Origin of the sequence: Microcoleus sp. MON1_C5 (assembly GCF_036701875.1) — a bacterium.
In the GTDB taxonomy this organism is placed as follows: Bacteria; Cyanobacteriota; Cyanobacteriia; order Cyanobacteriales; family Microcoleaceae; genus Microcoleus.
Genome location: NZ_JAUBRN010000028.1, coordinates 1 through 57,671, shown reverse-complemented (window position 1 = coordinate 57,671; position 57,671 = coordinate 1). Strand labels below are relative to the sequence as shown.

Below are 57,671 nucleotides of genomic sequence, written 5' to 3'. Positions count from 1 at the left end.
TGCAGTACATTCTTCTTCATTTTTTTCAAATCCAAAGGATGGCGAGTGTGCCCCAACTACAATCTCTCTTCCCACTTTTAAATTGATATTTTTCCGAGCTTGGTCAGCGACTCCTGGCGCCGCTCCTAGCAAAAATATTTTGATATTTTGGTTATTTTTATGATACTGATAGAATGTTGGTAAAAGATCGGAACCTGAGATTTTTTCTTGGATTGGTGTTCCTAATAACTGCAAGCAATACATTAATATTTGTCCGTCACAAACTCTGTAGTCGGCAAATTTATAAGCATTGTAGAAGTCTATATCTTTTTGCAGGATCATTAGGTGATCTACATTTGGGGTAAAAACAATACCACCTCTTTCGTCAAGTTGCTGCAACAGTTCTATTGTCGATAAATTATCTATACAAATATTTAAAACTTTAACTTTTTGCATCTTTTTGCGATTGCTGTAACTAAAACGATGTCCATATCAAGAAACTTGCTTAGATATTTTTGGGTTCTCGATTATTTTAAAATAATCGCTGATTAAGTTTCTGTGCCAACATCCTACTTTATTGCTGTCAATAAGGGTATCGGTAATCGCCAGCCTTCATCAAATCTTTATAATTTTAAAATTATAAAAAATTATAAAATTTTTATAATTGATTAATTTAAACTATAAGTAGCTCATAGGAAATGCTTCTGCGGTTAAGTTGTGGTCACATTCTGTCAGTTTAAATAATCTTTAATATCATTTTTGTCAATACATGACAAAGTTTCCATAACTTAAACGTATATAATTGGGAAATCGATCGCAAAACTTGCTTCATCAAATCTTTACAAAAGATCAGTATAAATACTTGCTTGGGAGCAGAAAATTATAAAAAAAAGGTTATATTGTAAAGGCTTATGTAGTAAAAGATGTTGCATAAGTCCTAATTGTGATAAATTTGCCCGCATTCTCGCCCGATCGCCGAATCTTCCTGAGTATGAATTGCCAAAACTCTTGCGAATGAATAAAGTGTTGCAATATCTTGATCGGGCGATCGCACTTTCATGGCACTCATGAAGGGTTGCCTCGATCCGACATAAGGATTATTGCAGGTGAGAGTAAAGTTTCCAGCATTCTCGCGCAATTTCCCAATCCTCCTGCGTGTGAATGACTAAAACTCTCGCCGCTGAATCCACTGCCGCAATATCTTCATCCACCGGCGACTGTTGATTCTTCTCCCCATCCAATTTCAAACCCATAAATCCAAAAGCTTCGCAAGCCGCAGCCCTCACTACAGGCGAATTTTCCCCAACTCCCGCCGTAAAAATCAAAGCATCTAACCCTCCCAAACTCGCCAGCATCGCCGCAATTCCAGCGCGCAAACGGTGAAGGTAAATATCCAAAGCAAGTTGAGCTCTCTCATTACCTTGGGCGATCGCATCTCCAATCTGCCGCATATCGCTAGATACCCCAGAAATTCCTTTTAAACCAGAATTACGATTGAGAATATTATCTAATTTTTCAGAAGTTAAATCTTCTCGCCTTAACAAATGAATTATAATCCCCGGATCGATCGCACCCGATCGACTTCCCATCATCAAACCATCCAAAGGAGTAAAACCCATCGTCGTGTCAACACTCACGCCCCCGCGAATTGCCGCCAGAGAACATCCGTTGCCCAAATGACAGCTAATCAGCCGCAAATCGGTCAAATCACGGTTGAGAATTTGAGCCGCCCTGCGCGCGCAATATTGATGGCTAATGCCGTGAAAACCGTAGCGGCGAATCCCGTTTTCGAGCCATTCGTAGGGGCCGGGATAAACAAAGGCCGCGGGTGGCAATTGTGCGTGAAAAGCTGTATCAAATACTGCTACTTGCGGCACATTTCCGAGGATTTTTTCCAGGGCTTCGATGCCTTCGAGGTTGACGGGATTGTGTACGGGGGCGAAAACCGATAAACGGGCGATCGCCTCTTTAACATCCGGCGAAATTAACGTACTTTGCTGATAGTCTTGTCCGCCGTGTACGACGCGGTGGCCGACAATATCAATCTCCTTTAAACTATTAATAACTTGAGTTTTACCCTGCCCCAGAGTCTCCAGCATTCGAGAAATGGCGGCTTCGCGAGAGTCGGAGGCGAATTCTTCCTCAAGTGCAGTTCCCGAGGCAGTTTCGACTTTCAACTGAGCCACACCTTCGCGGTGATTCCAGTCAATTTGCGCTTCCCAGACGGGTTGCGGCGGGCGATCCGGCAGGACATCGTTTAACTCGTAAAGACAGCTTTTTTGACTGCTAGAGCCCGCATTTAACACCAATATTTTCATAGCAAACTCAACCTCAAGTCCCGGGCAAATTGCGGAGGTGTTCATCCATGTACGATCGATCGCCCAAAACTTCCAGCAGCGGCCCGCGCACATCAAATTTGACAATACTGACAGAAGCTGCTAAAGCGCCAATGCGATAGCGATAACGTCCCAAATCAATCCCCAACAAACTGCACAGAACAATTCTAATAGTCGCCTTGTGCGAGACCACCAAAACATTACCGCTCTTGTACTTTTCCTGAATTTCTGCGATAACTAAGGACGATCGGCTAGCAATTTCCACGGAAGTCTCACCGCCATTCGTCGGTGCATTCCAAGCAGGTTCAGTCAGCCAATTAATATAATCTTCTTCGTAGTCTTTTTTGACCTCTTCTACTGTTTTGCCTTCCCACTCACCGTACTTAATTTCCCTCAGCCCGTCGCGAAGCTGCATTTCAATTCCCACAGCATCGCACAAAGGTTTTGCAGTAGCAATTGTGCGTTTCATCGGACTGACATAAACAGCCTCCCAGGGCAATTTTGCGTAAGCGGCGCCAAACTGTTCTGCCATTTGAGAACCTGCGGGCGTTAATTCTGGATCGATAGCGCCGCAGAAACCGCCTGTTTGGCTGTAAGTCGTTTCACCGTGTCGTACAAAGTAGATTTTTAAGCTCATGAGTTAGTTAATGGTGTGTGAATTTTACTATGTTAGCAAAAGAGTGTAAAAAACTCCTTCAAATCATCGAGAGCAGGATGATCCCAATTCCAAATATCTTTTTTGTGTTCCATAACATAATCAAACCCAGACATACTGCATTTTTTTCCAGCTTGCGTCTGTTCCTGATTTGAGCAAGTATCATACCTGAGATAGATGCTCACCCAGAATTTATCAAAACCTTTCTGGTCGATTTGCTTTCCCTGGCTTTCTATGCAAGTTTTCCAGCTATTCAAACAATCAGCATGAGGAGATTCTCTAGCCTTTATTGCCTTTAAAAGCGTTTCCAGTTCGCCTTTACCTCCCACATTTGTAAAGTAACAAGCCAATTTTGCATTTGTCCCACGCTCTGTACAAATATCGATAAATTGTTTAGTGCTTGACAAGCTTTGAGCTTCCTCAAACACTTGTTTTATACATCTATCTACGAATTTCAGCCGTTCTTGCTCTGAATAATTATCAATATCGATAATTATTCCAATTTTTTCGATATCTTTTCGATCAATCTTTCTTATTAAATTTTTTAAAGCTTTGATTAACTCTGTTTCGCTCAAGCCTTCCAAACTTTTATAATCATCTATATAAATAGGTTTTTCTACCTGGATATCGCAGTTTAGTTTCTCAACCATTGCCTGCATGAAAATTTTATCATTTTTACTTTCTACTATGACAATATTACTCACCTCTCACTCCTTCTTGATGCTCTAGTGCGTAATTCAAAGTTTCCAAATCGAGCCTACTTCCGATTATTTGATTTGTTTTGAGTTTCCTTGCTAGTTCAAAATATGCGCTGCTGCATTCCTGATTTTGTTCTAAACCCACCTCAGCAAATGCTTGAAGCATCTCTAAACTGTGCGTTGTAGCAAAAATCTGCGTATCCAGTTCAGCCGCCAAGCGAAATAAAATTCTCCAAAACTCCCGCTGGTTTGTATGGTGAATGCCGTTTTCTATCTCATCGACTAGCAAGGTTTTATGTTTATTAATGACTAATTTAAGCATAATATGTGCAACCCTATTCATTGCATCTCCAAACAATGATAAAGGCAAACGCTTCTCACCCTTTCTTCTCAAGTAAAGTGTGGGTTCACCAATTGAAAAACTTTCTACAGATTCGATCGTAGGGTCAATAATTTGAAAAGCTTTCAAAACTTCGCTATCTTTGTCATCCAAACGTGCTTTATCGTATGCTTCTGTGAGTTCTCTTCCCGAAATCCTGATAAACGAGGGAATTATTGGTATTTCGTCAGCAGTAGAACTGCTATCAGTAATTATTGAATTGCCATAACCATCCCTTAAACCTGTGGAAGTAGCTCTTAAAGAGGGTTCTCTCCCGCGTTGTGGAAATTTTGGTGCTTCTACGTTTTTGATTAAGTTAAGAGTTATCAAAGATGTAGATGACTTGATTTCTACTTGAGAGATAATATTGTTGTCGTCTTTTCCAAAAATTACTAGAGATTTATCTTTTTTGCGGAAATAAAATAAGTTATCCCAGGCTCTATCAGGCATAGCTTTTATGGCTTCTAAGGGCTCTTTTCTAAGCTGTCTTAGCATGACTAGACTGCTAGTATAGGGAACAACATTGATAAAAATTGCTTCTAGCAAGGCTGTCTTGCCAGCATTGTTTTTACCGCCGATTAAATTGACTCTTTCAAACCCAGAAATTTTGATGTGTTCAAAGCACCTAAAATTTTGAATTTCTATTTCTTTAAGCATGACCGCCTCTTTGGAATGTACAAATCCTAACTCACCGTTGATTTATGCTAAGATTAATTCTATCTTACTTGTTTTACTTGAACCGCAACAAGCAACGAATGTCATGCAGAATATAGATTTCTTTGAAGTCATTGAACGCGATCCAACCAAGGTAAGTGGTGCATGGGTATTTCGGGGAACGCGCGTACCTGTTGCCGCCTTTTTCGAGAATCTTAAAGATGGAGCCTCTATTGACCAGTTTCTCGAATGGTTTCCGGGAGTAACTCGCGCCCAAGTTGAGGTATTACTCGATCGCGCGTTAGCCTCATTAACGCAAATGGTAGAGGCATGAAGATATTGTTTGACCAAGGTACACCAGTACCGTTGCGCCGATCGTTGCTGGGTCATACAGTAGATACTGCTTATGAACGTGGATGGTCAACATTAGCAAATGGCGATCTGCTCGACACAGCCGAACGCGATGGGTATAATCTGCTGGTGACAACCGATCGCAACTTGCGTTATCAACAAAACCTGACAAGCCGACAAATTGCTATTGTGGTTTTGCTGTCTACATCTTGGCCGCGTATTCAAAGGCATCAAGACGATATTCGGAACGCGATCGACACTATTGTTCCGGGCGCATACCTAGAAATTGAGATTGGTTGCTGAAGCTTTATTTAACTGATGTCACTCCCTATGATTGTCAAACTGAGGTGAAACCTCGATCTTGCCTAGGTTGTATACTCGCAAAATCGTTAATTTTCTCTGTGGTTGACAATCATAGGGATGAGTAGCTTGTGCTCTACAAGCGATCGCACCTATCCAGGTGCACCCGATCGCACGGTTTGTTCTGCTGTCGCCCCCGGATCAGTCGTTTCCGGCGGCGCTTCCGGCGAAACCGGGCCCGCGTGCGGCCACTTCCAGTCGCGGATTTCCGGCATATCATCGCCGTGCTTGGTGATATACTGCGTGTGCTCGATCAGCTTGTCACGGATAGCTTGTTTGCCGTAAGCTGCTACAGAACTCAGTTTCGGAACGCGATCGAGTACATCTGCAACTAAATGGAATCGATCGAGGTCATTCATCACCACCATATCAAACGGCGTCGTAGTCGTTCCCTCTTCCTTGTAACCCCGAACGTGAATATTCGAGTGATTCGTGCGGCGGTAAGCCAATCGGTGAATCAGCCAAGGATAGCCGTGAAAAGCAAAAATCACCGGCTTATCTATCGTGAACAAAGCATCAAAATCCTTGTCAGACAAACCGTGAGGATGTTCGCTAGCAGGCTGAAGAGTCATCAAATCCACCACATTAACCACCCGCACTTTTAAATCGGGATAATCTCGGCGGAGAATGTCAACAGCAGCCAAAGTTTCCAGCGTCGGAACATCACCCGCGCAAGCCATCACCACATCCGGTTCGCCACCTTTATCATTGCTAGCCCACTCCCAAATACCGATGCCGGCCGTACAGTGTTTAATCGCAGCATCCATATCCAAATACTGCAATGCCGGCTGCTTCCCTGCAATAATCACGTTGACATAGTGGCGGCTGCGGAGACAGTGATCCGTTACTGACAGCAAAGTGTTCGCATCCGGCGGCAAATAAATCCGCACCACTTCCGCTTTCTTGTTAATTACGTGGTCGATAAAACCCGGATCTTGGTGAGAAAAACCGTTGTGGTCTTGCCGCCAAACGTGAGAAGTTAGCAGGTAGTTGAGAGAGGCGATCTGTCGGCGCCAAGGAATGTCGTTAGTAGTTTTCAACCACTTGGCGTGTTGGTTGAACATCGAATCGATGATGTGAATAAACGCCTCGTAGCAAGAGAAAAAGCCGTGGCGTCCCGTCAGCAAATAGCCTTCCAGCCATCCCTGACATAGATGTTCGCTGAGGACTTCCATCACCCGGCCGTCGGGGGAGATGTGGTCGTCTTCGGGCAAAATTTCGCCCGCCCACACCCGGTTCGTCACTTCAAACACCGGATCGAGGCGGTTTGAGGCCGTCTCGTCGGGCCCGACAATGCGGAAGTTGGCGTTTTCCTGATTCAGTTTCATCACCTCTCGCAGGAAGCGGCCGCAAACGCGGGTTGCTTCTGCCATTACAGTGCCCGGTTTTTCCACGTCAACGGCGAACTCTTCAAATTCCGGCATTTTCAAGTCTCGCAGCAGCAGGCCGCCGTTAGCGTGGGGATTTGCGCCCATGCGCCGAGATCCCTTGGGTGCGAGTTCGGCCAATTCGGGAATTAACTTGCCCTTTTCGTCGAAGAGTTCTTCCGGCTTATAGCTTTTCATCCAATCTTCCAGGAGTTGGACGTGTCCCGGCTTAGAAGCCATTTCCGAAAGTGGGACTTGGTGCGATCGCCAATAATCCTCAGTTTTCTTACCGTCAACTTCCTTCGGCCCCGTCCAGCCTTTGGGAGTTTTCATCACAATCATCGGCCACTGGGGACGACCGGAATAGCCCTCCGTCCGGGCTTTTTCCTGAATCGCCTTAATTTCGCCGATCGCCGTATCCATCGTTGCAGCCATCAACTGGTGCATGGTTTCCGGGTCTGAACCTTCCACCCAATAAGGTTTGTAGCCGTAACCGACCATCAAACTTTCCAATTCCTCGCGCGGAATGCGGGCCAACAGCGTGGGATTGGCAATTTTGTAGCCGTTCAAGTGCAAAATCGGCAACACGGCCCCGTCGCGAACCGGGTTGAGAAACTTGTTAGAGTGCCAGCTAGCAGCCAGCGGGCCCGTTTCTGCTTCCCCGTCGCCGACAACGGCGGCCACAATCAAATCGGGATTGTCGAAGGCCGCCCCGTAAGCGTGGACGAGGGCGTAGCCGAGTTCGCCGCCTTCGTGAATCGAACCGGGGGTTTCCGGGGCGACGTGGCTGGGGATACCGCCGGGAAAAGAGAACTGTTTGAACAGCCGTTTGATACCCTCTTCATCTTGGGAAATGTTCGAGTAATATTCGGTATAAGTGCCTTCGAGATAGGTGTTGGCGACCAAGCCCGGCCCGCCGTGTCCAGGGCCTGCGATGTAGATGGCGTTGATGTCTTGGGCTTTGATGATGCGGTTGAGGTGAACGTAGATGAAGTTGAGGCCTGGAGTGGTGCCCCAATGTCCGAGGAGTCTGGGTTTGACGTGTTCGAGTTTGAGTGGTTCTTTGAGTAGCGGATTGTCGAAGAGATAGATTTGTCCGACGGATAGGTAGTTTGCGGCCCGCCAGTAGGCGTTCATTTTGTGTAGTTCTGAGTCGGAAAGCGGCTTTAATTGCGGGATCTCGGTCGTTCCTAGCATCATCAGCGATTGACTCCTAAGTTGTGCTTGTTTTGTAAAGTGCGATCGAGAAGTGCGATCGATATTAATTTGTTATTTGTGACATTTTGTATTTAAACTCCATGTCTTCCACGCAAACTATAGAATTCTAGCTCGTTTATACCTAAATAAAAGTTTAAATCAATGTTAATTTATGGCTAAATATCGCACGAGTTTGATGCAATAAAGGCCGCTACTTGCGGGGATCAAGGAATTCAGCAATACATAATAGGATTTGCACAAGAGTTTTTGTAGGCTGTGCACTCCGCACTGAGCCTTAGTATATGTTGCGAGTGGTAGGATGTGTTGTGCAAGTCCCCACAAAGATACTTCTCAAGGTAGAAGTCATAAGGATTTATAGGTGAATTTAATTTCACTTTGTGCCTGCTGATGGCTGATACCAGTTATCATAAAAAATTCAACTGTAGGCAATATCCAAAGCTTTATGTCCTCAGTCATTCCCCATTCTTTAATCTAAAATTAAAAATGGTATGACTCGTTTTGGGTTAATTTTTTTTAGGTTCGTTTAAGCTCCGGGTAAAAGGGCGATTACTTTTTATAATGAGAGAGATTTTTCCTGAAGTTAAACAGATATAGCAATGCTATTTCATTTGTGAAAAAGCTTTTTTTTATGAACCGCAGAGGCGCAGAGGGCGCAGAGGAAGAGAGCAGAGAGAAAGGAATTGCGTATAATAGCGAATAAATACAGAATTACTAAATCAAATAGCTTCTATTACTATCCAAAAATTAGAAGCTGAACTCCTAGCTTGCACGCCAAAAAAGAAAGCTCGAATTATCTAATTATTAACGCAAAATTTAGCTAACACCTGGCAAGAAATTAGCCAAACTCCCGGTGTCTGTGGCGGTGATGCTTGTATGAGAAATACTTGCATTCCTGTTTGGGAACTGGTGAGCTTTCATCGTTTGGGTATGAACGAGTCTCAACTATTAGATAACTATGCCACACTAACTGCTACTGATTTAGCAAATGCGTCGGCTTAGGCGGCAGTTTTTCCCCATGAAATTGAAATAGCTATCCGCAAAAATGACGAGGATTGAAATGATAGCGCGTCTTGATGCTGACGAACTATTTCCCAGAGTGGTTGTAGAATTGCTGCGCCAGATGGGGCACAATATTCTGACAGTGCAAGCAGCCGGAAAGGATAACCCAAAAAATCCGGACGAAGAAGTGTTAGCTTTTACAGTCAGTGAAAATCGAGCTGTTTTAACTCAAAATTGCCGTTATTTTATCAGACTGCACAGCTTACAGTCTGACCCTGCTGGAATACATTGTCTGTAGGGGAGAGGATGATGTAACAAGAAGGGCTGGTAACATTAATCAGGCTATTTCCTCACTTGAAACATTAACAGGTCAAGTGATTTGAGTCGATCGCACTCTCGCGACCATCTATATCTTAAGCGATCGCCACAAAGTAAACTCAAGCAATCTCAATCCGAAAATCACTGCATCGGTTTGATTGCTGGCTAGATGCCATCGCCGATATTTCTCGCTGGAAAAACCTAGGAGGCTACTAAAACAGGACTCTCTGAAATCCGGCAAACATTGGACACAGTTGGCTGGTGGGAAACGACTCGCAGTTCGTGAGGATAGCGGGGACGGGGGTCATTTTCTAACCAGATGGGCGGTACCATCATCACTTCATAGTAAGCGATCGTATGCAAAACCCCAGGCTGCGACTTCAACTCCACTGTCAAGCCCGCTCTGTACTCAAATGCTTCTTCCCAGTCTAAGTTTTCATTGATACCCATAGCGATCACGCCTCTTAATCTTGTTTCTTTTCTCAATTGTAGGCCGCTACATAAAACATTGGGTACTTTCTGTTGCTTATGATACAATTTGTAACCTTATATATACGTTCCCTGACAATTGAACAGAGAAGAGCAATTGTCAATAAGTAAATAGGATGATTTGACCGACAGGTGACAAGTAAGGCCAAAAGCTAGGCTTGACAAGAGTTTGAGTTGATATGTCTCAAAAAAAATAGGGGCGATGGAACCGCGCAGACGTTTATGACACAAAGGAAGAGAAGAGAAGAGAATTTTAAGGACGGAAGTACAAACCTATTTTTGCCAGCTTGGCTAATATTTTATAAATAAAGAAACTCGGTTTTTTTAATAAACCGGGTTTCGGGATGAGTGAAAACTAAACTAATTTCACTTTGTTTTCTTCTTGGTAGCTGTCTCCGTATTTTTAGCAACCGAGATGCTTCTTCATTTCTTTTTGGCAGACGTCTAATACTCAAAGTAAAATATGGCATAATATAAATATTAGTTTCATAGCTTTGCACCTATGACCGCCCAAATCACCCTAAATTTGCCAGATGAAGTCTATCACCAAGCAGAATTGCTAGCGCAGCAACGCCACCGCACCGTGAGTGAGATTCTAGTAGAAACTCTGGAAAATTTTCTCTTACCAACCGCTAAACCAGTATCAGCACTGTCTGATTCAGAAGTAATCGCTCAGACTCAACTCCGGCTGCAACCACTCCAAGAACAACGATTGAGTGAATTGCTAGACCGCCAACAATCCGGTACGATCGCATCTGTAGAACTGGAGGAATTGCAGGGATTAATCCACATATATGAAACTCGACTATTGCGACAAGCTCAAGCCTTAAATGAAGCTGTGCGGCGCGGCTTGCTCGAACCATTAAAAGGATAAGCAAAATGGCGATTTTTGAACAAGTGCGATCCAGAGTTCGCGCACAAGCTCAAAACCGATGCGGTTATTGTCGCAGTTTAGAAATGTATGTTTTGGGAATACTGGAAATTGAGCATATTATTCCTAAAGCGATTGGCGGTAGTGACGAGGAAGAAAATCTATGGCTGGCTTGTAGTCTGTGCAATAATTACAAAGGAACCCAAGCTGACGCATTCGATCCGGTCACGCAAAAGCACGTTAAGTTGTTTAATCCCCGCACTCAAGAATGGTCACAAAATTTTGCTTGGAGTGAAGACGCTACAGAAATTATTGGACTTACAGATTGCGGTCGCGCAACCGTCACAGCACTACAACTAAACAATAATATTGCTGTTAGTGTCAGGCGTCAGTGGGTTAATGCTGGATGGCATCCGCCAACAGATATTTCTCCTTAAAAGGTTTGAGGGTCACAAATGGTCGATCGCACATATCGCCTTTGTTGTGGCTGAGGAGATTTTAGACCAACTAGAGGTCATTGATGGGGGATTTGTACGATCGATCGCACTAACGCGCGTTAAGTTGTTTAATCCGTGCACTCAACAATCATCACAATATTTTGCTGCGAGTGAAGATGCTTAAACCCCACATTTGAATGAATATTAACCTGCTTGTGCCAAAGAACTAACTGTTAAGATTTCATCAGGGCGGAGAACTTCTACAGTAGAGATTGGGACGGGTATGACCGTCAGAGACTCACCAACAGCATTAAATATTTCCAACAGACAGCCCTCTTCACCACCACTAGGATGAGAAACAAAATCAACCAATGTTGAAATATCTCCTGCTCTGAGTTGATATTCTGGTAAGTCAGGGGTTAAAGCAACTTCCTGATATAGCTCTAGGGTCATGTCAATTCTCCTTAAAAGGCTTGAGGGTCACGAACTGAAATTTTCCATCCATCCGTCGTGGTAGCCAAATTGTAACAACAGATAGGTTTATATCATTTATACCAACGAGTTCTCCTAATCGATTTCTTTATGCCTCAACATTCTTAATTTTCTCAAATAGCGAAATTAAATCTTTAGGAATAAGAGTAGGTATATCATCAACAACCTTCTGCAAAATCTCTAGTTTAAGTTGAGATTGCTTTTGAAATCTTTTCAGTTGTGGAAAAATATCTGTTAATATTTCTTCTAATTCGTGTCCTTTAATCTGAAGAAACCACGAAGGCAAACTAATAACTTTTCCACCAACATATTCACAGGAAATATTATTTTCCTCTGAAGTCGGGGGGGATTTTTTTTTAACTTTACTGACTATGAAATTAGCTACTACCTGGAGACGATCATTATCGAGCTTAGCAATATCAACGTATGTTTCATTAGAATGAAAACCTATTTCATCACGTTCAATCCACTTCTCCCGAATTAAAAATGCTCCTAGCAGTAGTGGATCAAGAATATAGTTCTCAATGCTATAACGCTTTCCATGACCAAGGACTTTTACGCGCTCATTGCCATCATTCTTTTTATCCCAGTCAATGATTCCATACACCGTCCGGTTGCCACACTTGTACAAATTATTAACAACTTCTTCTACTTGATCGCAGTTTCCTTGTCCTGATACTCCAGATGAAATGAAGTTAAGTGAAATTTCGGGATAAATTAAGTAATTTTTCAGCTTATTATAAATAATTTCATAAAATTGGGCATCATATTGGCTTTCAACGAACACTTGACGACGATTTTTATAGTCAATACTCAGAGTTGGTACTCCAGTCGTGAGAATTGCTAATGCTTTGTCTTTTGTTGTCTTTTGTAACCTTTGTATATCAGTCTTATACATGGCATATACAGAGGCTTCGGGTGCTAGAGCGACTGTTGATGGCGAATGTGTGGTCATAATTACTTTGATTCCGTGACGATTCACAAGAACCTCTTGAATAGTATGCAGAAGCGATTGAGTCATGGAAGGATGCAATGGAGCATCAATTTCATCAAAAAGCAAAACTTTTGGATAATCTACAAGCTGACGACGATCCTCTGCATAATAAAGACATAATGCAAATGACATTAAAATTCTTTCTCCAGAAGAGAGGTCGCCAAACTTCACCTGAGTTCCTCTTATTTGATCAATAAGAACTGGTTCATAAGGACGATCTTCATAATATTTTGCTGGTTGGTTAATGCGAAAATCTAGATTAGCAATCTCAAGAATACTATTAACAAAAGTCCAAGGAGCCTCCCCATACTGTTCTATAAATTCTTCATTAGAGAGGAAACTGACAGTATCACCTTCTGAATTTGCCAACTCCTTTAGTCGGTTATTAAGGAAGTTGTGTTTGTACTCTAAAAAAAGTCTGCCGAAGGACTGTTGAAACATATCGATAGGTAGCCAACTTTTAGGAAAATTATCATAAAAATCTGTTTCGTCTAAAGCAAGAATAGAAGTTCGGGTTTTTCCTTGCAATTCACTAATTAATCTTTGTCTATTAACGTCACTTCGCACAAAATTTGTTATCAGATAAGGTTCTATATTGGAGATAATATTCTGAATTGTTTGAAAAGTTTGTCTTGATTCATCCGGATTGTCACCTGTCATTATAAACTCATCTTCCGATAAATTAATAAGTTTATGAATATCCATGCTCAAAAGATCCAAACGTTTAAACTGTCGAAGAGTATCTGTAATCTGATTACGATGAACTTGGATTTGTGGGAAAAGTTCATTCCAAAGTCCTTGTCTCTCTTGAGTGATTTGGTAAGAAGCAAAAGCACCGCTATCATTTGGAACAAGATTTGTCCAGTTGAAGAGACGAATTGGTTTTGTTTGATTGGTAGCAGCAATACTATCAATCTGAATACATCCACTATTTATAGCCTCTAGCAAATGTGACTTTCCTGCACCATTTACCCCAGTAATAATCACAAAATCCGGTAGTTCAGTTTCGGGGAAGGAAGAAATTGATTTGTAAGCGTTAATCAATGTGAGTTTCATTTGCAATAAAAACCATATAACTTCAAGATAGAACAGTATTACAGTGAAAAAATACTTATTATTAATTTAGGATTCAAATTAGTATTTAAATCTCAATGTTGGTCTATTTTAAAATGCTTGGTTTCATGGGTGTCCGTACCCTCATGAAACCAGTTTAACGCCTGACATTATCCCAAAGTATCGCATATTTTGTATCCTGTCAAGTTCGACTCCAGCAAATTATCACAGTTTTCCCCGATCGTAATGCCCTAGTACATTCAAGCCCAATTTTAAGAACTTCAGTCCTTACTACAAACCTCAGCTTGTCAAATAGTTTACCAACAAAGAAACCCGATCGCACTTGGGGCGATTCCCCCCTGCAGACCGGGTTTCTAGATGAGTGAAAACTAAACTAAAATCACGTTGTCTTCTTCTTAGTCGCCGTCGCAGTCGCCGTCTTCTTAGCAGTGGTTTTCTTCGCTGCAGTCGTCGTCTTCTTAGCAGTGGTTTTCTTCGCCGCAGTCTTCTCAGTTGCAGTCTCCGACTTGGCCGCCGCAGTCTTAGTAGACTTCTTCGACTTGCTGCTAGATTTTCCGCCGCCCGCCGCTTCCTTGGTTGCTAACAATTCCAGTGCTCTTTGTAATGTGAAATTCTCCACAGATTCATCCTTCGACAAAGAAGCATTGATATCGCCGTGTTTCACGTAGGGGCCGTAGCGACCATCGTAAACATTGATCAATTCTCCCGACTCTGGATGCGCGCCCAATTCCTTTAAAGGTGTGGCTGATTTGCTGCGGCCGCGGGCGGCTTTCGGCTGCGATAATAACTCTAAAGCCCGATCGAGCCCTATAGTCAAAACATCATCCGGCGGTTTGATCGATCGATAATCTTTCCCCACCTTACCTTGGTCATGCACCACATAAGGCCCGTACATCCCCAAATTAGCTTGCACCTTCGCCCCCGTCTCCGGGTGAGTGCCCAACAACCGGGGTAAAGTCAACAAACTCACCGCCATATCCAGCGTCACGCTATCCTTATCCGTCCCCTTCGGCAAAGAAGCCCGCTTCGGTTTCTTGTTCGTTTCCGAAACTTCCCCTAACTGAACGTATGGCCCATAACTGCCAATCAGCACATAAATCGGTTCCCCAGTTTCCGGGTGAAGACCCAATTTTTCCGGGCCTTCGGTTTTTTGCTTTAACAGAAACTCCACTTGTTCCGGATCTAAATCTGCCGGCGTCAAATCTTGGGGAATCGATGCTTTTACCAGGCCTTCTTCGCTTTCAGATTCCAGATATGCGCCGAATTTGCCGATGCAAACTTTGGCGGAGAGATTCTCCAATACCACAGTTCGGGCTACTTTCGCATCAATCTGACTTTCCTGTTCTTTAACTTGGGTTGCGAGTCCGGTTTCCCCTGTATAAAACTTTTGCAAATACGGCAGCCATTTCGCCTCGCCGGTGGCAATTTCATCGAGGGTTTGTTCCATTCGGGAAGTAAAACCGGTGTCTACTAAATCGGGAAAATGTGTTTCCAATAAAGTCGTGACGGCGAAAGCGGTGAAGGTCGGAATTAGGGCATTAGCTATTAATTTCGCATATCCCCGATCGACAATTGTACCGATAATACTCGCATAGGTACTCGGACGGCCCACACCTTCGCTTTCGAGCATTTTGACCAGAGAAGCTTCCGTGTAGCGGGCGGGAGGTTGAGTTTCGTGGCCAACTGCCTCTAAATCCTTACAATTAGGTTTATCCCCCACCTTCAGCGCCGGCAAAATCACCTCTTGGTCTTCCAACGCCGCATTCGGATCGTCGGAACCTTCCACGTATGCCCGCAAAAAGCCGGGAAAATCAATGCGTTTGCCACTGGAACGGAAACCGGCATCTTCTACCTGAGTTAATACAGTGACGTGAGTTTGGCGGGAATCGGCCATTTGAGAAGCGACAGTCCGCTTCCAAATCAAATCGTACAGGCGGAAATCAATCCCATCCAATCCAGTTTGCTGCGGAGTCCGAAAAGTGCTGCCGGCGGGACGGATAGCTTCGTGGGCTTCCTGCGCGCCTTTGCTTTTCGTGGTGTATTTGCGCGGTTGGGGGCTGAGGTATTCGCTGCCGTAAAGTTCTTGCACGCAACTGCGCGCCGCTTCGATCGCCTGTTCGGACAAATGCACCGAATCCGTCCGCATATAGGTGATAAAACCGCGTTCGTAGAGACCTTGGGCAATTCGCATTGTTTCCCGCGCACCCAGCCGCAGCTTACGGTTGGCTTCCTGCTGCAAAGTCGAGGTCGTAAACGGCGGCGACGGTTTGCGGGTGACTGGCCGTTCTTCGATATTGCCGACAGTCCAGGGTTTGTTTTGAATGCGTGAAAGTAAAGCCCGCGCCTGTTCTTCGTTCAGCAAAAGTACGCGGCGGCCGGAGATAATTTGCCCGGTATTTTCATCAAAATCGCTGCCGTTTGCAACTTTCACATTGCCGACAGTCACGAGTTTGGCATCAAAGGAAATCTTGCCCTTTTCCAAAAGGGCTTTCAAATCCCAGTAGCTACCTTGGCGGAAAGCGCGGCGTTCCCGTTCCCGGCGCACCAAAAGCCTGACTGCGACTGACTGCACTCTACCTGCAGACAAACCCCAAGCGATTTTTTTCCACAATAGCGGAGAGAGTGTGTAACCGACGAGTCTGTCGAGAATTCGGCGAGTTTCTTGCGCTTGTACTACTCGATTGTCGATATCGCGGCAGTGAGTCAAAGCATCGCGGATTGCTTCGCGGGTGATTTCGTGAAACACCATCCGCTTGATCGGAACTTTGGGTTTGAGGATTTGCAGCAAATGCCAGGAAATGCTTTCGCCTTCCCGGTCTTCGTCAGTGGCTAGAATCAGTTCTGTGGCGTCTTTGAGGGCGTCTTTGAGTTCTTTAACAATTTTCTTTTTATCTTTCGGGATGACGTAGAGGGGTTCAAAGTCTGCCTCCACGTTTACGCCCAGTTGCGCCCATTTTTCTCCTTTAACGGCTTCTGGTATTTCTTCGGCGGAGGAGGGTAGGTCGCGGACATGGCCCATCGATGCCTCTACACGGTAGGTGGAGGGCAGGAAGTTGCGGATGGTGCGGGCTTTGGTCGGAGATTCGACGATGACTAAGGTTGACATGGCATCTTTTAAATATGGATGGCAGCGCAGCTAGAGGGTGTAAGTTAGAGAGTTTAGGTCAGATGTCAAGGCTTCTTTCAACTTTGGGCGATTATTTTCAAACTACCTTAATTTTTAAGTTACTGCCGATCGGGTGGCAGGTGACAAGCTGATGGGATTTTACTGCTTTCGGGGCAGAGGCTGTGAATTGCGTCTCTACAAGATGCACCGGATGATGACCTGACTCTAGCAGAATTGTCGGTAACTGGATGTTGAGACTGCTGGATGTGCGCGGATGGTTCCTCGATGTGGTTGTAACTTGAAGCTTGGGGAAGGTTGGGGCGATCGATTGCGCGATTTTAGATTTTAGATTTTAGATTTTAGATTGGGAAAGATTGACTGAGTAGAGGTTTGGGACTTTGGTACAGTACGCTGTGCAGCATCAGCGTGGCGATCGGAAAAAAAGCAATCACAGGGGATTAAAATTACTTGAGCGAGCGATCGATTCTCTGAACAATTCTATGACATTTGAATTTGACCATCTTTTCATTCTTACTGATATTGGTGCTTCGGAAGCTAATCGTTTATCATCATTCGGTTTAGTTGAGGGTGCATCTCGCATTCATCACGGACAAGGTACAGCCAATCGCTCTTTCTTTTTCCATAACGCAATGTTGGAATTGTTATGGATTCACGATCCAGAAGAGGCGCAGTCTGAGCCAATTCATCAGACTCGTCTTTGGGAGCGATCGACAAATCGGAATAATGGTGCGTGTCCATTTGGCATCTGTTTGCGTCCAGCCAAAGGTTCTGAGGACACAGTTGCATTTTCTAGTTGGGCATATCGTCCACCTTATTTATCTGAAACGATGAGTATAAGGGTGGCAACAAATAGTGATCTGTTGACTGAGCCGATGCTTTTCCAAATTTCCTTTGGTAAACGTCCAGATCGATACTCGGCCCAGAAGTCACAGCCTTTGGAGCATGGTGTTGGTTTACGCGAAATTACTCGTGTAGAATTAGTCAGTCCTGCTGCCAATAATCCGTCACCCGAACTTCAAGCAGTGCTTGAGACAAATCAGCTAAAGTTACGGATAGGAACCGAGTATTTTGTGGAGCTTGGTTTTGATGGAGAAGTGCAGGGACAACAGGTAGATTTTCGACCTGGATTGCCGCTTATTATCAGTTGGTAATCTCAACCCGTTAGCTAAAAATGAGTTCTATAGAACCCATTTGATATCTAGAAGGCTGGCCGCCTTTTAACCCTTAACGTAATAAAAAAAATATTCATAACCGAGCTAGTATTTAAAGTTATATCAAGATTCATAGGCGAGGATTTTGCATTTTTCCCTCCAAGAATTAGATTTTAAATTATCCACATTGCCCCAACCGGAACCAATCCCGAATTCTCCTCCGCTTATTTTCTTGTTTCGATAGTTTTTTAAATAGCTTAAAACTGATTTTAGTTATCATCAGCCGCTCAATCTTCTTTAACTAAATAGTCAGAGGTTCTGGGTGATAGCCGTGGTAAGGGTAATATTGTTATCTTGGGAAGATTGACTAATTGAAACTTTAAGAATCAAGGTTTTTACTCAACATCTCAATCAAAGCCACATCCAGGAGATAAATTGGCTTTTGTGAGCGTGAGGAAACAATGGAAACCAAACGTATCAACAGCTAGATGTCTGTTTATACCATTCGTCGATTTATAACAAAAGAATCTCCTGTCGATACAATAGGTTGCTCGAACACGCCATGACGGCTGCCCTTGCGTATTTTTACGGTAACTTTACCTCACAACCCTCAAGGGGGGACAACCAACTTGAAAACCTTTCCAGGCTTGGGTGTAAACTGAACTACCTCAAAAAATAGCTTTTGGGGGCGATCGCCTTTTGTAAGCTTCACAACTGCTAGATGCGATCGCCCTCAATATCTCAAATAAGTTATGTAAACATAGTTATAGATAATTTTCGCTCCAGTGGAGACAAGTTCTAAACACTTAATAATATGGCTTTAGTATCGAACGAGCTGCGAGCTTTCGTACAGAACGCGGACTGACAAGCGCAGGAACATTAGAGGCCATTGAGACTTTTCCAAGTTGGCTGAGTAAACTAGAGATATAGTAACCCCCAATTTATTGAGGACTGGAAAATGGAGACAATTACTGACCTGCCAGGGTATCGGATAACGGAACAACTCTATGCAGGATCTCGCACTCTAGTCTATCGAGGTGTTCGGGAGAGCGATCGCACTTCAGTCGTCATCAAACTGCTGCGAAACGAATACGCCAGCTTCAACGAACTACTTCAATTCCGCAACCAATATACCATTGCCAAAAATCTCAACCTCCCCAGTATTGTTAAGCCACTCGATTTAGCGCCTTACACAAACGCCTATGCTTTGATAATAGAGGACTGTGGAGGAGTTTCCCTGTGTAGTTATCTCAAGGCAGCAACTGATAAAAACCAACCTTCTCAATCGGTATTTTTAGAAAAATTTCTCAACAAAGCCCTGCAATTAGCAGATATTCTCCACTATCTCTACCAAAACCAAGTTATTCCTAAAGATATCAAACCCGCCAATATCCTGATTACCCAGATAGCGAACAAATTAAACTCCTCGGTCTCAGAATGCACACAGAAAGAGCCTGGGGCGAGTCTGAGGAAAAGTTTTCTAAAGCCTTTCGTTCGAGTCCTAACCTGATCGCGATCGCCGGGAGCATCTGATATTTGTAAAAACACTTCTTCGGGCTCCTTTCTCCTTCCTCTTTCCTCCTGCCTCCTGCGTCAAAACTCCAATTTCTAGCTTGGCTGCAAAAGTGAGATGCTCCCGCGAGCGCCCGGTGACAGTAGGGATCGCTTATATGCTCAAACCTGTCCACTTGGTAGATGACAAAATCCACGCCCGCAGCCCTGGAAGAAGTCGGGGATCTAACAGCCATCACTTTTTACATTTAATTAAGTTGACCTACTTATCGGGACTCATGAAATCACAGTATCGATCGTCAACCCGTCTAATCCTGCTCATCCTCCTAATCCTGAGTTATGCAGGTAACTACTTCAGCATTCCGATAATTTTCCATCTAGACTGGCTATTTGGCAGTGTGTTTACCATGCTGGTCGTGAGACTGTACGGATGGGGCTGGGGCACGCTCGCAGGGGCGATCGCGGGTTCCCACACAATCCTATTATGGAAACATCCCTACGGCTTTATCCTGTTTACCCTAGAAGCATTTTTTGTCGGCTGGGGATTGCGACGGCGCAGCAATAACTTACTTCTGCTCGACGTGATTTATTGGGGATTAATTGGGTTTCCCTTGTTGTGGTTACTATATGCTGGCGTTGGCAAGATTGAACCCAGTTTGGTGCTATTTATGTCACTAAAAAACCCAGTCAATCTAATTTGTAACGCCCTAGTGGCAAGTTTAATTCTAAATCATACCCCCATTGCTCAGTGGAGCGGTCGTTCCCCAGCAACGAAAATCATGAGTTTTGAGCAAACTCTCTTGAATTTGTTCGTTACTTTTGTGTTTATCCCAACTGTCATCCTGACGATTTGGAACTGCGATGGGGCTACCGCTCAGCAAGAACGTTATATCTTAGCAAATTTAAACTCTACCACCAAGAGTATAAGCAGAGAACTGCGGAACTGGCAGCAGCGTAGCCAAAGCATGATGACACAACTGGCAGTCATTGCCAAGAATAGCAATTTGTCTCAATCAAATGCCCTCCAAAAATCCACTGAGTTAGTTGAGCAAGCCTTTCCAGAATTCCGCAATATTTACATCACTGATACTCAAGGAAAAATCATTGTATCAGCTATTTCCACAACGTCGAGCGAGCTGGAACGATTAAAATACAATTCGTTTCTGATGGAGAAGCAGCCCAAACTTTCTGACAGTATATTGCTCGATCGCACTAACTTCTCTAGCATGATTCAAAGCGTGCCGATCTTGGAGGGCGATCGTCTGCTGGGTCAGGTATTGGCAGAAATTGATGTTAATGCACTCGATCGCTGGTTAACCCAGAATTATCCAGCCTACACAGATCTGATTACCGTGCTGAATTCGCAGCAGCAAGTGATTCTCAGCACTCGTCAGGATCTCAAGTTATTACAACCATTCGATCACAATGACAATGGCAAAATACAGCGACTAGATGACACCACCCACCGTTGGATTCCCATTGTTCAAAATATGCCGAAGGCGGTACGCTGGCGAAAATCGTTCTATGTTCAGAAAGCAACGATCGGTGATAATTTTCCCTGGCAATTAGTTGTCGAAATGGCTAGTGCTCCCCATCTAGTTCTCTTAAATAGACTTTACACAAATAGTTTTGCAGTCTTGACTGCGATCGCGATGTTAACACCCCTGCTGACTAAACTTATCAGCCACCGTCTAATTCAACCTTTGCAGCAACTGACTAACTTCACCACCAATTTACCAAATAAGCTGATTGAACGTAAAGAATTACAATTACCCATCAGCCGAGTAACCGAAATTAATGTCCTGACAAACAACTTCCAAATCATGGCCGGTGCTCTCCAGGAGAAGTTCCAAGAAATTCAGTATGCCAGCCAAGAAATTCAGCAAGCCAAAGAAGTTGCAGATGCGGCTAACAAGGCTAAAAGCGAATTTTTATCAAAAATGAGTCACGAACTGCGAACTCCCCTCAATGCAATTCTCGGCTTTACCCAAGTGCTGGGACGCGACTCCTCCCTTTCTCATATACAGCAGAAACAGATCGGCATCATTAGTCGCTCTGGCGAGCATTTGCTGACGCTGATTAATGACGTGCTGGAAATGTCTAAAATTGAGGCTGGTCGGATTACCTTAAATCCTACTAGCTTTGACCTGTATCACGTGTTCCATTCTCTCGAAGAAATGCTCAAACTCAAAGCTGATTCTAAAGGTTTAAAACTCTGTTGGCACATCAATTCTAACATTCCTCAGTATGTAAAAACTGACGAAAGTAAATTGCGTCAAGTCTTGATTAATCTGCTAGGAAATGCGATAAAGTTTACTACGAAGGGAAGTGTGACACTTCGGGTTGCAGCCATTAGTGCGAAACAAAAGTCCCCAACAGACAACGAACCACGGACTATTACGTTTGAAGTGGAAGACACGGGTCACGGCATTGCTCCTACCGAGGTAGATTCTTTATTTGAGGCTTTTGTGCAAACTGACGCGGGTCGGAAATCTCAAGAAGGAACCGGCTTGGGTTTACCCATCAGCCGACAATTCGTACAACTGATGGGAGGAGACATTACCGTCAGCAGTACCTTGAATCGAGGAACAATTTTTAGTTTTGATATCCAAATTATGTCCCCTGAGATGGCTGAAGTTCAACCTCGACAATCGACAAGGCGGGTAATTGGTTTAGAACCCAACCAACCCCCCTATCGCATCTTGGTGGTTGATGATAAATGGGAGAGCCGTTTGCTATTGGTTCATCTTCTAGAACCGCTTGGCTTGGAGGTGCGCGAAGCAGTAAATGGTCAAGAAGCTATTAGAATCTGGGAAACTTGGAAACCTCACCTAATTTGGATGGATATGCAAATGCCTGTGATAGACGGGTATGAAGCTACCAGACAAATTAAAGCCAAAATTCAAGAGGAGGCTACCCCGATTGTTGCGTTGACCGCTAGCGCTTTTGAGGAGGAGCGAGCCATTTTTTTAGCATCAGGCTGTGACGATTTTGTGAGCAAGCCTATCCAAGAAGAAGTTATTTTTGCCAAAATGGCTGAACATTTAGGGGTACAGTATATCTATGAAGATTTACCGAACTTTAAATTATCTCAGCTTGAGGGTCAAGACTTTAGTGTAAAAGCAGAGGAAGAAACTGAAAATTTAAGAACAACTTTGGCGACACTGCCTGCAGAGTGGGTGATACAGTTACATCAAGGAGCTATCGATGCTGATGCAGAGCTGATTTTAAGTTTGGTCACCGCAATCGCCGAATCTAATACTTCTTTCGGGGAAACCATCGCTGATTGGGCTAACAACTTTCGTTTTGATAAAATTACTAACTTAACTGAAGAAATTATTCCATGAACAGTCATCAATTAGAATCTCATTTGACCAATCTTTTAGTGGTTGACGATACCCCAGACAACCTGCGTCTTTTATCCACTATGTTGAGCGACAAAGGATATAAAGTTCGGGGCGTAATAAACGGGGAAATGGCATTGAAAGCAGCACGTTCTACCCCACCGGATTTGATTTTGCTCGACATCACGATGCCCCAGATGAACGGCTACGAAGTTTGTGAACACCTAAAAGCCGATCGCAAAACTTCGAGTGTTCCAGTGATTTTCCTGAGCGCCCTCGATCAAGTGTTGGATAAAGTCAAAGCCTTTGCTGTTGGAGGAGTAGACTACATCACCAAGCCATTTCATTTAGAAGAAGTTTTAGCTCGTGTCGAAAATCAACTAACCATTCAGCGTTTGCAAAAAAAACTGCACGAGCAAAATGCGCGATTGCAGGAGTCCGAAGCTAAAGAGCGGGAGAAATCTCACCAGCTAGAGCTGGCTCTACAACAGTTACAACATACGCAAGCTCAACTCATCCAAACCGAGAAAATGTCAAGTTTGGGGAATGTCGTAGCGGGGGTAGCTCACGAAATTAATAATCCGATTAGTTTCATTAAAGGGAACCTCTCTCCGGTAACGGAGTACACTCAAGATTTGCTGAGGCTGGTGCAACTCTACGCAGAAGATTTCCCCAATCCCACAGCAGCTATCCAGGAACAACTGGAGGCGATGGATCTCACTTTTCTCAGGAATGACTTCCCGAAGTTAATTGCTTCTATGAGAATAGGAGCTGACCGAATCGGAGAAATAGTGCAATCGCTGCGGAATTTTTCCCGACTCGATGAATCTGAGTTGAAAGCGGTGGATATCCATGAAGGACTTGAAAGTACCCTGATGATTTTGCAGCATCGCCTGCAAGATGAAGCAGACCAAACGATTGTTAAAGTGGTAAAAGAGTATGAGGCTCTGCCAAAGATAGAATGCTATGCGGGGCAAATGAATCAGGTTTTTATGAACGTCCTGACCAATGCGATTGATGCGTTGCAGTCCCAAAAAAGTTACGCCAAGGAGGCAGGTGATAGCAGCCAAATTCCTACTATTACTATTTGCACGAAGTTACTCTCCGAAGTTCAAGTGGGTATTTATATTACTGATAATGGGCCGGGCATAACCGAAGAGGTTCAACAACGCATATTTGAGCCCTTTTTTACAACGAAGGAAGTGGGCAAAGGAAAGGGTTTGGGGTTATCGATTAGCTATGCTATTGTAGTGGACGAGCACGGCGGGCAACTCCGCTGTCTTTCGGTACCGGCTCAAGGGGCGACATTAGCCATCGAAATTCCGATCCACCACTCTAAAAAACGTTTTTATAAATAAAATTGGTCAGGTTATAAGCCACACTAAAATAAAAGTATTCAAAAATGGTCTAAAATCGTGAATCGTGTTCATTTATGAGTCAGTTTTGCAATTTTTACACAAATTTTCATTAATCACCAGTGGGTACTCTTAGTCATAGACTCCGAAACCTTTTCCGGCAAGGCTCCTTAAATAAATTACCAACCGTCGCCACCTTGCTTTTTTTCAGTAGCTTATGTACCCACTCTTGAATTAAAAATAATGATGAATTTAAACCATCATTATTTTTCAAGAAAAACCTAGCAATTGCAGAAACAATTGCTAGGTTTTTCTCCTTTCTGGTCACATCTCTTCCCGAACCATGGATTATTCACCACCATTTAAAGAAACCAGCTTTTATAGTACGACGATATCTGCTAATAACGGTTGAAATTTACTCAAGCCTTGCACTGCCGCTAAATCGGCCAGTTTTATCTCTTGAGTTAGAGGTTTGTTGATGTATAGCATTTCTCCAGTTTATCTGCAACTACCCCTCTAAATAATAAGCTTTGAAATTCCCTTTTGCTTTACTTATGGGTTTTACTCCAAAAGCTGTCATATTGTTACTGTTAATCGTTTTTGAGCAATTTTTTTGATTTTTTCAACTCGATGCCTACCTCCTGAGCTTTTTCGTTACTCACAGGCTTTGGTTCCTTTAAGTTGGCTTTCATGCGATAGTGTACTTGCTTGTGTAATGTTTGATATTTGACTGAGATTTGATAGTTCTCTTCTACCCATTGACCAATTTCTTTATAAGTCTTAAAATCACAGGACTCTTCACTTAATTTTTCTGATATTCCGGCTATTACCGCTGAAGGAATTACTCGGGGTCTACCAGTTGCTTGCCGTATTTCTAACAGTTCTGACAGACCCCCAGCAATATATTGTTTTAACCATCTATGTACAGTAATTCTATGTACACCTAAACGTTCAGCTACATCTGTAAGGCTTTGACTAGCTCCAGTTTTTAACCAATAAAGTGCCTGAATTTTTTGTTTATTAGGTAGAGTTCGCTGCTCGGACAGAATTATTTTTAACTCGTCTGCTGTTAAATCAATTCTTTCTTGGTAGTTTACTTTCATAAAGTATTACTCAAACTTTGTTCTTCATTGTAGCATTTCTTCTGGAGAAATGATTTTATTAACTAAATTTCCCTTCTCAGTAACGTCCGCCTGCAGCTTAAAGACTAGCAACGTAATATCATCAAACACTTTCTGCTTACCGATATGTTGCCGCACATCTACAATCACCGCATCCTTAACTCCTGCTGCAGACTTGTGCCAATTTTGACTAATTACTTGACACAATTGCTTCAGTCCATACTGCTTTTTGCCGATGTTATAGGCTTCGGGAATGCCATCAGTATAAAGCACCACGCCATCTCCAGGTTCTAGCTCAATCAGGATGTGACTGATGAAGTCTGCGATATCATCATCTAAAGCGATCGGGAAGCCTAACTCCATCGTGTCGATGCGCTCAACATCTCCATTTTTTCGCACAACTAGCGTTTCTTCATGCTGACCGCTGATGCTAATGACTCCTTGGGAGTAGCTCAAAATCGCCAGCGTCAGACTTTTCTCAGAGTTCATGCGCTGTACGTTTTTGTAGAGGGTACGGTTGAGTACATCCAGGAATCGAACGGGATCTAGTTCACGAATCTCTTGCAGGGTGCGAACTGAGGTTTGCGCCATCAGCATCAGAATGCCGCTTTCGAGGCCGTGTCCGGTGACATCACCGATCGCCAGTGTGACAACACCATCGATCTGTAGCACGTCGTAGTAGTCACCTCCTACTTCATCAGCGGGTTCCATGTATCCGGCGATATCTAGTCCGTCAATTTCCAGTTCCTCAGGGTTAGGCAAAATCATTTGCTGGATGTGACGCGCGACATTCAATTCTGCACCTAAGCGGAGGTTGTCTACTTTGAGTTTTTCGTTGAGGGCAATGATTTCCTGATTAGCATTAGCGAGTTCTGCTGTTCGTTCTTTAACTTTGTCTTCGAGGGTTTCAAAGGATTCTTGGATTTGCCTCGCCATGCTGTTGAAGGATCGTGCCAGCAGACCGATTTCGTCTGCCGATCGCATCTTCACACGGATGTCTAACTTACCTGCCGTAAACTGGGCAACCGCTTGGGTGAGGTAAATCAGAGGCTTTGTTAATAGTTGTGCGATCGCCAAAGCGATGATAGTTACAATTGTGGCGATGATTGCTAATAAAATAAGTGCATCACGTATTTGTTTTTCTACAGGTGCTAGGGCAACGGCAATCGGCTGTGCGAAAAGAACTGACCAAGGTTTATATTTCAGGCGGGCGATCGCTAAGAGGCTCAACTCATTATTACCCGTAGCTGCCAATCGTGTGGTTAGATAAGGCTGTTTAGTGTCTAATGCTTGCTTGAGGTCGGGCAAATTGATTGCAAGTTCTTTCGTTAGAGTCTTAGGCAAACGCCCTTCGCGTTGCAGTTTAGCTACAACATTGGGTGACAAAGGCACAATCGATTTGAAAAGGAGTTCAGGTTTAGTGCTATGTGCCAGATGGATATAGTATTCATCTAAAAGAACTGCTAACGATTTCGCACCTGCGTGTTCAGTTTCCCGAGTCACCAACTGCTGGACAGATGTGGCATTGTATGTCACCCGCAATACACCCAATATATTTCCCTTCGCATCGCGAACAGGACTGCTAAAGAAGAGCGTAACGAGGTTGGGAATTGTCGGCGATTGCCTAATACTAGAAACAAAAGATAGTTGAGTTTTGAGCGGTTCTTGGAAGTAATCTTGACCGGATTCATCTCGTCCAACATCCGGTGTATTTGTATCGAGTACATTCCGTCCCTCTAAGTTGAGCAAGGCATAGGAGATAATATTAAGCATATCTTTGCGACTGAGCCGGGTTAAGGTTTCAGTCGCTAACATCTCTTGCGGACTACCATTTCGCCGTTCTGGAGGTAGGCCCAGATAGGCAGCCAAACCTGGTAAAATCGCTTCTACGCGCACGGCATTGAGATTCGCATCGATAAATCCATCTATTCTGTTAGCGGTTTCGTTAGCCGCCGCAGATAGGGCTTGTCGTGCGTTGTCGGTCAATGCCTTTTGAGTTGTCTGCTTGTTGATAAATGCTAACAACAGCAACGGAATTAGAGCAACGAGGAGAAACGACACGATTAACTTTGTACGAATGCTGTTGAAAAACGAGCGCTTCATGGTTTCAGACTAGGAGGGGGGGTTAAGAAAGAAGAATTGAACAAGGTTTCTAGATTGGGAAGGCGCGTCACATTGCCAGCGCGAATAAAAAAGTCCGCATATTTCTGGGCGGTTTTGTAGATATAATTAGGACTGTCTGATTGAAAGAACTTTTGATTTTCTGCAATGTCAGTGAGGTCTATTCCCTCGAAAGAAATTGTCTTGATGGGAATATTCAACGCTTTGCTCACGAGCTCGTTTCCTTCGGGAATATTTGCTTCCCAATAGGACAAGCCTTGAAGCCAGCCTCGCACAAAGGCGCGAATATCTTCGGGGCGATCGCGTATCGCCTCACCCCGAAACGCGACCAAATCCAAAATTAAGCCTGGGGTTTGCTTGCTGGTAAACAGGATATGCGCCCCTAATTTTAATGATTCAGAAAGATGCGGTTCCCAAGTGTGCCCTGCTTGGATAGCATTGTTTTGTAAGCGATTGGGAACTTCTAAACCATCAACTTTAACCAGGCTAACATCATCGCTCGTCAGCTTAGAGATTTTCAACATCTCAGTAACGAAGACTTCGCTAAAGCCGCCTAGATTTGCACCAAGCTTTTTTCCTTTCAAGTTAGGGATTGTTTTAATGTCGGATTGGGCGACTACCACATCTGCACCTGTGGATTCATCCACAACCATCACAGCTTGCATATCAGGATATGTGGCACTCAAGATCATAAAATCGCCCAAGGTCAATCCAATTCCATCATACTTCCCTGCACTGAAATCCGCTTGTTGCAATTGTAAGTAGTCTACATAGCTGAGTTCCACGTCTACCCCTTGCGCTTTGAAGAATCCTTTCTCTTGAGCAATGAGGCCCGGTCTATGGCCAACAAAAGAGATCAAACTTACTTTCAGGGGAGGACGTTTTACTTTTAGAGATTCCACAGAATGACAAGCAAACAGCAGCCCGCAGGTAATAATAATAAAGATGCTGTTGAAAAAGGAGCGCTTCATGGTTTCCGACTAGGATGGGGGGTTAAGAAAGAAGAATTGAACAAGGTTTCTAGATTGGGAAGGCGCGTCACATTGCCAGCGCGAATAAAAAAGTCCGCATATTTCTGGGCGGTTTTGTAGATATAATTAGGACTGTCTGATTGAAAGAACTTTTGATTTTCTGCAAGGTCAGTGAGGTCTATTCCCTCGAAAGAGCTTGTCTTGATGGGAATATTCAACGCTTTACTCAGGATCTCGTTTCCTTCGGGAATATTTGCTTCCCAATATGACAAGCCTTGAAGCCAGCCTCGCACAAAGGCGCGAATATCTTCGGGGCGATCGCGTATCGCCTCACCCCGAAACGCGACCAAATCCAAAATTAAGCCTGGGGTTTGTTTGCTTGTAAACAGGATATGCGCCCCTAATTTTAATGCTTCAGAAAGATGCGGTTCCCAAGTGTGCCCTGCTTGGATAGCATTGTTTTGTAAGCGATTGGGAACTTCTAAAGGCTCGACTTTAACCAGGCTAACATCATCGCTCGTCAGTTTAGAGGCTTTCAACATCTCAGTAACGAAAACCTCGCTAAAGCTGCCTAGATTTGCACCAAGCTTTTTTCCTTTCAAGTTAGGGATTGTTTTAATCTCTGATTGCGCGACTACCACATCTGCACCTGTCGATTCATCCAAAACCATCACAGCTTGCATATCAGGATTTGTGGCACTCAAGATCACCAAATCGCCCAAGGTCAATCCGATCCCATCATACTTCCCTGCACTGAAATCCGCGTCTTGGAATTGTGAGTAGTCTACATAGCTGAGTTCCACGTCTACCCCTTGCATTTTGAAGAATCCTTTCTCTTGAGCAATGATGAGAGGTGTATAGCCAACAAAAGGAACACAAGATACTTTTAGGGGAGGGGGTTTTACTTTTAGATGTTCCGGAAAATGACAAGCAAACAGTAGGCAGCCGGTAATAATAAAGATACAGATGAAATTGAGTAGTTTAGACATACTATCTAAAGCATTCCTAGTGTAGAAAAGGCGACTTATATTTTCTGGAACCCGATCGACCTAAGTGCATCGTCCGCAATCGCCGCTAAACCTGTTCCGGTGGCTATATCTAGAACAAGCTTGCCCGATCGCACTTTGGCCAATTCTACTAACCGAGTTGCAGCTTGTTGGTGAAATTCATTCTCGTAGTAGCGGCCGTTGTTGAAGTCATTGAGAATCGGCTGTTTGTAGGCACTTAGCGAGTCAGTCATGCCGAATTACTGGTTCACCTTTCTACATTGTGGCAGTTATGGTCGATCGCGATTCTCGTCGCAGGTGACATCAGGGGGCAATCTCTACAATGCCCGCAAATGTATGCAAAACCGCTACCGAGTATCAACTCTCCGGCAACAAACACCCGCCCAACTGGGATCGCGAAGCTGTAATCCGCTACAATCTGTGTTTGGTAAAGAATTTTTACAAGTTCACAGCCCATTACAGCCTTTGCGGCTTGTACTACCCAACCTGCCTGAAAATATGGATTTTGCTACTCTTGCTGCCCAGCTAAATGCTGGAACTATCTTGCCAGAGGGAATTGTCATCATCACCCTCTTGGTGGTTCTCGTCGGCGATTTAATCGTAGGCCGCAGTTCCTCGGCTTGGACTCCCTACGTTGCCGTTGCGGGTTTGTTGGCCGCCGTCGCTGCCTTGTGTTTGCAGTGGGATAACACGGATACCATCTCGTTTCTGGGCGGTTTTAACAGCGATGCCTTGAGTTTGGTGTTTCGCGGAATTATCGCTTTGAGTACGGCTGTCACTATTTTGATATCCGTCCGCTATGTACTGCAAACGGGTACTGCTTTAGCGGAATTTATCGGCATTTTGCTGACCGCTACTTTGGGGGGAATGTTCCTCAGCGGCGCTGATGAATTGGTGATGATTTTTATTTCGTTGGAAACTCTGAGTATCTCGTCTTATTTGCTGACGGGTTACACAAAACGCGACCCGCGTTCCAATGAAGCTGCTTTGAAATATTTGTTAATTGGGTCGTCTTCTTCGGCGGTGTTTCTCTACGGGCTTTCGCTGCTGTACGGGTTGTCTGGCGGCGAAACTAAGCTGAGTACGATCGCGGCTAACCTTTCTACTGTGGATGAAGGTCAATCTCTGGGTTTGGTGATTGCTTTGGTTTTTGCGATCGCCGGTATCGCCTTCAAAATCTCTGCGGTTCCCTTCCACCAATGGACTCCTGACGTTTACGAAGGTTCTCCTACACCCGTTGTTGCCTTCCTTTCTGTCGGTTCCAAAGCAGCCGGTTTTGCCCTAGCAATCCGCTTGTTAACAAGTGCTTTCCCCGCACTTACCGAACAGTGGCACTTCGTATTCACGGCCTTAGCCATTCTCAGCATGGTGTTGGGAAATGTGGTTGCCCTCGCCCAGACTAGCATGAAGCGGCTTTTGGCTTATTCGTCGATCGCCCAAGCCGGTTTTGTAATGCTGGGTTTGATTGCAGGAACAGAAGCCGGTTACTCCAGCATGATATTTTATCTGTTGGTTTACCTGTTTATGAACTTGGGTGCTTTCGCCTGCATCATCCTGTTCTCGCTGCGGACTGGAACCGACCAAATTAGCGAATACTCGGGTTTGTACCAAAAAGACCCGCTGTTAACTTTAGCCTTAAGTATTTGCCTGCTTTCTCTCGGTGGAATTCCGCCCCTGGCTGGATTTTTCGGCAAAATCTATCTGTTCTGGGCCGGCTGGCAAGCAGGACTTTACGGCTTAGTTATTCTGGGGTTAATTACCAGCGTAGTTTCAATTTACTACTACATCCGCGTTGTCAAGATGATGGTAGTAAAAGAACCTCAAGAGATGTCAGACGCGGTAAAAAATTATCCCGAAATTCGCTGGAACCTTCAGGGACTGCGACCTTTGCAAGTCAGCGTTGTACTCACCTTGGTTGCCACCACATTGGCGGGAATTTTGTCGAACCCTTTGTTTAACTTGGCTAATGATGCTATTACCAAAACTCCCATGTTGCAGTCGGCATTGAGTCATGTGCAACCTGTTGTGGGTGCGAAAATTGAATCGAATTTGGTGTCTCGCCGGGATTAATTTTTCCTGTTTGTGAAATAGTGGAAAACGCCTGACTCTTTGCAGTTGGGCGTTTCTTTTTTGTTGTGATATACTGTTAATTATGATTTTTAACCGCAGATGTAGACAGATTAACGCAGATTAACGCCGATTAAAGTTAGTACAGAGGCAATAATGTTAGTACAAAGTAAGGAAAAGTTTTATACTCCAGATGAGTACCGGGAGTTAGAGGAAACTGCTGAGTTTAAAAATGAATACCGCGATGGAAAAATTGTACAAATAAGTGGTTGTAGCATTAATCACAGCCGGATTATCCGAAATTTGAGTAGAGTCTTGGGAAATTTGCTTGAGGGGCAGCCCTATGAGCTTTTTCACAACGATTTGCGGTTGTGGATTCCTCGGTATCGACGGGGAACTTACCCGGATGTGATGGTGATTGAAGGAGAGCCAGTTTTCACGGAAGGACGGAATGATGAAATACTAAATCCTGTGTTGATTGTAGAAGTGCTTTCTAAGTATAGCGAGGATGTTAATAGAGAAGATAAGTTTCGGTTTTATCGATCGATTCCTCAATTCCGGGAATATCTATTAGTCAGCCCCTACGAAATTTTTGTCCTACAGTATATTAAAACTGCATCTAATGAGTGGTTGTTTCGAGAATATGAGGGAGAAACAGCAACAATTTCCTTCGATTCAGTAAAACTGGAAATGTCAATGACTGATATTTATGAGCTGGTTGTATTTGAGATGTTGCAACCTTGTCAAGTACCTATTTAGGAACAGGCAAGATGCCTGTTCCACAAAAAGTAAATTTTCTTGTGGAACAGGCATCTTGCCTGTTCTAGAAAGCACATAAAATTATTATAGAGGTAAACGATGAATGTAATTTGGTTACTTTTAAAGGCTTCTTGGTTAAATGTTTCCATCGCCATACTCACAGGCTTAATCAGCGGCGGTTGCAGCGCTATGTTAATTTCCCTAATTAACCGTGCAATTAGCGACAATTCCAATGGTAATTTAGTCTGGTATTTTGCGGGATTAGCAATCTTGGCTCTTTTGAGTGGCTTTGTCTCCCAATTTTTGTTAATCTACCTTTCTCAAGAAGCTGTTTACAATCTGCGGCTGAGTTTGAGTCGCGGGATTTTGTCTACTCCTTTGCGGAATTTGGAAGAGTTGGGCGCTAACCGCTTGCTGGCAACTCTCACAGATGATGTGGGAACGCTTTCTAATACTATATTTTTGATTCCTTTTCTCTGTGTTGATATCGCCGTTGTCGTGGGATGCTTAACTTACTTAAGCACGATTTCGGGGACGGTTTTTATTGTTGTATTTGGTTTTTTGGTGCTGATGATTGGCACAGTGCAGTTGTTGCTCAGCAAAATGCGGAAATTCTTCGATTTAGCGAGAGAAGAACAAGATATATTGTTTAAGCATTTTCGCAGTATTACTGATGGAATTAAGGAACTTAAACTGCATTCTTTGCGCCGCCAAGAGTTTTTTACGGAACAATTGCAGGTGAGTGCTGATGCTTCCCGCCATTATAACGTGACTGCTTTGAATACTGGTGCAGTTGCGATTGGAGTGGGTCAGTTGCTATTTTTTATGCTGATGGGTTTGCTGCTGTTTGCTTTGCCGAAATTTGTGCCAGTTTCTACACCTGTTTTGTCAGCTTACATTCTGACAAGTACATATTTAATGTCTCCGTTTCAGAATATTTTGCAAAGGTTGCCGGCGATTTTTCGTGCTAATACTTCGGTGGAAAAGATAGAGAGAATGGGATTGGCTTTGGCGAGTCAATCTGAGATAAATTCAACCGTTAAACCGTTTCAAACTGCTGAGTGGGAGACACTGGAGTTAAATCGAGTAATTCACAGCTATCCGGGAGAAAAAGAAGATAGCAATTTTAGTTTGGGCGAGCTGAATTTGAAGTTTCATCCGGGTCAATTGGTGTTTATAATTGGCGGGAATGGCAGCGGTAAGTCTACTTTAGCTAAGTTAATCACTGGTTTGTACATTCCTGAATCGGGAAAAATTCTCCTAGATGGTCAGCCAATTACTGATGAAAATCGAGAGTGGTACAGGCAGCATTTTTCTGCTATTTTTTCAGATTTCTATCTGTTTGAAAGGCTTTTGGGGATGACTAATCACGATTTGGACAAGCAGGCTGCTGAATATTTGCGAGAGTTTCATTTGGAAAATAAAGTTCAGGTGAAAGATGGAGTTTTGTCAACTACGGCTTTGTCTCAGGGACAGCGAAAGCGGCTGGCTTTGCTGACGGCGTATTTGGAAGATAGACCGATTTATTTGTTTGATGAATGGGCTTCGGATCAAGACCCGTTTTTCCGGGATATTTTTTACAAGCAGTTGCTACCGGAGTTGAAGCGGCGGGGGAAAACGGTTTTTGTGATTAGTCACGACGATCGCTATTTTGATTTAGCCGATCGCGCAATTAAACTAGATTACGGTAAAGTAGAGTATGACCGATAAAATGGATAACTACCGAATTGTCGAAACTTTGACCGAAAGCCAGGTTTCCGACTTGATGAATTTGTACAAAAACGAGTTTTGGAGCGACAAGCGGACGCGGCAGGATGTGGTGAAAATGCTGGCTTCTACTGATGTTATCATTGGTTTGGTCGATGAGAGCGATCGGCTAATTGGCATTACCCGCGTCATTACCGATTTCGTATACAGAGCCATGATTTTTGATGTCATTATCAAGCCGACACACAGAAAGATGGGACTGGGTGCGAAGTTGATGGATGCAGTTTTAACTCATCCCGAACTGCAAGGTGTCGAGCATTTTTATCTTAATTGTTTGCCGAACATGATGCCGTTTTACGAGCGTTGGGGTTTCTCGGATGATATGGGCGAACTTAAGTTTTTGCGGCGAACAACAGGCTGAACTCAGCCCTTTGAAAGCCCCAATTTTTCTCTAATTGCGTCTTCTTTGAAGCCTACTAAAACAGCCGTTCCATCTTTAACGAAAAGAGGACGTTTCAGCAGCATCGCATCCTTAGCAAAAGCCTCCACCCACTGTTCGCTCGTCCAATTTTTCTTGTCGTCGCCCAAAGCGCGGTAAGATTGACCGGAAGTATTTCGCATGGGTTGAAAACCCAAAGCAGCTACCCAGCTTTGAATTGTGGCGCGAGCCGGTGGCTGTTCTTTTGTGTTAATAAACTCGTAATTAACATCGCTATCTTTGAGCCACTGGAAAGCTTTTTTGCAGGTGCCGCAGTTCGGGATTCCGTAAACTTGAATTGACATAATAATGACTGTTGACTAATGACTAATGATTACTGACTACTGACTAATCTAGCTTGTTGAACCCATTTTTGCACGCGATCGACTGAAGGAGTCAAGTCATTGCGCTGCATTGTCGCTACGTGCAGCCTTAAAACTTGTTGGTGCAATCTCTCCACGGGCATTTGAGCCAATTGAGCCGGCGAAGCAACGCCGGCGTGAAGTAACAGCCCGCAATACTCACACCCTACACTCGGAATTCGAGCCAAATTTGCCATCGCTACCCATTTATTAACATATTGAATGTTAATCTGTAATTGATTGGCTAGCAACACTTTCGCCGCCTGGGTTTTGGTCATGCGAATTAGTTGCCCGGTTGTGGTGATGCTGCACTCTTCTAGTTGAGATTGGTTTTCCTTGCTCAATCCCGGTAAGTGTGCGATCGGCCAGTCGCGTACTTGCACAGAAGTTTGAGGAGCTTTATGAGAAATTTTCATGTTTTTTCAGTTAATTTTACTTATACTTTAAAGTCTAAAAGATCGAACCGTCAATATAGGCGATCGCTCACGTCACCCAATCAACAAAAACCCGATCGAGGAATTTGATTAATTGCAGGTGTTGTGACATTTCTGCTAATTGCTTGCCCAGTAGCACTTTCAGCCTTTTTTTCCTGTCTGTGGCTCAGGCTTACTGCTTAACCAAATCATCCCGGCGATGACGACAAAGACTATAAAAAAGACAGCCTATAAATGCTAGCAAAAAATCAGATAAAGATGAGAGTTTTCTCAAAAATGTCTGCCAATTTGGCAGTCTGAATTTTAGTGCTTTAATGCCGAGAATGCACAAACTTCCCGCTGACTGCAAACCCAACTCAAACTTATCGGTTTCTACCCATGACAATTACACAAGGTTATGATTTGTTAACTAATACTTTACAGCAACGGCGGCAAAAACTGGCCAGTTTAATTAATTTTCCGGTAATTCTCTGGTCTGGCCGCAGCATTCCTCGCAATTATCCGGCACTTACTTATCCCTTTCGTGCCAGCAGTCACTTTCTATATTTTGCTGGTTTGCCCTTAGAAAATGCTGCGATTCGCTTAGAATCGGGGAAATTAGAATTGTTCTTAGATGAGGCACCTGCTAGCAGCACGCTTTGGCACGGAGAAATGCCGAAAAGAGCAGAAATTGCCGAACTAATGGGGGCTGATGCTGCTTTTCCAATGGCCGAATTGAAAGCGCGATCAACCAATGCAGCAACGATCGCCGTTCCGGATTCTTGGACTCAGTTGCAACAGTCTCAAATTATCGATCGCCCTCTTGCACCGCCCAACTCGCCAACCGGAATCGACCTAGAATTAACTCAGGCGATCGTATCTCTGCGCCTGAGCCACGATGCAGGTAGTTTGGCCGAATTGCGTCAAGCTGCGGCTGTCACTGTAGAAGCTCACAAAGCGGGGATGGCGGCAACTCGAAATGCTCAAGTTGAAGCAGGAGTGCGCGCTGCAATGGAAAGTGTCATCATCTCCAAAAATATGACCTATGCCTATCCCAGTATCGTTACAGTACATGGAGAAGTTTTGCACAGCGAACATTATCACAATTCCCTACAAACAGGAGATTTGCTGTTAGCAGATGTCGGCGCGGAAACATCAACGGGATGGGCGGCAGATGTGACTCGCACTTGGCCGGTTTCTGGCAAGTTTTCTCCGACTCAAAGAGCGATTTATGATGTAGTTTTGGCAGCGCACGATGCTTGTATTGAGAGAATTAGTCCTGGCGTGGAATATCAAGATATTCATCTATTAGCTGCTCGGATTATGGCGGAAGGATTGGTTGATTTGGGCATCTTGCGGGGCAATGTTGAAGATTTGGTAGAAATGGACGCTCACGCGCTGTTTTTTGTGCACGGTATCGGACATCTAATTGGTTTGGATGTTCACGATATGGAAGATTTAGGAGATTTGGCTGGCTATCAAGAAGGAAGAACAAGAAGCAGTCGGTTTGGGTTGGGATTTTTGCGGTTGAATCGAGTTTTGCGTCCGGGAATGCTGGTATCGATCGAACCTGGATTTTATCAAGTTCCGGCAATTTTGAATAACTCTGAAAATCGTGCCAATTATAAAAAATTTGTTAAGTGGGACGAGTTGGAAAAATTCGCAGACGTGCGGGGAATCAGGATTGAAGATGATATACTTGTCAGCGAAGGGGGCACAGAAGTATTGACAGCGAAATTGCCAACAAAAGCTCTGGAGATTGAGGAGTTAGTTGCGGTAAGTGCATAAGTATTCATCGAATTAGATCGATCGCCCGCAGTTCCATCAAGTGTGAGAAAAGATAAAAAAATATGAATAAAGCTTGGCAAATAGGTCTTTTGATGCTAGTTGAAAGGCTGGCGACGCAAGTCCAAAAATTCGCAGCACTGAGACTTGCGCGCATTATTCGCAAACCTGTATCCCCGCCGCCGATGCAGGCTGCGCCTTTGCCCAGCAACGAAGAAGAGAGGCTAGAAGCACTTCACCGCTACGACATTCTAGATACAGAGGCCGAAGCAGCTTTTGATGACCTAACAGCTTTAGCATCCTATATTTGCGGCACTCCTATTGCTTTAGTAAGCTTAATAGATTCTAACAGACAGTGGTTTAAGTCAAAAGTCGGTCTGGAAGCGCCAGAAACTCCGAGAGAGTTAGCTTTTTGCGCCCACGCTATTTTAAATCCCAACGAATTGCTAGTTGTACCGAATGCTCTAGAAGACGATCGCTTTGCCGGCAATCCGTTAGTAACTTCCGATCCAAATATTCGATTTTATGCTGGAGCCCCGCTAGTAACTGCTGACGGTTTCCCTATAGGCACTTTGTGCGCGATAGATACAGTTCCTCGCAATCTCACCCCACAACAGCTAGAAGCGCTGCGGACTTTAGGACGGCAAATTATTAACCACATGGAGTTGCGAATAAATCTGACTAAATTAAAGCGCGCACAGATCAGGAACAAACAAGTAGAAGCAAAACTCCGTTCTACAGACGAGCAAATTGTCAATTTTTTAGAAGGAATGAGCGATGCTTTTTTTGCTTTAGACACCCAGTGGCGATTTACTTACGTCAATTACAAAGCAGGGCAATTTTGGCAGCGAGCCCCGGAAGAACTTTATGGTAAAAATTTTTGGGAAGAGTTTCCCGAATTAGTGAATTCGGATTTTTATGAAGAGTATCATGGAGCTGTAGCCAAACAAGTTGGTGTGGCTTTTGAACAATATTATCGTCCCTTGAAAGTGTGGGTGGAAGTCCGGGTTTTTCCTTCTCACGACGGCATTTCTGTGTTTTTTCACGACATAACCAAGCGCAGGCAGATAGAAGCTGCACTCAGGAAAGAACAGAAAAAAACTGAAAGGTTACTGCTAAATATTTTGCCCGCAGCGATCGCCGACAGGTTGAAGTACCAACCGGGGGTGATTGCTGACAAGTTTGAAAAAGCAACAATTCTTTTTGCTGACTTGGTGAATTTTACCCAAATTTCTACCACCATGTCTGCAACTAAATTAGTGTACTTGCTGAATGAAATTTTCTCAGCTTTTGACGAACTGAGTGAGAAGCACGGGTTAGAAAAAATCAAGACGATCGGGGACGCTTACATGGTAGCAGGCGGTATTCCCATTGAACGTCCAGACCATGCAGAGGCGATCGCCGAAATGGGGCTGGATATGCTAGCAGCAATTAAGGAATTAAATGTGAAGCTAGACGCGAAATTTGACCTCCGCATCGGGATTAATAGCGGGCCGGTGGTAGCGGGGGTAATCGGCACTAAAAAATTCATTTACGATTTGTGGGGAAATGCGGTGAATACAGCCAGCCGCATGGAATCTCACGGCATACCAGGTCGCATTCAAGTCAGCCACTATACTTATGAGTTGCTGCGGGATAAATATGAATTTGAAGATCGTGGCGAGATCGAGATTAAAGGTAAAGGGGAAATGCAGACTTATTTGCTGACGGGTAGAAAAATAGCAAGCGATCTCAAAATCTGAGAGTAAATAAAACTAAGACTTGAAAGTACCTGATTGTTGAGGGGAACTCCGGAGGTGGTGATTAATCGCCTCTTCGGGGCGATCGTCCTGTGGCAGAACGGCTGCAGCAGATCGGCCAAATAAGATTATGCTATAGACAGAGATATCCGAGCAATCCTATGCGCGGTACTCAACGTTATAAAAATACTAAGTTGAAGTCGTGGGAGCCTTTAATAATGGTTCAATTTCATATTCAAACAGATAGCGATATTCCCGCATCCACCCAACTATTCAATCAAATCAGGTTTGCGATCGCCTCGCGACAATTTCCGCCCGGACACCGCTTGCCCAGCACCAGACAGCTAGCCATGCAGACGGGTTTGCACCGCAACACCATCAGCAAAGTATACCGCCAGCTCGAAAATACCGGACTCGTAGAAGCCCAAGCAGGATCGGGCATTTACGTCCGCGCCCTAGGCAACGAAGGCGGCAACAAACTCAAATCTCCGATCCTCGAAGAATATCCCCTTGCCAATAAAATAGTGCAAGGAAGTATCGATCAACTGCTGGGACAGGGCTGTACGCTCAACCAAGCGAGGGAATTACTTTTGGCGGAAATTGACTGGCGGCTCAGGTGCAGCGCCCGAGTGGTCGTCACAGCCCCCACAGAAGACATCGGCGTGGGTGAACTGATGGCGAAAGAACTCGAACAAGCTCTTCGCATTCCCATACAGTTAGTGCCGATGGAACAGCTAGGTACTTTTTTGGATCAAATCTCTTCGGGAACTGTGATTACGAGTCGATATTTTATCGGAGAAGCAGAATCGATTTCGGCACCGCGTTCTGTGCGAGTTATTCCGGTAGACATCTACGACTACAGCCAGGAAATCCAGCTAGTCGGGAGTTTGCCCAAAGACAGCTATTTGGGGCTCGTCAGCCTGAGTCCGGGAATGCTACGATCGACCGAAGTCATCATCCACAGCATCCGGGGAGAGGATTTGCTGGTGATGACGGCATTGCTGTCAGACGCCTACAAGATTAACTCGATCGTGCGATCGGCCAGAACAATTTTTTGCGACCAACCGAGTTTTGCTACAGTAAAAGCTGCCATCAATGCGGCTAGAGAAGATATTATTCGTCCCCCGCAACTGATATGCTCCGAAAATTACATCGGCTCTAAGTCGATTAATTTGCTCAAGCGCGAGTTGGGCTTGGGATGACGAAGGAAGAAGGCAGAAGGAAGAGGGAAGAAGGAAGAGGGAAGAAGGAAGAGGGAAGAAGGAAGAGGGAAGAAGGAAGAAGGAAGAAAAACAATTCAACTTTTTTAAGTTACCAATCCCAATCCCCAATCCCCAATACCCCAACCCCAATGCCCAATGCCCAATGCCCAACTACCGATTACCAATTACCAATTACCAATTACCCATGACAATTGAAATCCAACCTTCAATTAATGTTAAAACCGCGATCGAAAGCCGCCGCGCCGCCCGCAGCTTCAAACCCGATCCGATTCCCCCTGCAATATTGGCAGAGATTTTGCGATTGGGAGTGCGATCGCCCTCTGGTTACAATTTGCAGCCTTGGCGGTTTATCGTACTTCAAGACCCAGCCAGCAAACAAAAATTAAAAGCTTGCGCCTTCGATCAGCGCCAAGTGGTAGAAGCCCCAGTAGTATTAATCTGTTGTGGCGATCGACGCGCCGCCGGGTCCGAAAACACCGAAGCCGTCATCGAATTGGGCAAAACCACAGGCGCAATGAATGACAATTTAGCCGGTTATATGCGCCAAGCAATCCCGCAATTGTTCGAGCACCGTCCCTGCTTCGACTCCCTAGAAGCTTGGACAAACAGGCATACAATGCTCGCAGTAGCCCACTTAATGATTGCAGCTAAAAGTTTTGGGGTAGACAGTTGTCCGATGGAAGGTTTTGTCAGCGCTAAGGTGAAAGAAGCCTTTCAAATTCCCGAAGAAGTAGATGTTTGCTGTTTGCTGCCACTTGGTTATGCAGCAGAACCTTTCAAACAATATGGCGGACGTTTTGACGTGACTCAAGTTTATTACAGCGAAAGTTATGGGCAGGCTTTGCAAGCTGAGATTTGAGAGTTAAGATTTTGTTGCAACTTGAATTTTAAGAGTTAAGATTTGGAATGAATCGGTGCCAAAGTTCAAACCAATCAAAAATCCCGACAGTTCTGCAATCTAAAATCTAAAATTCACAATCTAAAATCGAAAGTGGTGAGATCGGACAGAGGAGAAAATATGACAGTAGCAACGCGACAAAGCAACGCACAAATTCTAGAAGTAAAGTTGCAGCAGCACTTGCAAGCAGCCGGATTTAAAAAATTACCCCTTTATATTAGTTGCGATTTTCGAGATGAATCTTTAACGGTTGTGGGAGAACACCCGCGCAGTTTAGTTCTCAAAGCCAAACCGACTTTTGCGGTGCTAGAAGCAGCAATTCTCGAAATAGAACCAGAATCTATTCAACAGATTGGACTTTGCCTAAAAATTACCGGGCAAAAACAGCCTTATGCTTTCCATTCTTTTACCATGCACAACCCTGTTTTGTCAAGACCCAAAACAGTGCAGTTGTTCAAAAAAACAGAGAATACTCCCGCAGAAGAAACCGGGATAGTCTTAACAGAAAATGCGGCCCAGACGGCGGATGTAGAGGAGGAGATACCGTTAGAAACGGATGGGAAAGATGCGTGGGATGAAGAATATTTCCCCAATTTGTCTGAGAGTTCCAGCAATTCCGAGCCGATCGCCTTTAAGGTAGCTGCAATACCGGTAGATATTGCCGACAATCCCTTCAATCCGCTGGATATGGAAGCGGTAACAGTTGCCCAAAAACCCAAGCATTCACCGTTTGCGATGCTGGCTGCTGCAGGAATGGTCAGCATGGCGGCGCTAATTTTGGCAGCCGGTTATTATATGCTGAGCCGCCCCTGCGTCATCGGAGAATGTAGTGCATTAGCTGAGGCCAAACAGTTGAGCGAGAATTCGACGAAGACTCTGAAAACGTCCAAAGTTGCCAACAGCCCCCAAGAATCGCAGCGACAGTTAAAACAGGCGATCGCCCTTTTGGAACCGATTCCCTCTTGGTCAATTCATCGCGGTGAAGCTCAAAGCGCCCTGGAAAACTACCGGAAGCAAAATCAGAATTTAAACTCTGCGATCGATGCAGGGCGCCTCGCACAGTCAGCAGCCCAGAAAACCCAAAATCCGCCTTATTCTGCGGAGGACGGCCAGGAAGCGCAAGCTCTGTGGCAAAGTGCGATCGCCGAACTCGCAGAAATCCCCCCAGACAGCCCAGCTTATCCATTTGCTCAGAAAAAGTCAAAAGAATACCGGAAAAATTTAGCAACTGGAAATCGGCAGTTAAGCACAGAGAAACAAGCCGAAAAAACGCTGCTCGCCGCCAAAAGTACAGCCCAAATAGCAGAAGCTCGCGAAGCAGTAGCTCACACAGCCGAGACTTGGGATCAAGTGCAAGCAGGTTGGGAAGAAGCCCTAGACATCCTATCAACAATTCCCACGAGCACGACATCTTACCAACAAGCTAAACTGCTAGTTCCCAAATACGAAACCAAACTTTCAGAAGCTCGCGAGCGCAAAAATGTCGAAGGAATTTCCGAAAATGCGTATACTCAAGCTGTGACTTTAGCAGCGGAAGCTCAAATTTTTGAAGGCAAAAACGCCTGGTTTAAAGCATCTGAATACTGGCGGAGAGCTTTGAGTTACGCGGAGCAAGTGCCGGCGGCAACTTCCTATTCCCAGAAAGCCCAACCGCTGATCGCTTCCTACAAAACTTCCTTGCAGCAAGCAGAAGTAAGGTTGCAGGAAGAAAGAAACCTGCAAAAAGCCCGCACGGATTTAGATAGAACTTGTAAAGGCAACCCCAAGATTTGCGACTATACTGTTAGCAAAGATTTGATTGCGGTGCAGATGACTCCAGGTTACGTGCAGAAACTGCAACAAACTTTCATCCAAGCGAACAACAACAATGCTGTGAAGACTCGCCAAGCTGTAGAACAGCACGTTCAAACATTGCAAAAAGCTTTGGAGGCGATCGCCGAAAACGCCAAAATCCCGATGCAGGTGTACGATGGCGAAGGCCAGCGAATTGGGAGTCACGAACCGAAGTAAGCTGTTACGGCATTTAATTTTAGTTTTTGGGGCGGGCTAGAAGCAACGCCCCACTCATGGTTTCAAGAAACATGATTGTTACCATTAAATGCGCGCTAACAACTTAGAACATCCGAACACACACTACAATTTCGGCAGTCAAACTGTATAAAAGGATGTTAGCAATCAAATGCTAGAAAAGGTCAAACTTCATAACTTCAAAAGTCATAAAGATACAGAACTTAGTTTAGATGATTCACGCCTGCACGCACTCGTAGGACAAAACAGTTCGGGTAAAACATCAGTTTTGCAAGCATTGCATTATCTCAGTCGGCTTGCTAATTCATCATTTGACAATATTTTTCAGCATGAAACAGCGCCTCAATTTATTACAACAATTGGGCAACGTAATATGTCTGTTACTGCAACTGGTTTTTGGAAACACCGAGATAGAAATGATTGGAAAGCTTCTTATGACTGGAGACAAAGCGTTAATCATAAGTGGACTTTTAGAGCATCATGGAAGGCCGATAAAAACCCGAAATATAGGCACGTAATCTCTGAAACTTCCTTAATGACTACGGAAGAGCCAATTCAGCAATCTTTGAGAAACGCAGTTCATCTTAAGCTCGTAGCCAGTAATCTTGCTAAAGCAGCTTACAGTGATGAAATTACACCGCGAGTTGAGTTCGATGGTTCCGGGTTAGCACCTACCTTAGACTATCTTCGTGACGAAGCTCCAGATAAATTTCAATCTTTACAGAAAATGTTGAAACGGATTGTACCAGGTGTACGCGAGGTAGGGGTAAGGCGAGCTAAGGTTATGGTCAATCGCCAACGCTTAATCGAAGTCGATGGCAAATCTCTATCCTACGAAGAAAGTCAGGAAATGGCAGGGCAAGAAGTTGTCCTAGATATGAATACTGGTAAGCGTATTCCAGCCCATGCTATTAGCGAAGGAACAATGCTCGCTCTCGGATTATTGACTGTTTTGATGAATCCCAATCAACCTAATTTAGTGTTACTAGATGATGTCGAACAGGGACTCCACCCAAAAGCGCAACGAGAATTAATCGCTGTTTTCAAGGAAATTATTCAAGAAAATAGCAACCTCCAAATTATTTTTTCGACTCATTCTCCTTATATTGTTGATGAACTTATTCCTTCTCAAGTTCATGTATTAAGTAACAACAATTCAGGTGTGACTCGTTGCAAACGCTTGGATGAACATCCTGATGTCGAATGGGCAAAACAAACTTTAACCACCGGAGAATTCTGGGATGCAGAGGGAGAAGATTGGGTGGTTGCAGGAGAAATAAATGATTGAGTTTGTGGTGATTGTGGAAAGTAGCGCAGATGCACGAACCGCTACTAAATTAGCCGATCGCCTTTTAGTGGATAAAATTGATTGGTTAGAATCTGGACAGCTTCAATATTTATTTCGTTGGAGTGGCTTACAAGAAAATACAGAACATTCCTGTTGGCAAGATATTAATCAAATTATAGATAATTTGCCACAAAGCTTAGGATTCCGTCCTCCAAGGTATTTAGGTCATGGTAAAGATGGAGCATTAAAAGCTGATGGTGCAGCAGCTATAAAAATTCTGAATTTAGTACGATTTCTTCAAAAAACACGACAGATTAAAGCAGTTCTCCTGATCCGGGATTTAGACAATCAACCTCAGCGAAGAGAAGGTATTGAGCAAGCACGTTCTGCACACATCAATCGACCACCTAAATTAGAAATTATTATTGGTACAGCAGACAGAATGCGGGAAGCCTGGGTCTTGAATGGGTTTATTCCATCTAATCAAGAGGAAGAACAAATTCTTCAAGATATAACGAGCCAATTGACGTTTAATCCTTGTAATGAGTCACACAAATTACGATCTAACTCATGGAAAGAACCCGATCGCATTAGAAATCCTAAAGTTGTTATCGAAAAGCTAACAGGTGGCAAGATGGAACGCGAACAACAGTGCTGGGAAGACACGCCTCTGGAACTTCTACGAAAAAAAGGTGTTCATACAGGCTTAACAGCCTATATTGATGAAATCGAGGAACGATTAATTCCAATCATTGGATCTGCTGAGTAAGATCAGCCCGATATTCCCTAAACCTGTCCCGACCGGATCTTGTGGTCGATAAAGTCACGGGCGCGGCGGGTTTATGATATTTATCATTTGTATGGGAGACATTGGTGAACCCGCCACTACGGTAATCATAATCAATTTACATCTACAATGACCAATGCCCAATTACCATTTTATCAATTGTGCATCTTGATTGAAAAACTTCCGGGACAATCCCTCAGTCAACAGCAGAGTTGCGATTACAGTTGCCAGCGCTAACACAAACATAATTAAAATCTGGTAAGATGCTGCATCAAGAGGACTCACACCGCTCAGCATTTGACCTGTCATCATTCCCGGTAAAGTTACGATTCCTACTACCGTCATTGTATTTAAGAGCGGGATTAATCCAGCTTTGATGGCATCTTTGCGGTACTGCTTTACTGCTTGCTGCGGCGTCGAACCTAAACTTAAATGGGTTTCTATTTCTAACTGGCTGCTATTAACTGTACTGACAAGTCTTTCGCCGGCGATCGCCCCGGAGTTCATGGCATTGCCCAAAATCATACCCGCTAAAGGAATCAGGTATTGCGGTTCGTACCAAGGGTCAGGTTGCAAAATGAGCAAGTTTGTATAGGCGAGAGTCAAGGCCGTACTGATAAAAATTGAACCCCAAACTAAGGGCAGTAAGTTCTTGATTTTTTTGCTGATGCGGTTGCTGGCAACCATGCTAGCTGTTGTCAGCATGATTGCTAAAACTGCTAAAACCAGCCAAGGATTTTTTCCCTCGGGGTCAAATACGACTGCGAGCACGTATCCGACTAAGATTAGCTGGATTAGGGTGCGCCCCGCCGCGATCGCGATCGCCCCCTCCAATCCCAATCCCTGCCACGCCGAAAGCCCGATCGCGATCGCCACCATCCCCAAAGCCCAACCCAAATCTGTAAAATCTAGCTCAATTAACACCGGCCCACCCTTTCGATAATGTGATTGTTTGCCTGTCCAAATATAAGATATTGCAATAAAGGTTTCTGAGAAACAGTTTTGCTGCAAGAATTTGCTTTGATAATGCTTGAAATTTATGGTGTGAAGAGTGAATAATGTTCCCCCCCTCGACTTAACCCGCCAATACGCGCAGATTGGCGACGAGATAACCGCTGCGGTGCAAAAAGTGCTTGCCTCTGGCGGCTACGTAGGCGGCCCGGCCGTGAAGAGTTTTGAACGAGAGTTCGCCGACTACACTGGAGTTTCCGAGTGCGTTGGCTGTAACTCTGGCACGGATGCGCTGATTTTGGCATTGCGAGCTCTCAAAATTGGCCCCGGCGATGAAGTGATTACCACTCCTTTTACCTTTTTTGCTTCGGCTGAGACAATTAGCGCCGTCGGCGCGACTCCAGTATTTGTCGATATTGACAGCGATACTTTTAATCTGGATGTCGAACTCCTCGAAGCGGCAATTACCGACAAAACCAAGGCAATTATGCCAGTACACATCTTCGGCCAACCGGTAGACATGACTCGGTTGATGGAAATTGCGACTCGACACAATTTAGCCGTAATTGAAGATTGCGCCCAGTCTGTCGGGGCCGAGTGGCAATCTCAAAAAGTCGGCAGCATCGGCCATGTCGGCTGCTTTAGTTTTTATCCGACCAAAAATTTAGGCGCTTGCGGTGACGGTGGCGCGGTGACGACAAACGATCCTGCCCTCGCAGCTTCGATGCGAATGCTCAAAGAACACGGACAGTCTTCTAGGTATTTCTACGAAGAAATCGGGTACAACAGCCGTTTAGATGCCCTGCAAGCAGTGATTCTCAGCATTAAATTGCGGTATCTCGACAGTTGGAACGCGCAGCGGCAGGAGAAAGCGGCACTTTACAGCGAATTTCTCTCCCGCGTGCCCGGAGTAGCCGTCCCCAAAGAATTACCGTTCGCAAAAGGAGTTTGGAATCAATACACGATCCGGCTGACAAGTCCAGAAGACGCGCAAAATCCCTCTGGCGATTTTCGAGATTGGATGCGGGCTCAGTTGCAGGAATGCGGCATCGGTTCGATGGTTTACTATCCGTTACCTTTGCACCTGCAACCTGTTTACAAATCTTTGGGCTATTCAGCAGGTCAGTTGCCACAGGCCGAGCAAGTTTGTAGCGAGGTCTTGTCTTTGCCGATGTTTCCGGAACTGTCGAGGGATCAACAAGAGCGGACGATTTATGGGCTGAAAGATTGCTTGGCAAAAGCCGATCGCATCCGGTAGCTTTGGCGCGAGGGCATAAGCGAGGGAAACGCAGGACGAGAAAAGAATTGCAGGGTTGCAGTGTTGTGAGAATGTGCAGCGGTCAGGGAGAGCTGTTAAGTATTTTGACCGATCACTTGTACTTTTATGTACTATATTTAATGAAAAGAAACAAATTTAGGCTAGCAATCCGCCTCGAACGGGTGCATTTTCCGCTCGCCTAAACCTTGCAATGCGATCGGTCAATGATGAAGAAGGAAGAAGGAAGAGGGAAGAGGGAAGAACGAAGAAGGAAGAAGGAAGAACGAAGACTAAATAATATTTGAACTTTCGACTTTCCATCCCCGATGCCCGATGCCTGATACCTAATGCCCGATGCCCGATGGCCGATGCCCAATTCTCAATTTAACCTGTAATTTTCAGAAGATAAGAGGAAAATAAACGAGTGCCTCAGTATCAATTCACTCAGGCTAGACGCTACGATCCACAAGCGATCGCTCAGTATTACCGCAACCGTCCTTGGAAAGCAATTTGGCGCGCAATTACCGTTATTTGGTCTTTTGCAGGCTTTGTTCTGGGGATGCTGTGGGACAGTTGGCAGCACGAAGTCGCAGCACACCAGCCGGAACGGGCCGCCCACCTGCGACAAATACTCACTCGCTTGGGCCCCACTTTCATTAAAGTCGGCCAAGCCCTTTCTACCAGACCGGATTTGATCCGCAAAGACTTTCTCGAAGAATTGATCAAACTTCAGGATCAATTGCCGCCCTTTGACTCGGTGCGCGCTTTCGAGATTATTGAAGCGGAACTCGATCGCAAAATTAGCGAAACCTACAGCGAAATCTCTCCCGAACCTGTCGCCGCGGCAAGTCTCGGTCAAGTCTACCGAGCTCGCCTCCTCACCGGGGAAGCAGTAGCAGTCAAGGTTCAGCGACCGAATTTGCTGCCAGTCTTGAGCCTCGATCTTTATTTAATGCGCTGGGCCGCTGGATGGTTGGGCCCATTGTTGCCGCTGAATCTCGGTCACGACCTTTGTTTAATAGTCGATGAATTCGGTATCAAATTGTTCGAGGAAATTGATTATCTCAATGAAGGACGCAACGCCGAGAAATTTGCTACAAATTTTGCCGACGACCCGACAGTAAAAGTTCCGAGCATTTACTGGCGCTATACTTCCAACTGCGTTCTCACTCTCGAATGGATTGAGGGCATCAAGCTGACAGATATAGAACGTGTTAAAGCTGCAGGTTTGGATACCGATAGTTTAATTGAAGTCGGAGTCCGCAGCGGTTTGCGACAGTTGCTGGAACACGGATTTTTTCATGCTGACCCCCATCCGGGAAATCTGTTTGCCTTAGCGGACGGCCGCATGGCTTACATTGATTTTGGGATGATGGATCAGATGGAAGAAACAACTAAAGAAACTTTGGTTGATTCTGTCGTTCACTTAATCAACAAAGATTACTTAGAGTTAGCTAAGGATTTTGTCAAACTGGGCTTTTTGACACCAGATACAGATATTATGCCGATCGTTCCGGCGTTGGAATCTGTATTAGGTGATATCGTCGGCGAAAAGGTGTCAGATTTTAACTTCAAGACGATTACAGACCAGTTTTCGGAGTTGATGTACGATTATCCTTTCCGGGTGCCGGCGAAATTTGCCTTAATTATTCGCTCTCTGGTGACAGAAGAAGGTTTGGCCCTGACGCTGAATCCCAATTTCAAGATAGTCGAGGTGGCGTATCCTTATGTAGCGCGGCGTTTGTTGAACGGAGAATCTCCGGCTCTGCGGCGGCGTCTGATTGAGGTATTATTCAAGGATGGCAAATTCCAGTGGAACAGGTTGGAGGACATGATCGCGATCGCCCGATCCGATCGTAGTTTTGACTTGCTACCCACAGCACAACTAGGCTTGCAATTTTTGCTGTCAGAGGAAGGGTCGTTTTTGAGACGCCAGCTAATGTTAGCTTTGATTGAGGACGATCGCCTCCACACCGAAGAAGTTCGCAGCCTGTGGAACTTAGTCAAGGAAGATTTGCAGCCCAGTCGCCTGTTCAACGTTGCTCTAGGCGCTTTGACGGAGTTTTCCACAGCAGGAGCAGCGGCGCTAACTCGCTTTTAATTAGAAGGAAGAAGGAAGTTCGGCAACGGATTCTGTAACGGATGTAACGGAGGTCAGGAAGAAGGAAGTCGGAAGAAGGAAGAAGGAAGAAGGAAGAAAAATAATTCTACTCTTCCCAATTCCCAATTCCCAATTCCCAATTCCCAATTCCCAATTCCCAATTCCCAATTCCCAATTCCCAATTCCCAATTCTCAATTACCCAAATTAAGGAATTATTCGTGTATTATTTTCCAGAACCTCCCTATTTTTTAATGTCGGCTGGACTGCTAGCAGGTATCGCCTCCGGTGTAGCATTTGAAGCAACTCTCAAACAATCCGTACAACTGTGGTCTAAAAATCGTTCTACTAGCACTTTGGCTAACCTGCAAGGGCTGCCATTGCAGATGCCTTTTCTGGGAATGGCGGGCGGTATTTGCGTATTTTTAGCTTCTGGAATGGAGATTTTTGGCTTTCCAAAACTACTTTCTTATGCCCTAGCTTTGCCACTGACGCTACTCACGGGCTGGCTAGTTTGGACTCAGCTAGGTAAGCTTTTGATCGAGTTAGAACGCGGAGGTTCCCAAGCGCTGGATCTGGATTCTTTTGAACAATGAAAGTTAACTATCAACCTCTTTTTATCAGAAGGAAGGGGGTTGATAGTTCTCTAAGATTATCCTATTTGATGCTTTTTGAACCGCAGAGAACGCAGAGAACGCAGAGGAAGAGAAAGAAAAAGAAGACAACTTATGCAATAATTTGTGTAAAATTTTTAAAATCTAAAATCTAAAATCTAATGAGTATTTTACTTGTTACGGGTGCGGCGGGATTTATTGGATCTAACTTAGTAGAAACTCTTTTAAATCGAGGCGAGACGGTGATCGGTGTTGATGAGTTCAACGATTATTACGATCCGGATCTCAAGCGCAAGAATATTGCACGATTTGAAAAGTATCCGGGTTTTGAATTGGTGGAAGGCGATATTTTGTCTCAAAATTGGCGCTCGCTTTTATCCGATGTTAAGGTAATATTTCATCAGGCGGCGCAAGCAGGAGTTCGTGCTAGCTGGGGCGACGGTTTTCGCAGCTATACCGAACGGAATATTAACAGCACTCAAGTATTGTTAGAAGCGGCAAAATATGCGCCAAGATTGCAAAAGTTTGTCTATGCTTCTTCTTCTTCAATTTACGGCAATGCTGAATCTTTTCCCACGAATGAAAATGCTTGTCCGCAGCCGGTTTCTCCCTACGGAATTACGAAGTTAGCCGGTGAACGTTTGTGCGGGCTTTATTACAAAAATTTTGGCCTTCCGACTACTTCGCTGCGCTATTTTACCGTTTACGGGCCGAGACAGCGCCCGGATATGGCTTTTCACAAGTTTTTTAAGTCGATTTTGTTTGATGAGGCGATTTCAATTTTCGGCGACGGATTGCAAACGCGGGATTTTACGTTTATCAGCGATTGCGTTGCGGCGAATTTAGCGGCGGCTGAGGTTCCAGAAGCTGCAGGGGAAGTTTTTAATATTGGTGGGGGAAGTCGGGTAGTTTTAAAAGAAGTTATTGATACAATAGAGAGAATTGTCGATCGACCTATTCGGATAGATTTTACTGAAGCTGCGAGGGGAGACGCGCGACACACTAGCGCGGATGTGTCTAAAGCCAAGAAAATCTTAGGTTATCAGCCGCAGGTTGCTTTAGAAGAAGGTTTAAGGCACGAATGGGAGTGGATTCAGTCTTTGTACAGTTAGAGTACAGTTAGAGGCTATCTATCCCAGAAATTCCGCAACTTAAATTGAACATTGTTAATTTTTCTAATTCCCCAAGTTTTGAGATTTCTCTGCAAGCGAACCAACAAATTTGGAGGTGCGAGTTTTGGTCGTGTTTCCGGCGACTTCAAATATCGGTAGTGCAGAAACACCTCTCGGTAAGGAATCTCAACATCTTCGCCAGCACACAAGCGAGTAAACTTTGCAGCCGAAATACTCATGTAGTGCAAGTAAGTCAATCGTCGCCCTTTATCGTATAGAACATAATCTATCACCTCAAATTTAGAAGACCAATGATTTCCCGTTACCAGTGCAGGTTGATGATAAGCAAAGTTATAAAAAGAGATGCCGCTGCGGGCGACTAAATAGTTAAATAAAGGTTGGTCAGTTCCCCGCAAAGCCAAAATTTCAGCTTCTCCCGAAGTCAATTTATCTAACATCTGATTTGAGTTATTTCTATTTAAAATACCTTTTTTTGAAGCAAACCAACCAGCACAAAAAATTTGGGATTGCAGTTGACCAAGATTGAAAATTTCGGCTAGTTTGGGAGATGATGAATCAAATACATAATTGAGGTCAGATTTGTATTGAAAATCGTTGGCTACCCAATCAAACTCATCAAGTTTTTGATAGATATAATCCAGAGAACCCATCAACAGAGTGTCGCAGTCAAAATAGACAAATTTGTCAAAAGGGCCGTCAAAACAGCAAAATTTTCGGTGCATTCCCAAACCATGAACTTGCCCCCAACCTTTAGCTTGCCAAACTTGTTGAGCCTTGCGGTGAGATGTCCAAGCCTGAGTCGCAAAGTTTTCCCAAAAATCGATGGAATCGGTATTGTCAAACAGTGTGACATTGTGTAAGAGCGAAATGTGCGATCGCACTTTTTTCAAGTTATCATCATAGGGAATAATGCAAACAGGAATATTTTTTGCCCCATTGACTTCAAGACTGTTCAATAAAGCTACTAAGTGGTCAAACACAACATCGTTTGCTAGAATATAAATGCCATCAGCCATCGGATTTTAGATTTTAGATTTTAGATTTTAGATTGAATAATTCTACTCGTTACTAGGTGCGGCCTGTAAACCAGTTAATTTCTTATTGCGCGTGGACTTCGTTTGTGTGCTCGCGTTGCTAGCGATTTCAATCGCCTTGTGACTACAAAGAATATTATTTATCATGCCAATATCGAAATATCTTTTGCACTAAATTAGGTTTTTCCTCTTCCTCATTGAGATAACGATAATGTTTCCAAAGTTTCCAATAAGGACTACCCGATTTAATCGGTATTCCAGCCCAGTGAAGATATTTTAACCTTTTGCCTTTGTCATAAAGAACATAATCTATTTCCTGAAAATGCTTGGAACCCGCCCAGCTTCCAGGTTCTGTTGCTGAATCTTTAACAAGATTGCAGCGCTTGGAAATCAATTTAAGAATAATATAATTTAGTATAGGTTGGTCGGTGACATTTTGAGTAAAGTCAAAATATTCTCGATGGTGGGAACATTCGCGCAATATGTCATACATTTGCGATTCTGAAATAGTTCCTTTCCTCGAAGCCCAAAAACCGCTGTTAAATACATCTTGAAGCTGTGAGTCTGTAAAGATATTTTGTTCTTTTACAAGTGGTGAAAATACATTTCGCAGTTTTTCGCTGAGGTGGTGGTAGTCGCAGCAAAAAAAGTCTACTTCTGATAATTTGTTTAGGTTGGCTGCGATGTCTTCAAAGACGATGATATCGGTATCGATGTACAGAAATTCGTCGAGGGGGCCAAACCAGGCTGCGAGTTTTCGCATTTTGTTGGGGAGGGCTAAAAAGTTGCGATCGAACATTTGGCCAATTTCCCTGGTAAACTGTTCGACAAACTCCAGATTTGGGAACAATCGCACCCCGTGGAGACGGCTGAGGGCGGCTGCGACTTGCTGATAATTGTCGTCGAAGGGAATCAGAAAAACAGGTACTTGACAATTGTACAGACGTATGCTGTTTAAAAGGGCGATCGCACTTTCGATCACTTTATCATTCGCCACAATATAAATCCCGCGATTCATACATTTATCCTCTGAGATTTAGTTTTAGTTTTCTGAAAATTCTATTGAAAAAATTAGGACTTTCACTATATGACCTAGAAGGTGCTGTAAAAACTGGGCGCTTTTCAGGTTCGTGCAAGTAGCGATAGTGTAAAAATAAATCTCGGTAGGGAAACTCAATATTTTCGCCGAGGCACACTGCTTCAGTAATACTTGGAGGAATTCCAATATAATGAATATAGGTGAGTCTATTACCCTTATCGTACAGAATATTATCTCGTTCTTCAAAATGTTTTGAAGTTACAGAAGACCCAGTTCTTTCGCTGTCTGGCAAATGATAAGCAAAATTATAAATCGGAATACCAGACCGCATAAACATATAGTTTAAAACAGGTTGATCGCCGGTTTTGTAAAGAATTTCCGATTCTCCTTCCTTGAGTTTTGACAATAACCACTCTATTTTTTCCTGGTCAAACAAACCTCGCTTTGAACCGTAAAATCCCGAACAAAATATTTCTGATTTAAGTTGCTGCTGTTCAAAAACATTAAACAGTTTTTGTGATTCAATATTATAGACCTTCTCTGGATGATAAAATTGAAAATCGTAGACGACACAATCATAATCATTCAACTTTTGAAAAATCCCGTCTAGTGAATTCATTAATAATGTATCAGCATCCATATAGACAAAATTATCAAAAGGGTTGTCAAAGGCACAAAAACGCCGATGTCCACCATAAATTCTGTACTTACGGTTTATACTTTGAGGACTTGCTGCTTGCATAAACATATCCCACCGCTGAATTGAGGCGCTATCTTCATAAATAAAGACGTTGGGACGGTTAACAATTTCAGCTTGAATTTGCTCTATTTGGTCGTCAAAAGGATAAATACAGACAGGAGTATTTGAGCCTAAGATAACTTCAATACTGTTGAGCAAGGCAATTAGTTGGTCATAAACTGTATCGTTGGCAAGCGTGCAAATTCCATTCATATATATAGTCTCGCGAAGGCGGACTTTGTTTGTGTAGTTGCGGTTTCAACCGCCAAATTATCTAAAGGGTAAAAGGATAGAAAAGGGCCATCGGGGAAGACTAAAGCACAGAACCAAAAACCCGAGGCTACGCGAAAGACAGAGCCACACGAAAACCGATATACGATTCGCGGTTGCCCACCGAGCCCCTGACACGATAGGCACTGCGACAACTGACCGCATGGCTGGCCCAGGAACCGCCACGCTGCACTCGGAAATTATCTCTACCAGTTTCTTCCCAGGAACTTCCGTCACTTGGTGCACCCTCATAGCTACCGTGCCACTTATCGCTGCACCACTCCCAAACATTGCCGTGCATATCGTACAGTCCAAAGGCATTGGGAGGAAAACTCCCGACATCGGTTGTTTTTCCGCGGCCAAGTCCTTTGGGGGCGTTTGCGTAGGGTTTGTGTCCGTTATAGTTGACTAATTCCGGGGTAATAGTTTCCCCAAAATGAAAAGGGGTTGTTGTACCGCCACGACAGGCGTATTCCCATTCAGCTTCACTCAGGAGGCGATATTTTTTCCCGATTTTTTGCGAGAGTTTGCCACAGAATTCGACTGCCATATTCCACGATACTTTTTCTACAGGAAGTTTTTCACCTTGAAACCACGATGGGTTATTTCCCATCACTGCTTGCCACTGTGCTTGGGTGATGAGATATTTGCCTGCATAAAAAGCGGCTACTGTTACTTGATGCTGCAGACTTTCATCATATGTTCTACCTTTTTCTGTTGCTGGTGAACCCATAATAAATGTACCGCCGGGAATATAAACCATTTCCAGCACAACTGGATTCCCTAAATCTTCGCGCAAGAAGTGAGCATAATCACGGCGGCCACTGTTTTCTTTTCCTTTGGCATCAACTGTAATCGCATCAAAGTCAAAAATAGGCGAATATTTTTGGAACTTCTCTTTTATATTTGGTTCATCTCTCTCCTTCAGCAACGAATATGCAGCCAACTTCACCTTTATTGATTCATCCTGCAATGCCGAAATTATCAAGTCTAAACCAGGTTCTCCATATTTCAACGCTTCATACAGTGCGGTGATTCTGACTTCGACAATCGGTGAAGCTAACCGACTCTTAACACCGGGAACCCCGCCTAAGACAGTCGCCCCAAATGGCACTTGAGATTGGCCGGCGAGTACGGCATCGTATTCTCTGGGTTGATTTGGGTTTTCTGTCATGATGTTATTTCCTGAGATACAAACTTAGATAGCCAATTGAGCAAGTTCAATTCGTGGAGAATGATTTGTCTAGCTTCAGCAATTTTTTCCCTGGCTTCATGCCAATAATCCGGCGTAGCCAAAACCTCTTTAATAAATTCTACTCCTTTCTCATCCAAACTCGGCAGCCGCAGAAAACTCCCCGCCGGCAACAATTTATCCGCCGCCGAACCGCCGTAATAAATTGGCAAACACCAAGCTAACAAAGCATCCCAAAGCTTCTCGCTGACATACCAATCGTTTTCGGCATAATTTTCTATAGCTAAGTTGTAATAGTATGGTGCGACAGCGTGCCATTTATTGTTCATAGTGCCGTTCCCGCGCGCCCAAGTTGGCAAGTTTCGCCCGTAAAGGTCAAAATTTAATTGTCGTTCTTGCAGCAATCTGATAAAGTCTAGCCGATGGCGGTGATTGGCGCTGCGGCTAACACCTGAAGTAATCCAAGAACAGGATTTAGTTTTCGGCGGCGCAGGCATTTCATCGAGTTCTCGAAACGAGTTAGAGTGATACCAAATCGCGGGCATATAATCGGGTTTTGGTGCGAAATCGTCGGGCCCGGAAACGTAACCGCAATAAAGTTTGGCTTGTTCGTAGTTAACTTTCGTAATTTTAATAACTTCTGGTAATGGTGGCTCGCGGATCAGGTAAATTATGCGTTCTGTGGGGACACCGCGCAATTTTTCTTGAATGTAATTTTCTTGGTTTTGATGCCTGTAGCGACGTATTTTTTCGAGCCATGATTGATTTTTAGAAGGTTTGGGAAAGTCGAATTGATACATCAGTAAAAAGTCGGGTTCGGGGTGGTTGGCGAGCATTTGAATGTTTCCCCATTTGCCGAAGTTGTGGGGGGTTTGTTGCCACAGCCAGTCGCTTTGACTCATGCCTGGGTAGGTGGTGATTGCGCCGATAATTTTTGGGTTCATATCTAATAATAAATCTGGTTTAGCGTGTGGGCGGGGCGGGTTTATGAGATTATTAATTTTAGGCTATGATTGTTGGTAAAACCGGCCCCTACGGATTTTAAAATTATCGGATGAGAATTAAGGAATGATTTGCGATCGCACTTGGTCATCCACATAACTTAAAATTCTCTCTATCCTATTTTCCCACGAAAATTGCTTGACAAAATCCCTTGTTTCTGCATAGCCTTCGCTTTTCCTCGGATATTTGGTTAAACAATCTCGAATGCTTTGCGCGAAATGGTGCGGGTTATCCGGTTCGCACCAAGTTGCTGCTATATTTCCCGATTTAAATTCCCTTAAAGATGCAATTTCCGTCGCTACAATCGGAGTTCCCGAGGCCATGTAATCAAAGAATTTTAAAGGAGATGTGAACGTCGCGGCTTCTGTCAAACAGTGAGGGTGAGTCAAAACATCGGCTGCTTGCAGCAAGCTAGCCAGTTGATTTTGAGGGAGGTAGCCGAGAAATTTAATGTTGTTAACTTGCTTGGATTTGGCTAATTGCTGGTAGGCTGTTACTTGGGATGAATCGCCACCCGCGATCGCAAATTGAACTCGCGGCAACTCCTGGGCCACATCCACTAGCATATCGACACCTTTAAACGGGTAAAGTCCGCCTGCATAAACTGCTAAATGCTGTCTGTCATCTTCTAATAATTGCTGTCGCCAATTCTGGGCAGCTTCTGTTTGTCTCGCGAGAAACAAATGGTTAAAACCGTTGTGCAGCGTAATTACTTTTTCCGGCGGCATCCCATTCAAAATCATGCTGTCTCGCACTGTATCGGCAACAGTTACGGAAATCTGAAACAGAGGATTGCGGACAATTTCTGATTCAAATTGCTTGTTTTCATGGTGATGCTGTTCGTAGATAGCGGGAATTCCGTTTTTAACTGCTGCTTTGACAAAGTTCCAGTCCCGGCTATGGACAATTTTAGTGGAGTTAAGCAGGTGAATCGGTAAGTAGTATTTTGATACTATTGTACTGGAACTCGTCCACTTGCTGTCCAAAAGGTCGATCGGCCACGGCATGGGCAAATCTGCTACTTTTAATTTATCTTGAATATTGTAACTTTTGGCAAGTTGGTCATGGGGTTTCCTGGGTTGAAAAGGAAAAAGCAAATCAACCGGATTCAAAGCACTCCAGCCTTTGCGGAGGTATACCAAAACTGCTGGATAACCGAGGTTTGCTGCGGCATTGGCAGAGTGTGCAACTTGAACTAAGCTCGCGATATTGGGTTGCGGTAAGATATTTCTGGTAAAAAATACATAATATTTAGACATCTTAATTGGTAGTTGGTAATTGGTAAGGGGAGGCAGAGCCTCCACATACAGCAGATTGCAGGTAAATAGAGTACAGTTAAGATAAGTATATGTGCGATTCGTTTAACCTAAATGGATTAAAAATCCAGGGACGGTTAGCCTAACCCTTTGGTTAGTGTAACTGATTA

Annotated in this window: 51 protein-coding genes and 1 pseudogene (1 of these 52 running past the window's edge); 27 read left to right on the top strand and 25 right to left on the bottom strand. The window is 44.2% G+C overall.

Annotation, left to right across the window (positions count from 1 at the left end):
• From QUA71_RS15520 to QUA71_RS15495, 6 genes are all read right to left on the bottom strand, one after another.
• Positions 1-435: the 5' portion of a WecB/TagA/CpsF family glycosyltransferase gene (locus QUA71_RS15520; protein ID WP_333286233.1), read on the bottom strand. The gene continues 327 nt to the left of window position 1, outside the view; 435 of the gene's 762 nt are visible here — the first part of the coding sequence; it begins with the start codon at positions 433-435; its stop codon lies off the left edge, out of view.
• 481 nt (positions 436-916) lie between these two features.
• A complete protein-coding gene (locus QUA71_RS15515; protein WP_333286231.1) occupies positions 917-1,048 on the bottom strand; it encodes a hypothetical protein in 132 nt (43 codons plus the stop codon).
• 28 nt (positions 1,049-1,076) lie between these two features.
• A complete protein-coding gene (locus tag QUA71_RS15510; RefSeq protein WP_333286273.1) occupies positions 1,077-2,297 on the bottom strand; it encodes an acetate kinase in 1,221 nt (406 codons plus the stop codon).
• 13 nt (positions 2,298-2,310) lie between these two features.
• Complete coding sequence (locus QUA71_RS15505) at positions 2,311-2,952, bottom strand: histidine phosphatase family protein (protein ID WP_333286229.1); 642 nt, start codon at positions 2,950-2,952, stop codon at positions 2,311-2,313.
• Between the two features lie 32 nt (positions 2,953-2,984).
• Positions 2,985-3,674: a DUF3226 domain-containing protein gene (locus QUA71_RS15500; RefSeq protein WP_333286227.1), complete on the bottom strand. Its 690-nt coding sequence runs from the start codon at positions 3,672-3,674 to the stop codon at positions 2,985-2,987.
• Positions 3,667-4,704 (bottom strand): AAA family ATPase, encoded by a 1,038-nt coding sequence (locus QUA71_RS15495; protein ID WP_333286225.1) that lies wholly within the window; start codon positions 4,702-4,704, stop codon positions 3,667-3,669. The genes QUA71_RS15500 and QUA71_RS15495 overlap by 8 nt, the downstream gene beginning before the upstream one ends.
• 103 nt (positions 4,705-4,807) lie before the next feature.
• On the opposite strand from QUA71_RS15495, the gene QUA71_RS15490 reads away from it, so the two are divergent.
• Positions 4,808-5,035, top strand: a complete 228-nt coding sequence (locus QUA71_RS15490; RefSeq protein ID WP_333286223.1) for a DUF433 domain-containing protein — start codon at positions 4,808-4,810, stop codon at positions 5,033-5,035.
• On the top strand, positions 5,032-5,355 hold the full coding sequence (locus QUA71_RS15485; protein ID WP_333286221.1) for a hypothetical protein: 324 nt from the start codon (positions 5,032-5,034) through the stop codon (positions 5,353-5,355). Before QUA71_RS15490 ends, QUA71_RS15485 begins: the two co-directional genes overlap by 4 nt.
• A 149-nt stretch (positions 5,356-5,504) precedes the next feature.
• On the opposite strand, the gene QUA71_RS15480 is transcribed toward QUA71_RS15485, so the two are convergent.
• Entirely contained in the window at positions 5,505-7,979 is a 2,475-nt protein-coding gene (locus QUA71_RS15480) for a phosphoketolase family protein (RefSeq protein WP_333286219.1), read from the bottom strand.
• An 852-nt stretch (positions 7,980-8,831) separates the two neighbouring features.
• Here QUA71_RS15480 and QUA71_RS15475 point away from each other — a divergent pair.
• Both QUA71_RS15475 and QUA71_RS15470 read left to right on the top strand, forming a co-directional pair.
• The gene (locus QUA71_RS15475) at positions 8,832-8,996 is read left to right on the top strand and encodes a DUF433 domain-containing protein (RefSeq protein WP_333286271.1); all 165 of its coding nucleotides are present in this window, start codon (positions 8,832-8,834) and stop codon (positions 8,994-8,996) included.
• Positions 8,997-9,054: 58 nt separating this feature from the next.
• Entirely contained in the window at positions 9,055-9,294 is a 240-nt protein-coding gene (locus QUA71_RS15470) for a DUF5615 family PIN-like protein (RefSeq protein ID WP_333286217.1), read from the top strand.
• A gap of 221 nt (positions 9,295-9,515) precedes the next feature.
• Here QUA71_RS15470 and QUA71_RS15465 read toward each other — a convergent pair whose 3' ends face one another.
• Positions 9,516-9,764 (bottom strand): hypothetical protein, encoded by a 249-nt coding sequence (locus QUA71_RS15465; protein WP_190659166.1) that lies wholly within the window; start codon positions 9,762-9,764, stop codon positions 9,516-9,518.
• Between the two features lie 541 nt (positions 9,765-10,305).
• On the opposite strand from QUA71_RS15465, the gene QUA71_RS15460 reads away from it, so the two are divergent.
• Genes QUA71_RS15460 through QUA71_RS15450 form a run of 3 tightly spaced genes read left to right on the top strand, consistent with a single transcriptional unit; the run spans position 10,306 to position 11,295 of the window.
• A complete protein-coding gene (locus QUA71_RS15460; protein ID WP_333286214.1) occupies positions 10,306-10,677 on the top strand; it encodes a hypothetical protein in 372 nt (123 codons plus the stop codon).
• 5 nt (positions 10,678-10,682) lie between these two features.
• Entirely contained in the window at positions 10,683-11,111 is a 429-nt protein-coding gene (locus QUA71_RS15455; protein WP_333286212.1) for an HNH endonuclease, read from the top strand.
• Complete coding sequence (locus tag QUA71_RS15450; protein ID WP_333286275.1) at positions 11,074-11,295, top strand: hypothetical protein; 222 nt, start codon at positions 11,074-11,076, stop codon at positions 11,293-11,295. Before QUA71_RS15455 ends, QUA71_RS15450 begins: the two co-directional genes overlap by 38 nt.
• 20 nt (positions 11,296-11,315) lie before the next feature.
• On the opposite strand, the gene QUA71_RS15445 is transcribed toward QUA71_RS15450, so the two are convergent.
• The 3 genes from QUA71_RS15445 to topA form a co-directional block, all read right to left on the bottom strand.
• Positions 11,316-11,564 (bottom strand): DUF4926 domain-containing protein, encoded by a 249-nt coding sequence (locus tag QUA71_RS15445; protein ID WP_333286210.1) that lies wholly within the window; start codon positions 11,562-11,564, stop codon positions 11,316-11,318.
• A gap of 127 nt (positions 11,565-11,691) precedes the next feature.
• Positions 11,692-13,653 (bottom strand): AAA family ATPase, encoded by a 1,962-nt coding sequence (locus QUA71_RS15440; protein ID WP_333286208.1) that lies wholly within the window; start codon positions 13,651-13,653, stop codon positions 11,692-11,694.
• A gap of 397 nt (positions 13,654-14,050) precedes the next feature.
• On the bottom strand, positions 14,051-16,777 hold the full coding sequence (gene topA / locus QUA71_RS15435; RefSeq protein ID WP_333286206.1) for a type I DNA topoisomerase: 2,727 nt from the start codon (positions 16,775-16,777) through the stop codon (positions 14,051-14,053).
• A gap of 413 nt (positions 16,778-17,190) precedes the next feature.
• Between topA and QUA71_RS15430 the strand changes: the two genes are divergently transcribed.
• The 4 genes and pseudogenes from QUA71_RS15430 to QUA71_RS15415 all read left to right on the top strand — a co-directional run bounded on the left by QUA71_RS15430 (position 17,191) and on the right by QUA71_RS15415 (position 24,163).
• A complete protein-coding gene (locus QUA71_RS15430; RefSeq protein ID WP_333286204.1) occupies positions 17,191-17,949 on the top strand; it encodes a hypothetical protein in 759 nt (252 codons plus the stop codon).
• A gap of 958 nt (positions 17,950-18,907) precedes the next feature.
• A pseudogene (locus tag QUA71_RS15425) lies at positions 18,908-19,377 on the top strand (serine/threonine protein kinase); the annotation flags it as partial.
• 242 nt (positions 19,378-19,619) lie between these two features.
• Positions 19,620-22,808: an ATP-binding protein gene (locus QUA71_RS15420; protein ID WP_333286202.1), complete on the top strand. Its 3,189-nt coding sequence runs from the start codon at positions 19,620-19,622 to the stop codon at positions 22,806-22,808.
• On the top strand, positions 22,805-24,163 hold the full coding sequence (locus tag QUA71_RS15415; protein ID WP_333286200.1) for a response regulator: 1,359 nt from the start codon (positions 22,805-22,807) through the stop codon (positions 24,161-24,163). The genes QUA71_RS15420 and QUA71_RS15415 overlap by 4 nt, the downstream gene beginning before the upstream one ends.
• Positions 24,164-24,750: 587 nt before the next feature.
• Here the strand turns inward: QUA71_RS15415 and QUA71_RS15410 are convergent.
• Genes QUA71_RS15410 through QUA71_RS15390 form a run of 5 tightly spaced genes read right to left on the bottom strand, consistent with a single transcriptional unit; the run spans position 24,751 to position 29,613 of the window.
• The gene (locus QUA71_RS15410) at positions 24,751-25,263 is read right to left on the bottom strand and encodes a helix-turn-helix domain-containing protein (RefSeq protein ID WP_190659151.1); all 513 of its coding nucleotides are present in this window, start codon (positions 25,261-25,263) and stop codon (positions 24,751-24,753) included.
• A gap of 24 nt (positions 25,264-25,287) precedes the next feature.
• On the bottom strand, positions 25,288-27,384 hold the full coding sequence (locus tag QUA71_RS15405) for a SpoIIE family protein phosphatase (RefSeq protein ID WP_333286198.1): 2,097 nt from the start codon (positions 27,382-27,384) through the stop codon (positions 25,288-25,290).
• Positions 27,381-28,373: an ABC transporter substrate-binding protein gene (locus QUA71_RS15400; RefSeq protein WP_333286196.1), complete on the bottom strand. Its 993-nt coding sequence runs from the start codon at positions 28,371-28,373 to the stop codon at positions 27,381-27,383. The genes QUA71_RS15405 and QUA71_RS15400 overlap by 4 nt, the downstream gene beginning before the upstream one ends.
• Complete coding sequence (locus QUA71_RS15395) at positions 28,370-29,362, bottom strand: ABC transporter substrate-binding protein (RefSeq protein ID WP_333286194.1); 993 nt, start codon at positions 29,360-29,362, stop codon at positions 28,370-28,372. Before QUA71_RS15395 ends, QUA71_RS15400 begins: the two co-directional genes overlap by 4 nt.
• Positions 29,363-29,397: 35 nt before the next feature.
• Positions 29,398-29,613: a hypothetical protein gene (locus QUA71_RS15390; protein WP_333286192.1), complete on the bottom strand. Its 216-nt coding sequence runs from the start codon at positions 29,611-29,613 to the stop codon at positions 29,398-29,400.
• Between the two features lie 265 nt (positions 29,614-29,878).
• Here QUA71_RS15390 and QUA71_RS15385 point away from each other — a divergent pair, with 265 nt between their 5' ends.
• The 4 genes from QUA71_RS15385 (at position 29,879) to QUA71_RS15370 (ending at position 34,334) form a co-directional block, all read left to right on the top strand.
• Positions 29,879-31,450 carry an NAD(P)H-quinone oxidoreductase subunit N gene (locus tag QUA71_RS15385; protein ID WP_333286269.1) on the top strand — a complete coding sequence of 524 codons (1,572 nt, stop codon included), beginning with the start codon at positions 29,879-29,881 and terminating at the stop codon, positions 31,448-31,450.
• A 153-nt stretch (positions 31,451-31,603) separates the two neighbouring features.
• Complete coding sequence (locus QUA71_RS15380) at positions 31,604-32,206, top strand: Uma2 family endonuclease (RefSeq protein WP_333286190.1); 603 nt, start codon at positions 31,604-31,606, stop codon at positions 32,204-32,206.
• Positions 32,207-32,305: 99 nt separating this feature from the next.
• On the top strand, positions 32,306-33,916 hold the full coding sequence (locus QUA71_RS15375; protein ID WP_333286188.1) for a cyclic peptide export ABC transporter: 1,611 nt from the start codon (positions 32,306-32,308) through the stop codon (positions 33,914-33,916).
• Positions 33,906-34,334 (top strand): GNAT family N-acetyltransferase, encoded by a 429-nt coding sequence (locus QUA71_RS15370; RefSeq protein WP_333286186.1) that lies wholly within the window; start codon positions 33,906-33,908, stop codon positions 34,332-34,334. The genes QUA71_RS15375 and QUA71_RS15370 overlap by 11 nt, the downstream gene beginning before the upstream one ends.
• A gap of 2 nt (positions 34,335-34,336) precedes the next feature.
• Here QUA71_RS15370 and QUA71_RS15365 read toward each other — a convergent pair whose 3' ends face one another.
• On the bottom strand, positions 34,337-34,696 hold the full coding sequence (locus tag QUA71_RS15365) for a Spx/MgsR family RNA polymerase-binding regulatory protein (protein ID WP_333286184.1): 360 nt from the start codon (positions 34,694-34,696) through the stop codon (positions 34,337-34,339).
• Between the two features lie 29 nt (positions 34,697-34,725).
• The gene (locus tag QUA71_RS15360) at positions 34,726-35,169 is read right to left on the bottom strand and encodes a DUF4332 domain-containing protein (protein ID WP_333286182.1); all 444 of its coding nucleotides are present in this window, start codon (positions 35,167-35,169) and stop codon (positions 34,726-34,728) included.
• Positions 35,170-35,565: 396 nt separating this feature from the next.
• On the opposite strand from QUA71_RS15360, the gene QUA71_RS15355 reads away from it, so the two are divergent.
• From QUA71_RS15355 to QUA71_RS15320, 8 genes are all read left to right on the top strand, one after another.
• The gene (locus tag QUA71_RS15355) at positions 35,566-36,954 is read left to right on the top strand and encodes an aminopeptidase P family protein (RefSeq protein WP_333286180.1); all 1,389 of its coding nucleotides are present in this window, start codon (positions 35,566-35,568) and stop codon (positions 36,952-36,954) included.
• A gap of 182 nt (positions 36,955-37,136) precedes the next feature.
• Positions 37,137-38,693, top strand: a complete 1,557-nt coding sequence (locus QUA71_RS15350) for an adenylate/guanylate cyclase domain-containing protein (protein ID WP_445243786.1) — start codon at positions 37,137-37,139, stop codon at positions 38,691-38,693.
• Positions 38,694-38,908: 215 nt separating this feature from the next.
• Complete coding sequence (locus QUA71_RS15345; RefSeq protein WP_190659127.1) at positions 38,909-39,892, top strand: GntR family transcriptional regulator; 984 nt, start codon at positions 38,909-38,911, stop codon at positions 39,890-39,892.
• Positions 39,889-40,101, top strand: a complete 213-nt coding sequence (locus QUA71_RS15340; protein WP_333286176.1) for a hypothetical protein — start codon at positions 39,889-39,891, stop codon at positions 40,099-40,101. The genes QUA71_RS15345 and QUA71_RS15340 overlap by 4 nt, the downstream gene beginning before the upstream one ends.
• Positions 40,098-40,772 carry a nitroreductase family protein gene (locus tag QUA71_RS15335; RefSeq protein ID WP_333286174.1) on the top strand — a complete coding sequence of 225 codons (675 nt, stop codon included), beginning with the start codon at positions 40,098-40,100 and terminating at the stop codon, positions 40,770-40,772. The genes QUA71_RS15340 and QUA71_RS15335 overlap by 4 nt, the downstream gene beginning before the upstream one ends.
• Before the next feature lie 159 nt (positions 40,773-40,931).
• Positions 40,932-42,821 carry a hypothetical protein gene (locus QUA71_RS15330; protein WP_333286172.1) on the top strand — a complete coding sequence of 630 codons (1,890 nt, stop codon included), beginning with the start codon at positions 40,932-40,934 and terminating at the stop codon, positions 42,819-42,821.
• A 169-nt stretch (positions 42,822-42,990) separates the two neighbouring features.
• On the top strand, positions 42,991-44,127 hold the full coding sequence (locus QUA71_RS15325; protein WP_333286170.1) for an AAA family ATPase: 1,137 nt from the start codon (positions 42,991-42,993) through the stop codon (positions 44,125-44,127).
• The gene (locus tag QUA71_RS15320) at positions 44,120-44,896 is read left to right on the top strand and encodes a hypothetical protein (RefSeq protein ID WP_333286169.1); all 777 of its coding nucleotides are present in this window, start codon (positions 44,120-44,122) and stop codon (positions 44,894-44,896) included. Before QUA71_RS15325 ends, QUA71_RS15320 begins: the two co-directional genes overlap by 8 nt.
• Before the next feature lie 162 nt (positions 44,897-45,058).
• On the opposite strand, the gene QUA71_RS15315 is transcribed toward QUA71_RS15320, so the two are convergent.
• Entirely contained in the window at positions 45,059-45,838 is a 780-nt protein-coding gene (locus QUA71_RS15315; RefSeq protein WP_006634775.1) for an ABC transporter permease, read from the bottom strand.
• A gap of 127 nt (positions 45,839-45,965) precedes the next feature.
• On the opposite strand from QUA71_RS15315, the gene QUA71_RS15310 reads away from it, so the two are divergent.
• From QUA71_RS15310 to QUA71_RS15295, 4 genes are all read left to right on the top strand, one after another.
• Positions 45,966-47,123, top strand: a complete 1,158-nt coding sequence (locus QUA71_RS15310) for a DegT/DnrJ/EryC1/StrS family aminotransferase (protein ID WP_333286167.1) — start codon at positions 45,966-45,968, stop codon at positions 47,121-47,123.
• Positions 47,124-47,547: 424 nt separating this feature from the next.
• Positions 47,548-49,224: an AarF/ABC1/UbiB kinase family protein gene (locus tag QUA71_RS15305; RefSeq protein ID WP_333286165.1), complete on the top strand. Its 1,677-nt coding sequence runs from the start codon at positions 47,548-47,550 to the stop codon at positions 49,222-49,224.
• A gap of 219 nt (positions 49,225-49,443) precedes the next feature.
• On the top strand, positions 49,444-49,818 hold the full coding sequence (locus QUA71_RS15300) for a hypothetical protein (protein ID WP_190659115.1): 375 nt from the start codon (positions 49,444-49,446) through the stop codon (positions 49,816-49,818).
• A gap of 179 nt (positions 49,819-49,997) precedes the next feature.
• Positions 49,998-50,948 carry an NAD-dependent epimerase/dehydratase family protein gene (locus QUA71_RS15295; protein WP_333286163.1) on the top strand — a complete coding sequence of 317 codons (951 nt, stop codon included), beginning with the start codon at positions 49,998-50,000 and terminating at the stop codon, positions 50,946-50,948.
• A gap of 14 nt (positions 50,949-50,962) precedes the next feature.
• Here QUA71_RS15295 and QUA71_RS15290 read toward each other — a convergent pair whose 3' ends face one another.
• From QUA71_RS15290 to QUA71_RS15265, 6 genes are all read right to left on the bottom strand, one after another.
• Positions 50,963-51,985: an Npun_R2821/Npun_R2822 family protein gene (locus QUA71_RS15290; protein ID WP_333286161.1), complete on the bottom strand. Its 1,023-nt coding sequence runs from the start codon at positions 51,983-51,985 to the stop codon at positions 50,963-50,965.
• 154 nt (positions 51,986-52,139) lie between these two features.
• Positions 52,140-53,021, bottom strand: coding sequence for an Npun_R2821/Npun_R2822 family protein (locus tag QUA71_RS15285; protein WP_333286159.1), 882 nt, complete (start codon positions 53,019-53,021; stop codon positions 52,140-52,142).
• 4 nt (positions 53,022-53,025) lie between these two features.
• Positions 53,026-53,994, bottom strand: a complete 969-nt coding sequence (locus QUA71_RS15280) for an Npun_R2821/Npun_R2822 family protein (RefSeq protein WP_333286157.1) — start codon at positions 53,992-53,994, stop codon at positions 53,026-53,028.
• Between the two features lie 127 nt (positions 53,995-54,121).
• Complete coding sequence (locus QUA71_RS15275) at positions 54,122-55,225, bottom strand: formylglycine-generating enzyme family protein (RefSeq protein WP_333286155.1); 1,104 nt, start codon at positions 55,223-55,225, stop codon at positions 54,122-54,124.
• Positions 55,222-56,187, bottom strand: a complete 966-nt coding sequence (locus QUA71_RS15270; protein ID WP_333286153.1) for a glycosyltransferase family 10 domain-containing protein — start codon at positions 56,185-56,187, stop codon at positions 55,222-55,224. Before QUA71_RS15270 ends, QUA71_RS15275 begins: the two co-directional genes overlap by 4 nt.
• A gap of 117 nt (positions 56,188-56,304) precedes the next feature.
• Entirely contained in the window at positions 56,305-57,504 is a 1,200-nt protein-coding gene (locus QUA71_RS15265; protein WP_333286151.1) for a glycosyltransferase family 4 protein, read from the bottom strand.
• Positions 57,505-57,671 lie beyond the last annotated feature (167 nt).

Bases quoted from the DNA above. Each gene is read 5' to 3' on its own strand.
- QUA71_RS15515 (WP_333286231.1), bottom strand. From the start codon at position 1,048: ATGAGTGCCATGAAAGTGCGATCGCCCGATCAAGATATTGCAACACTT.
- QUA71_RS15510 (WP_333286273.1), bottom strand. From the start codon at position 2,297: ATGAAAATATTGGTGTTAAATGCGGGCTCTAGCAGTCAAAAAAGCTGT.
- QUA71_RS15505 (WP_333286229.1), bottom strand. From the start codon at position 2,952: ATGAGCTTAAAAATCTACTTTGTACGACACGGTGAAACGACTTACAGC.
- QUA71_RS15495 (WP_333286225.1), bottom strand. From the start codon at position 4,704: ATGCTTAAAGAAATAGAAATTCAAAATTTTAGGTGCTTTGAACACATC.
- QUA71_RS15490 (WP_333286223.1), top strand. From the start codon at position 4,808: ATGCAGAATATAGATTTCTTTGAAGTCATTGAACGCGATCCAACCAAG.
- QUA71_RS15485 (WP_333286221.1), top strand. From the start codon at position 5,032: ATGAAGATATTGTTTGACCAAGGTACACCAGTACCGTTGCGCCGATCG.
- QUA71_RS15480 (WP_333286219.1), bottom strand. From the start codon at position 7,979: ATGATGCTAGGAACGACCGAGATCCCGCAATTAAAGCCGCTTTCCGAC.
- QUA71_RS15470 (WP_333286217.1), top strand. From the start codon at position 9,055: ATGATAGCGCGTCTTGATGCTGACGAACTATTTCCCAGAGTGGTTGTA.
- QUA71_RS15465 (WP_190659166.1), bottom strand. From the start codon at position 9,764: ATGGGTATCAATGAAAACTTAGACTGGGAAGAAGCATTTGAGTACAGA.
- QUA71_RS15460 (WP_333286214.1), top strand. From the start codon at position 10,306: ATGACCGCCCAAATCACCCTAAATTTGCCAGATGAAGTCTATCACCAA.
- QUA71_RS15455 (WP_333286212.1), top strand. From the start codon at position 10,683: ATGGCGATTTTTGAACAAGTGCGATCCAGAGTTCGCGCACAAGCTCAA.
- QUA71_RS15450 (WP_333286275.1), top strand. From the start codon at position 11,074: ATGCTGGATGGCATCCGCCAACAGATATTTCTCCTTAAAAGGTTTGAG.
- QUA71_RS15445 (WP_333286210.1), bottom strand. From the start codon at position 11,564: ATGACCCTAGAGCTATATCAGGAAGTTGCTTTAACCCCTGACTTACCA.
- QUA71_RS15440 (WP_333286208.1), bottom strand. From the start codon at position 13,653: ATGAAACTCACATTGATTAACGCTTACAAATCAATTTCTTCCTTCCCC.
- topA (WP_333286206.1), bottom strand. From the start codon at position 16,777: ATGTCAACCTTAGTCATCGTCGAATCTCCGACCAAAGCCCGCACCATC.
- QUA71_RS15420 (WP_333286202.1), top strand. From the start codon at position 19,620: ATGCTCAAACCTGTCCACTTGGTAGATGACAAAATCCACGCCCGCAGC.
- QUA71_RS15415 (WP_333286200.1), top strand. From the start codon at position 22,805: ATGAACAGTCATCAATTAGAATCTCATTTGACCAATCTTTTAGTGGTT.
- QUA71_RS15410 (WP_190659151.1), bottom strand. From the start codon at position 25,263: ATGAAAGTAAACTACCAAGAAAGAATTGATTTAACAGCAGACGAGTTA.
- QUA71_RS15405 (WP_333286198.1), bottom strand. From the start codon at position 27,384: ATGAAGCGCTCGTTTTTCAACAGCATTCGTACAAAGTTAATCGTGTCG.
- QUA71_RS15400 (WP_333286196.1), bottom strand. From the start codon at position 28,373: ATGAAGCGCTCCTTTTTCAACAGCATCTTTATTATTATTACCTGCGGG.
- QUA71_RS15395 (WP_333286194.1), bottom strand. From the start codon at position 29,362: ATGTCTAAACTACTCAATTTCATCTGTATCTTTATTATTACCGGCTGC.
- QUA71_RS15390 (WP_333286192.1), bottom strand. From the start codon at position 29,613: ATGACTGACTCGCTAAGTGCCTACAAACAGCCGATTCTCAATGACTTC.
- QUA71_RS15385 (WP_333286269.1), top strand. From the start codon at position 29,879: ATGGATTTTGCTACTCTTGCTGCCCAGCTAAATGCTGGAACTATCTTG.
- QUA71_RS15380 (WP_333286190.1), top strand. From the start codon at position 31,604: ATGTTAGTACAAAGTAAGGAAAAGTTTTATACTCCAGATGAGTACCGG.
- QUA71_RS15375 (WP_333286188.1), top strand. From the start codon at position 32,306: ATGAATGTAATTTGGTTACTTTTAAAGGCTTCTTGGTTAAATGTTTCC.
- QUA71_RS15370 (WP_333286186.1), top strand. From the start codon at position 33,906: ATGACCGATAAAATGGATAACTACCGAATTGTCGAAACTTTGACCGAA.
- QUA71_RS15365 (WP_333286184.1), bottom strand. From the start codon at position 34,696: ATGTCAATTCAAGTTTACGGAATCCCGAACTGCGGCACCTGCAAAAAA.
- QUA71_RS15360 (WP_333286182.1), bottom strand. From the start codon at position 35,169: ATGAAAATTTCTCATAAAGCTCCTCAAACTTCTGTGCAAGTACGCGAC.
- QUA71_RS15355 (WP_333286180.1), top strand. From the start codon at position 35,566: ATGACAATTACACAAGGTTATGATTTGTTAACTAATACTTTACAGCAA.
- QUA71_RS15350 (WP_445243786.1), top strand. From the start codon at position 37,137: ATGCAGGCTGCGCCTTTGCCCAGCAACGAAGAAGAGAGGCTAGAAGCA.
- QUA71_RS15345 (WP_190659127.1), top strand. From the start codon at position 38,909: ATGGTTCAATTTCATATTCAAACAGATAGCGATATTCCCGCATCCACC.
- QUA71_RS15340 (WP_333286176.1), top strand. From the start codon at position 39,889: ATGACGAAGGAAGAAGGCAGAAGGAAGAGGGAAGAAGGAAGAGGGAAG.
- QUA71_RS15335 (WP_333286174.1), top strand. From the start codon at position 40,098: ATGACAATTGAAATCCAACCTTCAATTAATGTTAAAACCGCGATCGAA.
- QUA71_RS15330 (WP_333286172.1), top strand. From the start codon at position 40,932: ATGACAGTAGCAACGCGACAAAGCAACGCACAAATTCTAGAAGTAAAG.
- QUA71_RS15325 (WP_333286170.1), top strand. From the start codon at position 42,991: ATGCTAGAAAAGGTCAAACTTCATAACTTCAAAAGTCATAAAGATACA.
- QUA71_RS15320 (WP_333286169.1), top strand. From the start codon at position 44,120: ATGATTGAGTTTGTGGTGATTGTGGAAAGTAGCGCAGATGCACGAACC.
- QUA71_RS15295 (WP_333286163.1), top strand. From the start codon at position 49,998: ATGAGTATTTTACTTGTTACGGGTGCGGCGGGATTTATTGGATCTAAC.
- QUA71_RS15290 (WP_333286161.1), bottom strand. From the start codon at position 51,985: ATGGCTGATGGCATTTATATTCTAGCAAACGATGTTGTGTTTGACCAC.
- QUA71_RS15285 (WP_333286159.1), bottom strand. From the start codon at position 53,021: ATGAATCGCGGGATTTATATTGTGGCGAATGATAAAGTGATCGAAAGT.
- QUA71_RS15280 (WP_333286157.1), bottom strand. From the start codon at position 53,994: ATGAATGGAATTTGCACGCTTGCCAACGATACAGTTTATGACCAACTA.
- QUA71_RS15275 (WP_333286155.1), bottom strand. From the start codon at position 55,225: ATGACAGAAAACCCAAATCAACCCAGAGAATACGATGCCGTACTCGCC.
- QUA71_RS15270 (WP_333286153.1), bottom strand. From the start codon at position 56,187: ATGAACCCAAAAATTATCGGCGCAATCACCACCTACCCAGGCATGAGT.
- QUA71_RS15265 (WP_333286151.1), bottom strand. From the start codon at position 57,504: ATGTCTAAATATTATGTATTTTTTACCAGAAATATCTTACCGCAACCC.